The organism is Polaribacter batillariae, from assembly GCF_017498485.1.
Lineage (GTDB): Bacteria > Bacteroidota > Bacteroidia > Flavobacteriales > Flavobacteriaceae > Polaribacter > Polaribacter batillariae.
In genome coordinates this window covers 1,729,744-1,787,414 of sequence record NZ_CP071795.1, presented here as the reverse complement: position 1 = coordinate 1,787,414, position 57,671 = coordinate 1,729,744, and the positions used below count along the sequence as shown (strand labels likewise).

The window sequence follows — 57,671 nt, the reverse complement described above, 5'->3', positions numbered from 1 at the left end:
AGAAAAATATAGGTTGTCAATAAAATCAGGATAACCTAAACTTTGGGGAGCAAGTTCCAGCAAGGCCAAATCATCTTCCCTTAATATGTCTTTTATTGTTAATAACACCCCATAGGACAAGGGTTCATTATCTTCTGCTATTGACCGTGAAGGCTTAAGTACTTCATAATTAAATGTTAAATAGGCAGGATATAAATCACCAACCATATATTCTAGAAGACAATGCGCAACTGTTAATAAATAATATTTGCCATTTTGATTGACCGTATTTATAAGTGTTGCCGTGCACAAACCCCCCTCATCCAAAAGAACAGTAACCGAACGCTTATTGTCTTGATGAAAACTTCCTTGTGGTTTATTAATATTGATGTTAGCTAGGTTAGACCTACCTGAAGTAAGAACCTTTATTGCCTGTGCTTCTACTATATGTGGAGTAAATAATGCACACATACAAAAAATTGGAGTAAACAGCAGATAGTTTCTTGTATGCCAAAACTTGCTTGTATAAAATTTCATTGGTATTTTCATTTTTTTCATTGGTATTTTCATTTTTATAACATTAGTAAGTACTTTAATTAACTATTCTTATAAAGCAATGGTAACAAGATACTTAACTTCTTATGGATTACTACTTAAGTGCCTAAGTTAATTCTTCTTGTAATCTTGCAATAAAGAAAGATTGCTATATTTGTCGATTTGTCGAACTTATTTTGAATACTTACATTTTTTTCAGTAAAAAAGCAATAATCACTAGACCTGTTATATTTAAAATGATTATAATTCCAGAATTTCATTAAAAGATATAGCTAGGGAGACAGGGTTGTTTACCCCTACTGTTGCCGAGCGTATGTAAAAAATGAATAAAGCTGGTATTATTGATAATTATGCAGCCAAGCTTAAATATGGAAAAGATTGGCTATCCATTAGGTATATATTCAGATGGGGTATTGGACAAGTTCAAAAGTTCAAAAAAAATAAATGAAAACGATTCCTGAAATTTGTGAGCGTCGCAAATTAACAAGGCGTGATTGTATGCTTATGAAGGAATAATCAAAGTCCATAATCCCTTGCTTGTCTCTAACTTCCTTAAACCTCAACTTACAGCTATTCTCGTTAGGGTAATCTTTATAAAAATCTAGTTTTGCGTCGAAAAAGAAAAACGAGGTTCTTACAAAAGCATCCATCTTTATTTTTAAGATGAGAGTCGTTTTTGGGATGTTTACCAAAAATGGGCGCGCTATAACAGTGAAAGGCGTTAAGCCAATTTGCCCTTTTCAACAGGTGTTTAAATCGACCTATCTCTTTGGTGCATTTTCTCCAATTACCGGAGATAAGTTTTTACTGGAATACCCAAACTGTAATGCCGATATTTTTGAGTTGTTTTTGAATGAATTATCCAAAGAAAATCCAACCGAACTTAAAGTCATAGTAGTGGACAATGCGGCTTTTCATAAGGCTAAAAAAATTAAAATTCCTGATAATATCATCTTAAACCTCCATACTTCCCAGAAGTAAACCCTGCAGAACAAATATGGGCTTGGTATAAAAGAGCCTTTACAAACAGAATCTATAAATCAATACCACAAATTGTAGATTTTATCTCCAATAAGTCCGAAAATCTTACTAAAGAATTAGTCAAATCAATTACAAGACAAGAGTATATTTTCTCTAACTAGTGGACTTTTTAGATATTCATTTTGGTGTAAATTGAATTTACCATAATAAACCTTTTTTTTACTTAATGCTTCAAAATAAAACTGGTAAACATCAGTAAGGAATAGTTACATTTTAATCGTTTTGTGTAGGTGAAAATTATTTTTTTGAGTTAGTCATTTAGTTTCTGTACATTAGAACCTTAAAAAACAAGGATATGGGTCAAATTGCAGGACAAGATATACTAAACTTTATAAAAGAACTACCAAATGATGATGCTTGTAAAGCTTATCTAGCAAAAATAAAATAGCAGGATGGTTTTACGTTTAGTAAATCTAGACATAAAAAAGGTTGTGAAAAAACAGGATACAATTATCATTTTTACGCTTGTCATCAAGTAGAAAGCGCAACTGCAAATACACTCTGTTTCATAAGGTTAAGTTTGGTTTACAAAAAGCCTTTTGTGTCGCTTTTGAAATGAGTACAAGTAGTAAAAGCATTTCAAGTATTCAAATGGGGAAGCGTTTTAGTATTCGACAAGGAACAGCGTCGAAAAGTAAGTAAGTTCATAAAAAGTAGTCAGCAATACCCATTAGAAATATTAATTTATGTTGACGAATTTACAGTTGGAGGAAAAGAAGAAGGCAAACCAGGTAGGAGTTATAATTCTAAAAAGAAAAAAGCAATAATGGCAGTAGAATTGACGGATAATAATAAAGTAAAAAGAGTTTACATAAAGTCTATTGATGACTATTCTGCAAAATCTTTAACGCCAATATTCGAAGAGCACTAAGCACTTCTGCTAAAATAATAACAGATAAATGGAGAGGATATGAACCTTTAAAAGAAACCTACAATATTGAAGCAGAGATACAGTAATAATGGTGCTAATTTTAAACAATTACATATAGTTATAAGCCAAGTTAAATCGTGGCTTAGAGCAATACCAACTCATGTAAGCAAATGGCATCTTCAAGCTTATTTAGATGAGTTTTGCTTTAGAATAAATCACTCTCAATTCAAGGACAGTATTTTCCATAAAAAAATAACTCGAATGGTAGAAGCAAAACCAATATATCAAAATCAAATAAAACAGAAACTAAACGTATTACTCAAACAATTTGTATAGAAGTCCAGGGATAATTGTGTCCAATTCCAAAGATTAATGAAAAATGAGGATAGAAGAGATGAAATATCAGTAAAAAAAGTAAAATAATTGACCGAAAATCTAATAAAAATCAATTAAGTTAATAACTCAAAAATAATTTTTAATTATGAAAATAAAATCGAAAGAAACCTTTTTATTATTGTTTTTTCTTTTTGGTTTAATTATTATTAGTTCCTGTCGTAAAGATTTTGATACTATTTTAAATACTGGGAAACTAGAATTTTCTAAAGATACTGTATTTTTAGACACAGTTTTTACTAATATTGGTTCAAGTACTTATTCTTTTAAGGTTTACAATAGAAGTAATAATGCAATTACCATCCCAAAAATAAGATTAGAAAAAGGAATTGATTCTAATTATCGTTTAAATGTTGATGGTATAACTGGTAAAGATTTCGAAAACATCAATATTTTAGCAAAGGATAGTATTTTTGTTTTTGTAGAAACAACAATTGATTATTCTCAAGTAAGTACGCCTCTTTATGAAGATAGGTTATTATTTGATAGTGGTGATAATATGCAGTCAGTAACGTTGATAACCTTAGTTCAAGATGCTCATTTTTTATACCCATCTAAGAGTAATGGAGTTATTGAAACAATAATTATTGACGGAGTAGATACTGAAGTTCAAGGAAGATTTCTTAATGATAGCGAACTCATATTTACAGATGAAAAACCTTATGTAGTTTATGGTTATATGGTAGTTGGTGATGAAAGTAATGCCGCAAAAACTCTTATTGTTAATCCAGGGGTTAAAGTATATTTTCATCAAAATTCAGGATTAATTATCAATAACAATTCAAAAATGGAGGTTAATGGAAGTTTAAACGTAGATGGACAAGAAGAAACTGAAATTACATTTCAAGGAGATAGGTTAGAATCAGATTTTGATAATATTCCTGGTCAATGGGGGCAAATTTTATTTAGAACTAAAAGTTTTGGAAACAAGATTAATTATCTAAATATAAAAAATGCAAGTATTGGATTAAATATTTTTGGAGATGGAAGTAATACCAACAATATTATAATTAAAAACACAAAAATATATAATAGTTCTTTTTTAGGAATTTGGGGAAATAATGCTAACATAGAAGCAGAAAATTTAGTAATAAGTAATGCAGGTGTTTCTTGCTTTGCAGGTGTTTCAGGCGGTAGTTATATTATTAAACATTCTACTTTTGCAAATTATTGGAATAGTAGTTTACGAAATACTCCTAGTTTTATACTAAGTAATTATAATGTGTTTCGAAGAGAAGATGAAGAAATAGTCGTATTGAACTTAAACGAAGCTATAGTTTCAAATAGCATCATTTTTGGAAATAATAATATCGAATTAAGTTTAGAAAAATCTGATGATCAAGCAAATTTTAATTATTTATTCCAAAACTCCATTATTAAATTTGATGATACGGGAGGTAATTTTACGAATAACCACCTATTTGATTTCACTAATATTAGTATTTATAAAGATATTATTTTAAATGGCAATGTAGATTTTAAAGATTTTTTATCAAATAACTTAGAAATTGATGCTAATTCAAACGCTATAAATAAAGCAAAAATTAATATTACCCAAGAAGTTCCTTTTGATATTAAAGGTTTACAAAGAGCACTTCCTGCTGATATAGGTGCTTACCAGTTTAAAAACTAAAAAAGTATGTTTCATTCAATTTTTTTTTTAGATTTTATAAAGGAAGAAGCTTGAAAAAAACCTAAGCCATTATTACTAATATTAGTTGGGGGAGATGTAGGAGTTGGGTTAAATAGTCGCCCATCTTGTTTAAATTGTTCTAATAGAAACTTGAAATACTCATATGTTTTTTGTTATTCTACTCGTTTTTACATTTCAAGAATATATTTTCTCTAACTATTGGACTTTTTAAATATTCATTTTGGTATAAAACGGAGGGATGCATTCAAAAATACGAATCGCTCTTTAAAAAAGGCAATTTATTACAGGATTTTCAAATGGTAAATGGTATAATTTAGTGTTAAAAAAAAGAGAAACATTGCTGCTTCTCTTTTTCTACGAACTTTTATTATTAAGATTTCTCGACTGCGCTCGAAATGACAATGGTTACATTATCCTTCACAAGAAGCACATTCTTTCTTTTGCTTGAATTTTTGTGCAGCATTCATACTGTGTTGGTAATACATCGATTTTACACCTAATTTCCATGCGTTTATATATACTGCATTTACATCTTTAATGGGCATATCTGGATGCACCATAATGTTAATGGATTGTCCTTGGTCGATATGATTTTGCCTGTTTGCAGCTTGATAAACGATTACGTTTTGGTCGATTTCTGAATAGGTTCTAAAAACATCTTTTTCTGCTTCTGTTAAGAAATCTAAATGCAATACAGAACCGTCATTATCTCTAATGCTCGTCCAAACTTCTTTGGTATTTTTTCCCTTTTCTTCTAAAACTTTTTCTAAGATTGGGTTTTTAATGGTTGTTTTAATTTTTGCGATGTCTTTTACGTAAATGTTCGACCAAATTGGCTCAATTCCTTGAGAAACTTGTCCTAAAATAAATGCGGATGATGTTGTTGGTGCAATGGCATTTAGGGTGGTGTTACGTCTTCCATATCCTTTTAAAACTGCTGGCTCTCCATATTCTTTCGCCATTTCTTCAGATGCTTTGTAAGACTTTTCTTTAATTACTCTAAAAATTTCGCTGTTTAAGTCGTAGGCTTCTGGGCTATCGAATGCTAACATTTTAGATTGTAATAAAGAATGCCAACCTAAGGCTCCTAAACCTAAAGCTCTGTTGTCTTTTGCGAAGTTATAGGCTTTTTCCATAAAACGAAACGTAAATTGGTCGTCTCTGTTTTTAGAATCTCTATAAACTTCTAACTTTGTAATAAATTCTTGCATTACTGCATCTAAGAAATAGGTTAGGGTTTCTACAGCATCTGTATTTTTCCATTTGTCGTAATGCAATAAGTTTACAGATGATAAGCAGCAAACGAAAGACCACTCTTCGTTAGAGGGTAACATAATTTCTGTACACAAGTTACTTGCATAAATTTCAAGATTTTTATCTTTATAAACATCTACGGTTCCATTATTTGCATTGTCTCTAAAGAGTATGTATGGATATCCTATTTCGCCTCTTCTTTGTAAAATTTTTGCCCAAATGCTTCTTTTTTCTACGTCGCCAGCAATCATTTCTTCCATCCATTGGTTACCAACTGTAACTCCGTGTGTTAATTCTTGAATTGGGTTTCCTTCTGTACCAATTTCTAAAAATTCTTTAATATCTGGATGATCTACAGGTAAATATGGAGAAAAACGACCTCTTCTCACAGAACCTTGGCTTACAACATCTACCATTTTTTCGAACAATTGCATAATATGAACCGAACCAGATGACGATCCATTATTTTTTACTTCTGCACCTCTTTCACGCAACTTACCAAAATAACCAGAGGTTCCTCCTCCTAATTTAGACATCATACCAACCTCTGATTGCGAGAATAAAATATCTCCCATATCGTCTGCAACATGGCTGCCAAAACAGCTAATTGGCAACCCTCTTTTTTTACCAAAATTCGACCAAATTGGCGAGGCTAAAGAAAAGAATCCAGCAGCCATATATTTGTAAAACTTGTCGGAAAAACCGGGTTTTTTTAAAATACGCTCTGCATTGTCTGCGATTTCGCGAATTCTTTGCTCTGGAGTGGTATCTCCTGTTAAATATCCAGACTCTAAAAATTTACGGCTATTTTCTGTTAGCCATGTAATTTCAGGTTCTTTCATATTTTCAAGCATTTCTTTTCTAGAAGCGTTTCTTACTTGAATTAATCTTTCGTGCTCTGTAAGTTCTGTAGTTTTTGTCGTTGTTTGGTTCATGGTTTAAAATAAGTCGTCGCTAGTTATACTTTTTGTTCTTTTACTATAGTTAATAGATCTCTTTACGAAGAAATCGCCGTGTTTGGTGCCAATAATTTCATCATCAAACCAATCTGTTTGCTCTAATAATGCTTCATCTGTATCAAATACTTTATCGATGCCAATGCTTTCTAAAGATTTATTAAATCTATTTTTAATAAATTCTTTGATGACTGTTTTTGGTAAGAAATCTAATTCTCCTTTTTCGAAAATCCAATCGATTATTTTGCTTTCAGATGCATAGGCTTCTTTACAAGTTTCTTGTACTAATAAGCTGTGGCTTTCGTCGAACCAATCTGGATTTTCTTCTTTTATAATTTTAATAACATCGATACCAAAATCTCCATGAATTTGCTCTTCTTTAGAAGTGGCTTCTACTACATTAGAAATTCCTTTTAACACGTTTTTATGCTTGTTAAAAGCCATAATTATTAAAAATTGTGAAAATAAAGAAACGTGTTCTATAAATAATGAAAACAAGATAATTGATTCTGAAAACTCTTTATTGTCTTCGCTATTTACGTTTTTAAGTGCCAATTCTAAATAATTAACACGTCTCATAATTACTGGGTTTTTCTTTAAGTTTTTAAACTCGTTGTTTAACCCTAAAATTTCTAATAAATGCGAATAAGCATCGTGATGTCTTACCTCACTTTCTGCAAATGTAGCGCCTACAGAACCAATTTCTGGTTTTGGCATTCTTTTATAAATGTCTCCCCAAAATGTTTTTACAGCAACTTCTATTTGAGAGATTGCCAACATTGTGTTTTTTATTGCGTTTTTTTCTACCTCTGTTAAATAGGCTTTAAAATCTTGTATATCGCTCGTGTAATTAAATTCTGTATGAATCCAATAAGAGTGTCTAATCGCATCTACATATTCATTTAATTCAGGATAATCGTAAGGTTTTAAGTTTAATCTTTTTTCGAAAATATTTCTTTTTCTATTTCTTGCCTGTTCATCTCTATATAAAATATAAGCTTTGGCAACATCGCGAAAACGACTGTCCATTAACTTATATTCTACGATATCTTGAACCTGCTCTACAGTTGGTATATAGTTAGGTTCATTTAATTTTCTTTCTAATAAAGTACCGTTAACGATATTTGTAATTGCAATAGCGTCTTGTAAAGTACCATTGTTTACAGAAATCATTGCTTTTTCAATGGCTCTTGTAATTTTGTCTAACTCAAAATTGCTAGTTTCGGAGTCTCTTTTTATAATTTGGGTAATTTTCACGGTAAATAGATGTTATTTGAGAGTTAATTAATTGTTAAGAACAACTCCTACAAAGATTGCATTTTTTGCTCCAAAATGAAAGTCATACTTATTCACAAATCCCTTGAAGTTTTTAACAATTATCTTTCGTTTACAAATTTTGTAAAAAAATAACGTTTTTACAATAATTTGATAATCAGTATTTTAAAACCTAAAAAAAACATAACTTACTGCTACTGCTGGCATTCCTAAAAAGAACTTTTTCAAAGAAAAATATCATCAGAAATAAAAAATAAAATTTATACTAAAAGAAAAACACAATTCTTTTTTAATTAAAAAGCTTGTTTATTTAGAATTTTTATGCGAGAGAAGCTTCCTCTAAATATTTTCGAACACTAATTTTTGAAGTATCTTTGTAAAAAGTTTTTTGATGAAAAATAGATTTCCAAAAGTCGTAAAAATTGCTATTATTTCTGTGTATTTAATTTTTATAGCGGGTTCTGTAGTTCGAATGACGGGGTCTGGAATGGGATGCCCAGATTGGCCAAAATGCTTTGGATACTATATTCCACCAACTTCGGTAGCGCAAATTACCTGGAAACCAAATACGGTGTTCAAAAAAGGATATATTATTATAAAAGACGAGGCTTTATTTGTGGCAGAACACGATTTAAAAACCTCTTCTGAATTCAATTTAAAAAATTGGGCAAAATATACCAAACACGATTACAATACATTTAACAAATACCATACTTGGACAGAATATATCAACAGACTTGTTTCTGTTTTAGCAGGTTTTGTTTTTCTGTTTTTAATTTACGGTGCTTATAAAAATAGAAAGAAAGACAAACGAATTCCTATACTCGCTTACACAGCTTTCTTTTTAATGTTGTTTGAAGCTTGGCTAGGAAAAACAGTCGTAGATTCTAATTTAATGCCTGCAACTATTACTCTTCATATGGTGGTTGGTTTAATAATTATCGCCTTATTATTATGGCTAAAATTTATAATTTCTGAAAATAAAATGGTTTATAAATACAATTCGTTATTTAATAAATTACTAATTGTTTCTGTAATTTTTTCGTTGATACAAATTGCCATGGGAACGCAAGTAAGACAATTTATAGACGAGCAAGTGAAATTATACGGCTTCGAAAACAAGAATTATAGTTTAATGAATCCGAGTTTTAAATTCTATTTTCATAGATCGTTTACCATTGCCATTGTGTTGGTAAACTTGGGGTTATTGTATTTAAATCAGTTAAAAAATTTAGGCTACAAACTTGTAAATTGGATTGTTTTCTTAATCTTTTTAGAAACCATTACAGGCATTTTAATGTATTATGCCGAGATTCCTTTTGGAACGCAAGCAATTCATTTATTAGCGGGTGCAATTTTATTTGGGTTGCAGTTTTATTTGTGGTTGCAAGCTTCAGTTGCCAGTCGCAGTTTTCAGTAACAGTTTTCAGTAGCAGTTTTCAGTAGCAGTAACAGTAGCAGTTTTCAGTAGCAGTAACAGTAGCAGTTTTCAGTAGCAGTAGCGAATTTTAAAAAACTTTGAAACTTCGCTAGTTTGCGAGAGAAAAAATTTCACACCAATAACCACAACAGTAAGCACTGAAAACTGCAACTGCTACTGCAAACTAAAAACTTCTCTCCCGAAAATTTCGGGGATAACGTCTATGAAAAATCGAAATCACTCGAAGTGACAGACTCTGAAACTTTGAAGCTAAATAATAAAAAATTTTGCAATTTTGTGAGAAAAGAACTGACTGCAAACTGAAGACTGGAAAACTGGCTACTAAAAACTACGGATGCGCATTTACCCAAACTTCGCCATCAGAAAAATATTCTTTTTTCCAGATGGGTACTGTTTCTTTTAACGTGTCTATTGCGAATTCACAAGCTTTAAATGCAGCTTTTCTGTGTTTAGAAGAAACGGTTATAATTACAGGAATTTCTGCAATTTGCAACATGCCTTCTGCATGATGAATCGCAATTTTATGAATGGGAAATTTTTCTAAAGCCAAATCTGCGATTTTTTGCATTTCTTTAATCGCCATAGGTTTGTAGGTAGAAAAATCTAATTGTTTTACTTCTTTTTCTTGTGTGTTGTTTCTTACTGTTCCAATAAATGCAGAAATTCCGCCACAAGAATCGTCTTCTACAAAATTGTAACATTCTTGTAAATTTAACTTTTTTGGGGTTATTTTAATGGAAGTTCTCTTCATTTTATAAAATGTTAAAACTAATAATAATTTTTATGTAGATACTGAAACAAGTTAAGTACTTAAGCAAAAATAGGAAAACAAATTTGTATTTTTGCATCAAAATTTAAAACCAAAAGTTCTCGATATAATTTCGATGAAAAATCGAAATCACTCGAACTGACAATAACCAAAAATAAATGAAGACTGTATTTAGAATTGTTAGCTTTTTAGAAGGAATTTCTTATTTATTACTGCTTTTTATTGCAGTTCCTATTAAATATTTTCAAGGTAACGATTCGTATGTAAAAATGTTAGGAATGCCTCATGGAATTTTGTTTATGCTGTATATTGTCTTGGCTTTTATGTTGCAAAAACCTATGAAATGGAACAATAAAACTTTAGGAATTATAATGTTGGCTTCTGTTTTACCTTTTGGTACTTTTTATATTGATAAGAAATATTTGAGGTAATTTTTTTCCCATAGATTCATAGAAAACATCGCCAATCTTTGCGATTTTTTTTTTGTACGTTTCTGTTTAATAACTTGTGAAGTTCGTGTCTTTTGTAATTTTTTATATCATGCACTCCACAAGAGTGTTTTTTTCTTTTGGGAAATTAAAAGAGGTTTTTATCCTCCGCTAACAGGCGGAATTACAGCAACAACATCATTATTTTTTAAAACTAAATTGTCTTCTGCATATGTTTCATTTACTGCAATTGCATACGAATTTATGTTTTTTAACTGTGGATATTTTTCTTTCAATAAAATCTTAAAATCGTTTACAGAGCTATTTTCTGAAACCGATAATTCTAAGTTATTTGTTGCGACCAAATCCGAAGTGATTCCGAAAAAAAGTGTTTGTATTTTCATTTTTCAAAATTAGTTAAAAGGAAGGTTTAAACGAAATAAAAAACCGTCTTTAGCAACGCCACCATAATTAGAGCGTACATAATCTACTCGTAAAAGGCGCCATTTGCCAAAACCTATATTATCTAAACCAACAGAATATTCTGTATATGGTTTTTTATCGGCCATAAAAAGACCTTTTACGCCACCAATTAAATGGAAGTTTAATTTATTTAATAACGGTATTTTTCCTAAAACAGCACCTTTAAAATTGTGTTGTGCGTGTGCTTCTGCATATTTATCGTTGGTGTAAAATTTGTAATACTCTAACAAACCAAAACTGGTTAATTGGTTGTCTAAAGGAAAAAGAAGCTGGTTTCCATTTGCCTGCAACTTATCCATAAAAGCGATATTTTTCTTCTTTAAAAAGAGACCACCTCGCATATTATATTCGAATTTCCCATAATTTCCTGCATTTAAATTTTGCCTAAGATTTGCCGAAAATAAATCTGAATTTAATTGAGTATTAGAAGCCCCAAACCTTTTGGTGTATGCTACATGTATTCTTGGAAACTTAGAACCACCAACATTTTCTTTACGGTTTGGATACGACAAATATTTTTGCCCAATAACAAATGTGGCACCCACATTTAAAGTGGCAATATTGTGTGTTTCGAAAGCAGCATTTGTAAAATCTGTTGGATCTAAAGGATTGTTAGAAGTATAACCTCCGTTTTTATCTTGTGGTGCAAACGAATAATTTGTGGTATTAAACAGCGGTTTTCTTTTTGCAAACTCTAAAGAAGAAGAAAAATAAATACCGTTTTTTATTTCTTCGGAATAACGAACTCTAGCAAATTGTTTCTCATAAATTTTTAAATAATTTAAGCAATCTAACAAAGAACTAAAAAGATTGTTCAGTTTTGTAATTGGCTCTCTTCCGTTAAATTGAGGGGTTGTAACACCTGCAGAAACAGTAAGTCTTGGTCTGGAAAAATTATTCCATTTTTTAGTAAAATAAAAAGTAGGTCTTACTCTTTCATCAGAAAAACCATAATTTACGTTGGCACCTGCAGTCCACCATTTTCCTTTTTTATTGATTTGCTCAAAATAACTAAAACCCACAGACGTATTTAAACCTTGTACTGTATTAAAACTTGTTCTTAACAAGGGACCATTGTAAGAAAAAGTCTTGTTTTTATAAGAATTTCTATACGAATAACCCATTAATAAATCTAGTAAACCGAATTTGTTTCCTTTTGCGTCTATGGAATCTAAATATTTCTTCGATTTTCGAACTGTTTTAATACTGTCTTTTATAGAGTAATCTTTTATTTCTTCTTTGGTTAAAGGCACTGGACGTAATTTTTTCCAATATTCAGCCTCTTTTTCAGTGGCGTTTTTCTCGAACGTTAAAACTTCGTTAGTAAACGTATTTTCGTTAAAATCTGGATTAAAATCATACTCAGAATATACATAAGAAAATTTTCCATTGGGTTTAAATCCGAAAAATTCAATATCGAAATCTATGGTTTGTGTTCTTAAAACCCAACCGTCTATTTTATTAGAATACTTATAATTCTGTTTTAATGTTAACGAGTTTACAATAGGAATGTTTATTTGTGTGCCTGTTGTGGTTACGTCTGCTCCATACACTGCCCAATCGTCTTCTACAATATATATAAAACCTTCAAAAACACGATCGCCTTTTCTTTTTGGAGTTAGTTTTATTTTGTTGATGAGTTTTCCGTTTGTATCATAAAAAGTACCTTCTAATTTATATTTATAATAACTAAATGCATTTGTAGAAATTGGTGATATTAAATTGTTGAAAATTTCGATGCTATTGGCATACAAATCGATGCTAGAATCTTCTGCTCTGTTAAAACTTACACCATTATCTTGTCCAGAAACTTTCGAGGCCACAATGTTTTCTTTAAATTTCTTAGGTTTTTTTTGAAAAGATATGTTAGAAAATGTTTCCGATAAGTAAATAATGCCACTTCTGGTAGAATCTAAACCTCCACCAAAATCACCTAAATTTTCTCCTAAAAAACTTTCTGGAGCATTGTTTATTTTTGTAAGACCTCGAGAATAAAATTTGGCAGTATAATTGGCATACTTATCTGTATTTTTTTCTTTGTTATCAATTACATTTCTAATAATTGCATTGGCAGGATTGTCTTTCGAAGAGATAGAAATTTCATCTAAAACCACGTTTTCTTCTTTTAGTTTTACATTTAACTCAAAAGGAAAAGAGGTTATATTTACTTCTTTTTTAACGGTTTCATAACCTAAAAACTGAAAAATAATGGTAAATCTTCCTTTTTGAGGTAGCTCTAAAATATAGGCTCCATTATTGTTAGAAGTTGTTCCGTTATTGGTTTTATCGACATAAATACTTACCGAAGAAAGAGGTTCGCCTTTGGTATTGGTAATGGTTCCTTTTATTTGTGCAAGATTTGTAGTTATTGTAAAAAGTAACAATAGAAAAATAATTTTTTTCATAATTAATTTTTGTTGATAGTCGCAAACATAAAGTTTCTGTTACAAATTAAAGTTTAAAAAATGTTAAACCAGTTACAATTGTCTTTTTATAAGCAATAAAATGTACATGCTTATACATTAAGTTTCGTAGATTCTCTAATTACTAAATCTGTATCTAGAATGATTTTTGTTATAATAAATGGCAATAATTATAAAAAAAAATAACAAATAAAAAAAATTGGCATTAATTTTGTTACGAAAAATAAATTCAACCCCAAAAAATATAATTATGATTCAAAAACAATTATTAGCAGTTATCGGTTTATTTTTAATAATTTCTTGTTCATCAAGTGACAATAGTATGGAACTTATAACAGATTTAGAAGGAGATTTAGAAATAAGATCACTTAAAGATTTAGAAGATCCAATTATTAAAGGATACAAAACAATTCATGGGAATTTAATTATTAACTATACAAATGAAGTGGAAGATTTAAGTGCCTTGGAAAATTTAGAAATTATCAATGGAGGTATCTTAATTAGATATAACGATAACTTAAAATCGTTGCGTGGTTTAGAAAAAATTACAAAATTAAATTTTCTAGAAATTGAACACAATCTTGAACTTAACTCGCTAAATGGTCTAGAGAATTTAACTAATATCTCAAATAGTTTAAGAATTGCCGAAAACCGTAAATTGGAAACTCTAAATTCTTTAAATAGTTTAACTGATATAGGTGTTCAATTTTTTCTCTCTAATAATAATTTATTAACCAATTTAAAGGGTCTAGAGAATTTAAAACAAATTCCTCAAATAATAATTCTAGATAATTTAAATTTAATGAGCTTAAATGGTTTAGAAGGTATTACCTCTTCTGCTAATATTGGAGTTTTATCTAACGACTCATTAACTAATTTTTGTTCTTTAGTTCCGTTTGTACAAGCAAATAGCCAAACAATTAAATTTTCTGCCGGATTTAATAGTTACAATCCTTCATTAGAAGATTTAATTAACAATAATTGCTCTAACTAAAAAACAAACTGAAGCTGTACAATAGTATTTAATTTGGGCAATCTTTTTTTGATTGTTAGTTTCTTAAGATTTTCATATTCTTAACAGGTTTTGTGTACAATACTTCTTTGTTTTGCATTAACCTTTTGTGAATATGATAGGTAACATCCATCCAGTTTTTTTCTTCTGTCCAAAGCGGATTTATCATTTGAGATTGCCAAACAGATAATTTACCATTTAATAGATTTAAGGTTTCTAAATCTGTTTTAGATAGGTCTGTTTTTTCTGAAATATCGTTCGATAAATTGTATAATACCTCTCCATAACCTTTTAATTTTATCAATTTAAAATCGTTGTAACGCATGGCAGATTCTTCTAATTTTCTCCAATACAATTCTTGATGAGGATTGCCTTTTTTCTCTCCTTTTAAATACGGTATAAGATTTACTCCATCCAGTTGAATCTTATTTTCTAATTGAATTTCCGCAGCAGAAATGGCCGTTTTAAAAATGTCTAAAGAAGATGTTAAACCGTTAAAAGTTTGGTTAGATTGTATTTCTTTTGGCCAACTTATAATAAAAGGAACTCTATGGCCACCTTCAAACTTATTTCCTTTCCATCCTTTTAAAATTCCATTATCGGCAGTATTATTATCAGCACCTCCATTGTCACTCAAAAAATAGATTATGGTATTTTTATAAATCTCTAATTCTTTTAATTTTTGAGTGAGTTTGCCAATGTTTTCATCTAACGACCAAGACATTGCGGCTAATTTTTTTCTAGGATGATTTTTATATTTTTCTAAGTGCTCTTTTTTAGCATGCATAGGCGTATGTACAGCATTGTATGCTAGGTACATAAAGAAAGGTTTATCTTTATTTTCTTGTACAAATTTTACGGAATAATCTCCAAGAACGTCTGTTAAATATCCTTTAAATTTAACTCGATTTTTATTGAATTGTAACATGCGTTTTCTGGAAGGATTTTCAATTGGAAAATAAGATCTAGCTCCTGCTAAAAATCCATAAAATTCATCAAAACCTCTGTTGTTTGGGTGATCGCTTTCAGTTGCGCCCAAGTGCCATTTACCTACAGCAGTGGTTTTATAGTTGTTTTGTTGAAAAGCATTTGCGATGGTCATTACATTATCTGCCAAACCAACATCACCACTTTGTCGATCACCTGTATGATTTGCTTCAAAACCAAAACGTTGTTGGTACTTACCTGTTATTATTCCTGCTCTTGATGGTGCACAAACGGTTGCACTTACGTGAGCATCTGTAAAAATAACACCGTCTTTGGCTAATGCATCTATATGAGGGGTTTCTAAATCTTTGCTACCCATAAAACCAAAATCAACATAACCAGCATCATCAATAAGAATAACAATTACATTTGGTTTTTTAGTTTTGTTTGATGTTTCGTTTCTTGTGTTTTCTACTACAACTGTAGGTTTTGTTTTTTTTGAATTACAAGAATATATAAGCATGAAAATAAAAGCGGTTATTAAAAACTTTGGTTTTAATTTGTTATGCATATTCTTGTTTTTATAAAATAGGTAGCAAACATTGTTTAGTTGCCCCCATTTTTGTTAGTTGATCTGTCGCGTATTTAGAAAAAAGATGGTTTGTTAGACAAAAATATCCTTTATTTATTAAATATCAAATTAATTAATACAATGAACAATCTGGTTGAAAATTGCGAAATTATCTTGAATAACTTACCATTTATTCGTAAAGAAATGAATATTTTTTTGCTAATAAGATCTATCTAAATATTAATCGAACTCAGGTTATAAGAATTTTAAAATGCTTTTTTTCTTACTCATAATTACGGTTCTGTGGCATCAAACGATGTGTTTTACCATCTCGAGTTTTAATCGTCAATTCTTTTTCTTGCTTTAAAAGGTGTATCTGAAAATCTTTTAGTTCGAAATTATTCTTAAAATCAACACTTTTTTTACCATTAATTTCTACGATTTCTGTGCCCAGCTCTAACCCATACTTTTCTTTGATGTGTAAACTGGTATAAATACCACTTACAATCATTTTATCTTCTGTCTTTAAAATATTTACCCCAAAGGTTTTCTCTACGGACTTTTCTAAAGAAGTTGTTCTTGGGGTAAGAATAATTGTATGGTTTGCACTATTTACAATACAATTGTAGTGACGAAAGAATTTGTTACCAATTCTTGCGCCGCGTTCTGCAGAGGTTAGGTGAAGTTTAAACGGATGATTTACTGTGGTATCTCCAATTTTATATTCGAAATCTTTTATCGTATAACTTACATCTGGTTTAGAAAAACCGCTTACAGACATGGTAGAAATACCTTGAAAAGTAGATTTCTTGGTGTCTTTAAACAATTCTAACGCAGCTATAGTAACGTTAATGTCGTCTCCATTATAACCAAAATCAATCTCTACTCCATCTTTTACACCATTAAGCTCGATGCTGGTAAACATGGTGTTGTACTCGTTCAATCCAAAGGGAATTGTAATGCCTTCTTCTGCAAATGGCGACTGTGATACGATTACAAAATTTTTGTCGAAATTAAATTTCCAATTCAACTTTTTTGTAACTGTGGCACCAAGTATGCCGTGAATGTTTGCCATAGGCCCAAAAAGAGTTTTAAGATCTACAACAAGAAAAGGACTTTTGTTTATGGTAAATGCACCCAGATCGATTTTGTCGCTTATTTTAAGATCCATATTTATCTTTTTATTAACGGCATCTGTAACCGTTATAGATTCTTGGTCTTTAAAATCATTCAGTTGTAATTTGTTAGATGTAGAGTTATCAAGGGCAGAAAACGAAAAACCGTTGTCCCACACCAAATTTAACTCTGTGTCATTCACTTTGGTTTTTAGAACAATTAAGTCATTTATAATTTTAATAGGTATGGTATCAATTGTTTTGTTAGGTACCAATTCGCCCAAGTTGGCCATTTTTTCTACCTGTTTGTTACTATTGATCTGTGCCAATGCCACAAAAGGAATTAAAACAACAATCGAAAGTATTTTTTTCATTTTTTTAAAAGATATAAATTATAAAGTCTAAAGACGTTTTTTTAAATTGAACGCAAATTTAGTTTTTTAAATTTACCTTAATAGATACTTAACAAAAATTAACGCTATTTTAATCATGTTATAGCTTATTTTTTGGATAAAATGAGGGTTTATTATAAATTTCTTCAATATATTTTTCATTATTTTTAAGAATATTGGCATAGTAATTGTTAAAAAGCAATAATAATCACCTAAAAACGAAATTTAATTATGAAAAAAATGAGCCTTTTTTACAGTTTATGTATTGTATTTTTTATAGTAACATCTTGTACAGAAGATGAAAATATAGAAGAACTACGTGTTCTTTCTTCTCTAGACAAAGCATTGGAAAATAGTAAGTATGTCGAAGAGTTGTACATAAGAGACCAAGAAATTTCCGAGCTTCCAGAATCCATAGGAACATTGGAAGCCTTAAAGATTTTTCATGCAGATAAAAATCTTTTAACAACCCTGCCAGAATCTATAGGAAATCTTTTAAATTTAGAGTTTTTTAATGTAGAAAATAACAGCATAAAGGAAATTCCAGAGACCATAGAGAATTTACAAAACTTAAAATATCTTTGGCTTAGTGGCAATCAAATAACTTCTTTGCCAGAGTCTGTTGTAAAACTTCAAAATTTAGAAATCCTAGAATTATACAATAACAAATTAACCGAATTGCCTAAATCTATAGGGAATCTTCAAAACCTAAAAATTTTTAAGTTAGGAAAAAACAAATTAACAGAACTACCAGAAAGTATTGGCAACTTAACCAATCTTACAGTACTGTATTTAGGTAAAAACGAACTAACAAACTTGCCAAGTTCCATCGAAAAATTAACAAACCTTAGAGAACTGTATTTATTTGATAATAAATTCTCTCAACAAACTATAAAAGAAATCGAGAACTTACTTCCAAATTGTAATATCTCTTATTAAGAAGTCATTTTTACTTTTTTTCTGAAAAAAATGGGGTTTTAGAAATTTGTGTTGCGAAACATAAAAACGAAACCCCATGTATTCAAGTAACGAGCGTATGTACAATAGAATTAGAAATAGTTTTTCTCATATTTACCAAAGAGAAAAGAGAATTTATGCTTAAATGCCTATATACAAGACAATTAATTATTGTGTGTATTCAGTTAAAGACATCTAAAAAATGTCCGTTCGAGTGGTTTTAAGGAACGAAAAAAATTATATCGAGAACTATTTAAAAGCTAAAATTTGTATTCTCGATACAAACGTTACTTATTACTGTAAAATTTATTCGAATTGACAGAATTTTATTAAAATGAACAACAGGTAAATACCATTTATTTAACTGGTAGGTAAATATTGCCTACTGCACCTTCATATAGGAATTTAAGATTTTAGAACACAAAAACATCCGAAGTTTTAACAGAGCTAAAAAACATTAATTCTACATTAAATTCTTTTGATTAAAACGCCTACTAAAACGTTTTCGTAACCTTGGGTTTTGCAAAATTTTTAAGAAAATAAAAATTTAGAACAATTCTAAACAACGTTTTAAAGAAATTTTAAGTATTTATTAATTTCACAAATAAATAAAATATGGTATGGTGTTAAAAAACGAAAAAGAAACCGTTTTTTTGGAGGTACAATTTAGCTACAAAACATTATTTTTCAGCGTTATTGATACTCTTTTTTTATTTTTTCTCTAAAACGAAAATTGCGTATTTGTAATCTGTTATATTTATTTCTAATATCATTTTATTTAACAATAAACATGTAAAATTATTGTTTACAATCTGTTAGTATTTTTAAAATAAAGGGGCTTTTAAGATATTCTCTTAAATATATGTTAAAAATAATTATATTTGTTTCACTATAATACCCATTATTTTCTTTATTAAAAAATACGTATCTAAGATGTTATTCTCAAATGTTACCCATAAGTCATTAAATAGAGAGCTTTTATTTTATTTAATAATAATATTTCTAGCATCAAATATTTCTCTTTTTGCACAAGCGAAACCTTCGTTTAATTTATCTCAAGGGCCCACTTTATTAGCAAACGGAGCACCAGATGAAAGTGTAGGAGCGAAATATATTTATCAAAATGTCGCAGTATCTGCAGATGGTTTAATTGTGGACGCCATTCTTACCATTGTTGCCAAAGTGAATGTTCAAGAATTTAATGCAGGTTCTTTTACGGTAGATACGGTTATAGGTTTAGATGATCGATTCGAACCAACAATTAATACAGGACTAGGAGTTGGTTATGTAGAGTGGCAAATAGAATTTGTACTCGATAATACTGTTGTTACAGCAACTGATGAAGGAATAAGAGCCAGATTAGAATCGTTTACTATGGAAGCAATAGATGTCGATGGGTTTGAGTTTTTCGATGCAGTTGTAACGGGCTCTTACACTTTAGAAGGCGGCTCACCACCAACAGATTTATCTGTTTTTCAAGTAGGAGATTTTACAAGATTTCAAAGTGATGCCGACTTTGCAGCAGGGATTGATACTAATGATACAGAATTTATTGTAAGAATAAATTTTACAAATATTAGCATTATTAAGTTTAGAAACGGTAGCTCTAACGACAGTAATAACAGGCAGAACTCTGTCAGTTTTTTAGGAGAAATAACGTTTAATTCAGAAAACACCGTTGTTGTAAATCAGCCACCTGTTGTTATAGATAATTTAGGAAATCAAATAAATTCTAATTCTTCTTTTTCAAAAGATGTTTTAGTGGGTTCAAGCGATCCTGATGGAAATTTAGATATTTCGAAAGTAAGACTAACAGATCCGAACGATCCTAGCAACCAAGGTAAAGTAAATAGTCCGTTAATAATACCTAGTGTAGGTACGTATTTAGTTTCCAGTAGTGGTATTGTTAGTTTTATCCCTTTAGACGAATTTACAGGTGATGCTTCAGTACTTTTTAGTGTCGAAGACGATTTAGGCGTAAGCTCCGATCAAAAAAATCTTGAAATAACAGTTGTTGACAGATGCAACGCAGCAGTGTCTGGAAATATAGATTCAGATGGAGACAATGTTTCAGATATTTGTGATTTAGATGATGATAATGATGGAATTTTAGATAGCGACGAATTAGTTTGTGAAGATACAACTCCAGTTAATAATGAAATTTTAGTAGCCTCTAGTGGAGGTAGAATATATACAACAAATACTTTAACAGGAGGTAGTACATTATTAACAACCTCACCTTTTACAGGAGGTCTTATTAACGCATTAGCAGCCAACCCAGATAACGATTTGTTATATTACGGAGTAGGTACAAATATTTATTTTTACAATTTACTTACAGACACGCATGCATTACTTGCAGATTTAAGTACGTTTCCAGAATTTTCGGGAGGTAGTTTAGAAAGTGGAGGTGCCTCTTATTTAGATGGAGTGTATTATATAGGTTCAGAACAAACTGGTGATTTGTCAGATGTTTTTGCAGTACAATTATCTACAGATGGTAAAAGTGTTTTAAATGTTGAAGATTTAAATGTTTACGACGCTGCTTTGGCAGATGGGTTTGATTTTCAAAATGACCCTCCTGGAGGCGCTGGTGCTAACGGTTTTGGTGACATAACAGCATTGTACGAAGGGGCAGATATTATAATTTATGGCTCAACCGCTCATAACAACCCAACACGACCAAGCGCCTTTTGGTCTTTTAATACAACTACTAAAGACTGGCAATTAATTACAACAACACATAGTTGGCCAGGAGGGCAAACTGCAGCAGATTCTAATGGTAATTTATATGTCAATCAAGGTCAAAGCATTGTCCAAATCGATAAAACGAATGGTAATATTATTGGGGGTTTAGTTACTGTCGGAGTTTTTATAACCGATTTTACAGGTCCTGCTATAGAAACCCAATGCAATCCTCGCCAAGATACAGATGGCGATGGCATTCCAGATTATTTAGATTCAGACTCAGATGGCGATGGATGTAGTGATGCAGATGAAGCTTATTACGGTTCTATTAATAATGCAGATGCAGATAACAATGGTTTTTATGGTTCTGGTGCACCCACAGTAGATGCACAAGGTAGAGTTGTTGGAGCCTCTTACAATGTAACAAATACTTTTCATTTAAATGGAAATATTAATACCTGCGACGATGCAGATATGGATGGCATTCCAGATTTTGTAGATGTAGATGATGATAACGATGGTATTTTAGATACCGAAGAAGATAGTTGTTCCACTGCAACTGCGGGTTCTATAGATTGGGATCAAGACTTTAGCACCATTTTCACAGGCGAGCGAAGCAATTTTCAAAACGATTTACCAGCCACTTCAGCAACATTAGATGGTACCACTTTAACGGTTTCTTATACAGATCCTGTAGGAGGTTTAGAAAATATAGAAGTTACAGATGGCTTTGGCTTTGGTCAACGAGTTTTACAAATAAGAAATGCAAACAATACTCCAGGAGGAGTTATTACCACATTCGAATTTTCAAATCCTGTAAACGACTTAACATTTTCTATACAAGACATCGATTCTGATGCGAACATAGGAGATGGTTTTGATGATCTGGTAGAAATAAAAGCCTATAGATTAAATGGTTCTATTGTACAAATTACAGCTTCTAATTATGGAGGTACTTTAGGCAATCACATTAAATTTAATGGAAATAATAAATTCCAAGGAGTTGGTAGAGAAGGCAATGCTATTAATGGAGACACAGGAGGGGTTTTAAATTTAACTTTTCCAGAGCTTATTGCAAAAGTAGAAATTACATTTTCTAATTTAGTTTCTCTACCCAATAACAACCAACGTATTGGCATTACAGATTTATCTTATGACGAAGTGTGTGATGTTGATGTAGATAATGATGGGATTCCAAACAGATTAGATACAGACTCAGACAACGATGGCTGTCCAGACGCAATAGAAGGTGCAGGAAACTTTCAAACATCGAACTTGGCAAACCCAGGAACAGACGATAGTTTAGGCGATTCTGTAGAGACAAATGCATCAAGCCCAAATTACGGAGTTCCAATTATAAGCGGAGCTTCAACACAACAAGCCACCACAGCTGCAGTTTTAGACGACACAAATAAAGATGCATGTTTAGTCGATTTAAACTTAATAAAAACCATAGACAAACCGATTAAAAAAGTTGGAGACAACATTGTATTTACAATTACACTAAAAAACGAAGGCGATGCAGATGCAACTAATGTAATGGTAAAAGACATTTTACCAGCTGGTTTAACTTACGACGCATCAACCTCTGTAGTACCAACGAATACCACCTATACACAAGCGACTGGTATATGGGATTTAAGTCTTTTAACAATTAAAAAAGGAGAAACAAAAATTTTACAGATAGGCGCTACTGTAACCACAGCTGGAACGATAATTACCAATAAAACAGAAGTGTTTTCAGCTACAGAAGACGATAAAGACTCTACAAAAAATAATAATAATTAAATACAATTAATTTATAATAATTATAAACAATAAATTAAAACCCTGATAAACAATATTTTAAAAAATATATATTACGCTTGAATTTAAATTTCATTAACAAAACCTTAAAAAAATGTTAATAAATTTAAATTTCATTGCTTATTTTTAACATATGTTAATTTAGTTAGAGTAAGATCCAATAAAATTAGAAAACTTAGACCCATTTTAATGTAGAATTTTTAAATATGAACAAAAATTACCTTAATTCACTTATCGTTAAACAATTTACGAGAAAAACCTACCTTTTGGTTCTTTTTTCTCTATTTAGTGTATGCCAAGGTATTTATGCACATAGTAGCTCGTTTAACTTAGTACCTTCAAGAACGGCTTTAGCTCGCTTAGAAGCATTGGGCAAGTTTACAGTTACAGCGATTAAAAGCGGTACAACAAGCAACAAATATCATTCTACAAATCAAACAAACCCTTTTGGTCAAGTAAATTTAGATGTAAATCAAGAAGGTAAAGCTAAAGTTTTAGATTTAGAGAACTCTAATTTAGCTTCAATTTTAAAAAGGCAAATAACTGCAATAACATTTAAGACAACTTCTACATCTACAGTAATTAGTAGTATAGATTTTGCAACAAGAGTTATAAATACTTATACCATAACAAGTACATTGCCTTTAAGCAATGTAAATTCCTTGTTACTAAGATTAGCTAGTAATAAAGGAACAACAACTAAAAAAATAATAAAAGAATCATAAAGATGAAAAAAATGCACACAATTTTCAACTTAAAAGATAAAACCCCGAAACTGGCAAGAAAATTTTTCCTTGTTTTGGCAATTGGACTTTTATCAAGTTTTTCTTACGCCCAAGGTGTAAACATTATTGTAAATGCCACAACACCTAATGGTAGCGACAATGTTGGAGATACTATAGAATATACAGCATCTGTTATAAATACAGGAGGTACAGCATTAAATGCAGTAACATTTACATCTTCTTTAGGAACCACCATGACTTTAGATAGTGGAGATACAAACAGCAACGCTATTTTAGATGTAAACGAATGTTGGATTTATAAAGGCATACATACAATTACAGCAGCAGAAATTACAGCAACAAAAATAGACAATACATTTTCTGTAAATGCAACAGAGTTAACAAGTGTGCAAACTTTTATGCATACAGAAAATGTACACGAAGACGATATCTCTTTTGCAAGTGTAATAGCAATAAATGATATAGATGCTGTAAATGACGATTTTTCTGCAACAGTTATCAACGGTATTACTGGAGGTGCATCTGGTGATATTACAACTAACGATTTATTAAATGGCGTAGCTGTTACAGACGCAGATATAAATATTACAATCGAAAATAATGCTGGCTTAACAGGAGTTACTGTAGATGCAAGCGGAAATATTAGTGTGCCAGCAAACTCAGCAACAGGAACTTATACCATAACTTATAAAATTTGCGAAAAAGTAAACACAACAAATTGCGATACTGCAACAGTAATTATTAAGGTTGATGGCGATACAGATGGCGATGGCGTTTTAGACTCTGTTGACAAATGTCCAGGTTTTGATGATAATGCAGATAATGATAACGATGGAGTAGCAGATGGTTGTGATTTAGACGACGATAACGATGGAATTTTAGATACAGCAGAAAACGCTACGAGCGGAAATCCTTTTTTAGACACAAATAACAACGGAATTTTAGACTATAAAGATCCAGCACTACCAGGCTTTATCGATGCAAATTCAGATAATATCGATGATCGATACGACATCGATCAAGATGGAAAAATAGATCAATTCGATACAGATTCAGATGGAGATGGTTGTAACGATGTTATAGAAGCAGGTCATAAAGAAAGTGCAACAAACCCAGGTGAAGTTAGCGGAACAGGTTACAATGCTACAGATGGTAGAGTAACAGGTTTTACAACGGCTTATACAGGAACAAACGCGAACGTTTCTTCGGCAGGTACAGCACCAACAATTACAGCACAACCACCAAACAGAAATATTATTGTTGGAGGCACTACTACCTTTTCTGTAACTACAGATGGTACTGTTTTTAAATGGGAATTAAGTACAGATGGTGGTACCATTTATAACACTATTTTAAATGGAGGTGTTTATAGTGGAGCAACTACAAATACACTAACAATTACAGGAGTTACAGCTGCGCAAAATAACTATAAATTTAGGGTAATTGTTTCTAAGACAGATTATGTTTGTCCGGTGACTTCAAATGCAGGAACACTAACAACATTTACAAACGATCCTCCAGTAGCAAGTAGTAATACCATTACGGTAAATGAAGAAAGTACAGACACACCTTTAGGTTTAACGGCTCCAACAGATCCAGATGGAAACACATTAACAATTACAGTTACAGGTTTACCAACATTAGGTGTAGTAAAAAAAGCAAATGGAGATGTTGTTACAAACGGAGCCACCTTAACACCAGCAGAAGTTGCAGGTTTAAAATACGATGCACCAACAAGTTACGATGGTGTTGCAGACCCAGGAGATTTTACATACACAGTTTCAGATGGCATTGCACCAGCAGTAACAGGAACTGCAGATATTACAGTTACAGCAGTAAACGATTTACCAGTAGCAGTGGGCGAATCTGGAACAGCTTTAGAAGACAATCCAATTACATTAACAACAATTGGTGCTAATGATACAGACGAAGATGGCAACGTAGTTCCATCAACAATTATTTTAATAGATCCAACAAATGCTGCAAACACAGGTAAAACAGGAACACCTCTAGTAATTACAGGAAAAGGAACCTATACAGTAGATGCAGCAGGAACTGTTGTTTTTACGCCAGAAGCAAATTTTAACGGAACAGCAGATATTAAATATACCATTAAAGACAATAGTGGTTTTGCTTCAAACGAAGCAACTCTAGGCTTTACAATTACACCAGTAAACGACGCACCAGTTGCAGTGGCAGATGTAAACGCTACAACAGAAAACACAACACTAACAGTTACAGCAGCAAACGGAGTGTTAAATAACGATACAGATGTAGATACAGCCACAATTTTAAATGTAACCACATTTACAGTTGCTGGAAGTGCAACAACCTATACAGCAGATAATTCAGCAACCAATACAGCAACCAATACAGCAACAATTTCTGGAGTTGGTTCATTAAAATTAAATGCAGATGGTAGCTATGTATTTACACCAGATACAGGTTATTTTGGTCCAGTTCCAGTAGTTACGTATAATATTACTGATAATAATCCAGGAACTCCAGGTACAGCTTCATCAACATTAACAATCACTGTAAATCCAGATTCCGATAACGATGGTGTTGCAGATATTGTAGATTTAGATTCAGACAACGATGGTATCTTAGATGTTGCAGAAGGTTTTGGAACAGATCCAACTGCAGATGCAGATAACGATGGTACACCAAACTATTTAGATCCAGATTCAGGAACATTAGATGGAAACGGAATAGCAGCAGGATTTGATTTTGATGGTGATGGCATTCCAAACCACTTAGACTTAGACTCAGATAACGATGGAATTCCAGATGTTATTGAAGCAGGATATGCAGATGCCAATAACGATGGTATTGCAGACGCAGCAGCAGTTAGCGTTGGTGCAAACGGTTTTGCAGACGGTTTAGAAACTGCAGCAGAAAGTGGTATCGCAGCAAACAACCCAATTAACACAGATGCAAGTTCAGATAGTATTGCAGGTCTTTTTAACTTTTTAGACAGAGACTCAGACAACGATGGTATATCAGATACCGAAGAAGCATTCTCTAACAATGCAACATATAACGATACAAATAACGATGGTATTATAGATGGTTTTATAGACGCAGACAACAATGGTTGGCATGACACAATTGATGCAGAAGTAACTTTTCCAACATTCTTAAATTCAGATACAGATTCACTACCAAACTATTTAGATTTAGATTCAGACGGAGATGGTCTTCCAGATACTTTCGAAGGAAACTTTCAAGTGACAGATGGAGACAATAATGGTATTGTAGGAACAGGAATTCCTGTAGATACAGACAACGACGGTTTAGCAGACACAAACGATCCAGATGCTGCAGGAAATATTTTAGGAGGCTTTGGCTTCAACCAAGATAGAGATGGAGATGGTGTAAAAAATTATTTAGATATCGATATCGATAATGATGGTATTATAGACAATATCGAAGGACAATCAACAACACTTTATGTAGCACCTTTAGGAGTTGATACCGATAACGATGGTATAGATGATGCATATGACGTAGATAATGGTGGTGCAGGTATTGGATATACCAATACAGATGGAGGTTCTGCACCAGATTATGCAGATACAGATTCAGAAAATGATGGAATTTTAGATATTTCAGAAAATAATATAGACGACTCAATTGATGCTATTTTAGATGTAGATAATAATGGAATAATAGACCCAGCAAATTTTGTAGATGCAGATGGAGATGGTTTAGCAGATATTTTTGACTTAGTTTCTGGAACAGGAACTGCAAATAATGGAACCAATGGTAACCAAACACCTTCTTCACAACCAGATATAGATCCAACAGGAGGTGATAGAGATTTTCGTGAAGCCTCTACACAAGATAATGATGGAGATGGTATTAACGATACAGTAGATTTAGATGATGATAATGACGGAATTTTAGATACAGATGAAGACTTAAACTTGGATATGGATAACGATCCAAGAACAAACCCATCAGATTCAGATGGAGATGGTATTCCAAATTATTTCGATTTAGATTCAGATGGAGATGGAATTACAGATTACACAGAAGCAGGAGGTACCAATGACCCAGATGGAAATGGACAACCAGAAACAGGAGTTTTAGACAGCACAAAAGTAAACTCTTTAGGAATTCCTTTAGACGTATCTCCAGATACCACTACTGCAGGTACAAGTACAACTTCTAATTTAACAAATGCAGATACAGATTTAGATGGTATTAAAAACTTCTTAGATTTAGATTCAGATAATGATGGTATTGCAGATGTTATAGAAGCAGGAGGTATAGATCCAGATGGTGATGGAGAATATGGTGCAGGTACTGCAAACGATTCAGATTCAGATGGTTTAGCAGATGCCTTAGACCCTTATGATGATAGAGATGGAAATGTAAATACAGCATTAGGAGGTACACCAATAGTTCCTGTAAATTCAGATTCAGATAGCAATCCAAACTATTTAGATTTAGACTCAGATAACGATACCATTCCAGATAACATAGAAGCACAATCAACAACTGGTTATATTGCGCCATCAGGTTCAGATACAGACAAAGATGGTTTAGATAATGCATACGATACTACAAATGGTGGTACAGCATTAAACCCTGTAAATACAGATGGTACAGACAATCCAGATTACTTAGACTTAGATTCCGACAACGATTTAATAAAAGACATCGTAGAATTTGGCAATGCAACAGCAGATACAGATGGAGATGGTACAACCAATAATACTGTAGGTATAAACGGTTTAGACAATAGTTTTGACTCAGCAGATGATTACGTAGATGTAAATGGTAGTTTAGACAATACGCAAGCAGATAATTCTCCAGATGAAGACAACGACGTTGCTTCGGGTGGAGATGTAGATTTTAGAGATATAGCAGATGCAGACAAAGATGGTATTGCAGATGCAATTGATTTAGATGATGATAATGACGGAATTTTAGATACTGCAGAAACTCCTGGAAATGTAAATCCAGATGCAGATTCAGACAATGATGGAACTCCAGACTACAAAGACCCAGACGTTGGTACTTTAAATGCAAACGGAATTGTAACCACTTTCGATACAGATGGAGATGGAATTCCAAATCACCAAGATACAGATTCAGATAACGATTCTTGTCCAGATGTTACAGAAGCTGGGCATATAGTAAGTACAACAAAACCAGGAGAAGTTGCAGGTACAGGGTATGGAGCAGATGGTAAAGTAACAGGTTTTACAACAGCATACTCAGGCACAAATACAAATGTAACTACAGCAGGAACCCCTGTTGTAATTAGTACACAACCATCAAACCAAACAGGCTTTATTGCAGGTTCTGCTACATTTAATGTGGTTTCTACAGGTACAGTTTTCCAATGGCAAGAAAGCACAGATGGTGGCACCATTTTTACAGACATTACAAATGGGGGCAATTACGCAGGAGCAACCACAAACGAGTTAACAATATCAAACTTAACAACTGCACAAAACGGATATAAATATCAAGTAATTATTTCTAAAACAGATTATGCTTGTACTATCACTTCAACTCCATCAGCAACTTTAACCGTTAATAATAACCCACCAGTTGCAGTAGATGATTTAAATAATAGTACAAATGAAGATACTCCAATTACAGTAAGTACTATTGGAGCAAATGATACAGATGTAGAAGACACAACTCCAGATGCATCAACAATTACATTAATAGACCCAAATAATGCATCAAATACAGGAAAAACAGGAACTCCTTTAGTAATTGCAAACGTTGGTACATATACAGTAGATCCATTAGGAAATGTAACCTTTACACCCGTTTTAAATTTCAATGGAGATGCAGATATAAAATATACAATTAAAGATAGTAATAACAATATTTCAAACGAAGCAAATATAGATATTGCTGTTACAGATGTAAATGATGCACCAGTTGCAAATAACGATTCTTCCACAGGTTTAGAAGGAGCAGTTCAAACACTAACGACTATTGGAGCAAATGATACAGATGTAGATGGAACCATAGATCCAACAACAATTATTTTAATTGATCCAAGTAATCCTGCAAATACAGGAACATCAGGAACACCTTTAGTAATAGCAAATGTTGGTACTTATACAGTAAATGGTGCAGGAACAGTTGTTTTTACACCTTTAGAAAACTTTAATGGTGCTGCAGATATTTTATATACCGTAAAAGACAATGACGGTTTGGTTTCTAACCAAGCTACATTAGATATTAGTGTAACTCCAGTAAACGATGCACCAGTTGCACAGCCAGATTCTGGATCAACAACAGAAGATGTTACACTAAATGTATTAGCGGTAGATGGGTTATTAAATAATGATGTCGATGTAGATGCAAACCCACTAAGCATTACTCAATTTGTAGTAAATGGAACAACAGTTCCTGTAAACCCTACTTCAGGAGGAAGCACTACAATTGCAGGAACAGGAACATTAACCATAAACACAGATGGTAGTTATGCTTTTGTACCAGCTGCAAATTTTAATGGTGCAGTACCTCAAGTGACTTATACAGTAAGCGATGGCACAAATTCGGTAAATTCAACTTTAAACATTACAGTAACCCCAGTAAACGATGCTCCAGTATTGGTAGCAGACACGAATTCAACAAACGAAGATGTTACCTTAACAGTAACAGGCGCCAATGGAGTGTTACAAAATGATACAGATGTAGATGCAGGAACAACGTTAACCGTTTCTAGCTTTACCATTGCAGGAGTTGCAGGCAGCACCAATGCAGGCGACCCAGCAGTTACGATACCAAATGTAGGAACTTTCCAAATGAATGCAGATGGAGGTTATGTTTTCGCACCCGCAAAAGACTATGTAGGGCCAGTTCCAGTAATTACCTATACAGCCACAGACGGAACTACCTCAGAAACAAGTACCTTAACAATCACAATCAATCCACAAAACGATGCTCCAGTAGCAGAAGATGATGTGGCTTCTGTAGATGAAGACCAACCTTTAAATGTCGATAAAGCAAATGGATTGATTGATACAAACGATTCAGATGTAGATGGCGACACTTTAAGTATCACTCAATTTGTAGTTGGCGGAACAACAGTACCAGTAAGCCCAACAACACCAGGAGTAAGAGCCATACCTAATGTAGGAACGATTACAGTAAATGCAGATGGTAGTTATAGCTTTGTACCCGTAGCAGACTTTAACGGCACCGTTCCAGAGATTACCTACACAGTAAGCGATGGCACAAATACCGACAATGCGAAATTAAACATTACAGTAACCCCAGTAAACGATGCTCCAGTATTGGTAGCAGACACGAATTCAACAAACGAAGATGTTACCTTAACAGTAACAGGCGCCAATGGAGTGTTACAAAATGATACAGATGTAGATGCAGGAACAACGTTAACCGTTTCTAGCTTTACCATTGCAGGAGTTGCAGGCAGCACCAATGCAGGCGACCCAGCAGTTACGATACCAAATGTAGGAACTTTCCAAATGAATGCAGATGGAGGTTATGTTTTCGCACCAGCAAAAGACTATGTAGGGCCAGTTCCAGTAATTACCTATACAGCCACAGACGGAACTACCTCAGAAACAAGTACCTTAACAATCACAATCAATCCACAAAACGATGCTCCAGTAGCAGAAGATGATGTGGCTTCTGTAGATGAAGACCAGCCTTTAAATGTCGATAAAGCAAATGGATTGATTGATACAAACGATTCAGATGTAGATGGCGACACCTTAAGTATCACTCAATTTGTAGTTGGCGGAACAACAGTACCAGTAAGCCCAACAACACCAGGAGTAAGAGCCATACCTAATGTAGGAACGATTACAGTAAATGCAGATGGTAGTTATAGTTTTGTACCCGTAGCAGACTTTAACGGCACCGTTCCAGAGATTACCTACACAGTAAGCGATGGCACAAATTCGGTAAATTCAACTTTAAACATTACAGTAACCCCAGTAAACGATGCTCCAGTATTGGTAGCAGACACGAATTCAACAAACGAAGATGTTACCTTAACAGTAACAGGTGCGAATGGAGTGTTACAAAATGATACAGATGTAGATGCAGGAACAACGTTAACTGTTTCTAGCTTTACCATTGCAGGAGTTGCAGGCAGCACCAATGCAGGCGACCCAGCAGTTACGATTCCAAATGTAGGAACTTTCCAAATGAATGCAGATGGAGGTTATGTTTTCGCACCCGCAAAAGACTATGTAGGGCCAGTTCCAGTAATTACCTATACAGCCACAGACGGAACTACCTCAGAAACAAGTACCTTAACGATCACAATCAATCCACAAAACGATGCTCCAGTAGCAGAAGATGATGTGGCTTCTGTAGATGAAGACCAACCTTTAAATGTCGATAAAGCAAATGGATTGATTGATACAAACGATTCAGATGTAGATGGCGACACCTTAAGTATCACTCAATTTGTAGTTGGCGGAACAACAGTACCAGTAAGCCCAACAACACCAGGAGTAAGAGCCATACCTAATGTAGGAACGATTACAGTAAATGCAGATGGTAGTTATAGTTTTGTACCCGTAGCAGACTTTAACGGCACCGTTCCAGAGATTACCTACACAGTAAGCGATGGCACAAATACCGACAATGCGAAATTAAACATTACAGTAACCCCAGTAAACGATGCTCCAGTATTGGTAGCAGACACGAATTCAACAAACGAAGATGTTACCTTAACAGTAACAGGCGCCAATGGAGTGTTACAAAATGATACAGATGTAGATGCAGGAACAACGTTAACCGTTTCTAGCTTTACCATTGCAGGAGTTGCAGGCAGCACCAATGCAGGCGACCCAGCAGTTACGATACCAAATGTAGGAACTTTCCAAATGAATGCAGATGGAGGTTATGTTTTCGCACCCGCAAAAGACTATGTAGGGCCAGTTCCAGTAATTACCTATACAGCCACAGACGGAACTAGCTCAGAAACAAGTACCTTAACGATCACAATCAATCCACAAAACGATGCTCCAGTAGCAGAAGATGATGTGGCTTCTGTAGATGAAGACCAACCTTTAAATGTCGATAAAGCAAATGGATTGATTGATACAAACGATTCAGATGTAGATGGCGACACTTTAAGTATCACTCAATTTGTAGTTGGCGGAACAACAGTACCAGTAAGCCCAACAACACCAGGAGTAAGAGCCATACCTAATGTAGGAACGATTACAGTAAATGCAGATGGTAGTTATAGTTTTGTACCCGTAGCAGACTTTAACGGCACCGTTCCAGAGATTACCTACACAGTAAGCGATGGCACAAATACCGACAATGCGAAATTAAACATTACAGTAACCCCAGTAAACGATGCTCCAGTTGCCACAAACGATATAGCTGGTACAGATCCAGGGGTTGCTATAGACATTCCTGTTTTAACAAACGACAATGATTTGGATGGCGACACCATTACAGTAAGTAGTATTACTGTGCAACCAACCAATGGAACAGCAACTATAAATGCAGATGGAACAGTAAAATATACTCCAAATGCAGGATTTAATAATGGTACAGATAGCTTTACTTATGAAATTTCTGATGGAAATGGAGGAACAGACACAGCAGTTGTAAATGTTACAGTGCCTATTTCGCCTTTTCCACCAGTTGCAAACCCAGATACAAATTCGGTAAATGAAGACACAACTTTAACAGTTACAGCAGCAAATGGAATTCTTAAAAACGATACAGATGGTAACTTAGATCCTTTAAAAGTAGTAAACTATACAATTGCAGGAATTCCAGGTACAAAAACAATTGGTACAGTTACAAGCATTCCAAATGTTGGTTCAATAAAAATTAACGAAGATGGTAGTTACGAATTTATTCCAGTAGCAAACTTTAATGGGGCAATTCCAGAAATCACCTACACAGTTACAGACAGTTCTGGTTTAACAACAAACGATACAAGTACATTAAATATTACTGTAAATCCAACAAACGATGCTCCAGTAGCAGTAGCAGATACCAATACAACACCAGAAGATACTAAATTAATAGTTACAGCAGCAAATGGTGTTCTTAAGAACGATTCAGATTTAGATGGAGCAATAAGCGTTAAAGAGTTCGAAATCAATGGGACAACTTACCCAGCAGGTACAGCAGTTACTTTAACAGAAGGAGTATTTACATTATTATCAGATGGTAGTTACACTTTTACACCCACTACAAATTTTAATGGAAATGTACCAGAAGTAACTTATACAATGACGGATGGAACAATAGATGTAGATGCGACTTTAAATCTTTCAGTCACTCCAGTTAACGATCCACCAGTAGCAGTAGATAATTTAGGAAATGTTGCAAATGAAGACAATCCTGTAACAATTGCAGCAATTGGAACCAACGATACAGACGATGGAACAGTAGATCCATCAACAGTAAGATTAATAGATCCTAATGATGCATCAAATTTTGGAGATTCTAATACACCATTAGTAATTTCTGGAGTAGGAACGTACACCGTAAATGCAAATGGAGATGTAGTATTTACTCCAGTTGCAAACTTTAATGGTTCTGCAAATATTAAATATACTATTAAAGATAACGATGGAGTAACTTCAGCAAACCAAGCAACTATTGGTATTACAATTACACCAACAAACGATGTTCCAGTAGCAGTAGCAGATACAAATACAGTAAATGAAGGAGCTACTTTAACTGTTACAGCTGCAAACGGTGTTCTTAAAAACGACTCAGATATAGATGGAAATCCAATAACAGTAACTCAAATTACTATTGGCGGAACTTCTTATCCAGCAGGAACTACTGTAACAATTACAGAAGGAACTTTAGTTGTAAAATCAGATGGTAGTTACACATTTACTCCAGCAGGAGATTTCAATGGAGATTTTCCACAAGTTACATACACAGTTTCAGATGGAACAACAACGACAACAGCTACTTTAGATATTAAAGTAAATCCTGTTAACGATAGACCAGTTGCTAGCCCAGATACAAATACAACAAACGAAGATGTTTTATTAACAGTTACAGCAGCAAATGGAATTCTTAAAAACGATTCAGACGTAGATAACGACCCGTTAATGGTTACAGGTTATACTGTAAATGGTGCAACCAGAACTATTGGAACAGATGTAGTTTTAACAGAAGGAACCTTAAAAATAAATGCAGATGGTAGTTATACTTTTCAACCAGCTTTAAATTTCAATGGAGATGTACCCCAAGTTACTTACACCGTTTCAGATGGTAATTTATCTACAACAAGTACCTTAGATATTAAGGTAAATCCAATTAACGATGCGCCAACAGCAGTTCCAGATACAAATACTGTTGCAGAAGATGTTACCTTAACAGTAACAACTGCAAACGGGGTTCTTAAAAATGATTCCGATATAGATATGGATGCCTTAACAGTTACTAAATTTACTGTTGGAGGAACCACCTATAATCCAGGAGATACAGCACCATTAACAGAAGGTTCAATCAAATTAAATTCAGATGGTAGTTATTCATTTACACCAGCAGCGAATTTTAATGGCACTGTTCCAACGATTACTTACACAGTTTCAGATGGTGTAAACACCTCAAATACAACCTTAAAAATTACGGTAACTCCAGTAAACGATGCACCAGATTTAGTTGCAGACACAAATACAACAACAGAAGATACACAACTAACAGTTGCCGCAGCAAACGGAGTTCTTAAAAATGATACAGATAAAGAGAACAATACAATCTCTGTAACAAAATTTACAGTTGGCGGTACAGATTTTACAGCAGGAACTACAGCAACTTTAACAGAAGGTACTTTAAGATTAAATGCAGATGGTAGTTATGTATTTACACCAGCACCAAACTTTAATGGAGCGTATCCACAAGTTACTTACACAGCAACAGATGGTACAGATACTGCAACATCTACATTAAATATTAATGTAACACCAGTAAACGATTCGCCAGTAGCATTAACAGATACAAATGCTACAAACGAAGACACACAATTAGATGTAACAGCAGCTAATGGATTATTAAAGAATGATACAGATCCTGAAAACGATCCATTAACAGTAACACAATTTACAGTGGGCGGAAATACATTTACAGCAGGAACCCCAGCAACAATTGCAGAAGGAGTTGTAAAAATTAATTCTGATGGTAGTTACACATTCATACCAGCCACCAATTATAATGGACCAGTTCCTGTAATTAATTATACCATAACAGATGGTACAAGTACAACTAACAGCACCTTAAGATTAACTGTAAATACCGTTAATGATGCCCCAACAGCAGTTGCAGATACAAACACAACTACAGAAGATGTAACATTAACAGTTGCACCAGCAAACGGAGTTCTTAAAAATGACTCGGATATAGATGGAGATGCGATTAATGTTTCAGGATTTACAGTTGACGGAACTTCTTATTTGGCAGGAGAAACAGCTACAACAGCAGCAGGAACTATCAAACTAGATTCAAATGGAGGTTATACTTACGTTCCAGCACCAAATTTTAATGGAAACATTCCACAAGTAACCTATACAATTACAGATGGTATTTTAACAGCATCTACAACATTAAATATTAACGTAACACCAGTTAACGACGTTCCAGTAGCAGTAGCAGATACAAATTCTACAGACGAAGATGTCGCATTAAATGTTGCTGCCGCAAGCGGATTATTAAACAACGATTCAGATCCAGAAGGAGATGCAATTTCAGTAACCAGGTTTACAATCAACGGAACAGTTTATACAGCAGGAACATCTGCAACAATTGCAGAAGGTGTTATAAAAGTAAATGCAGATGGTAGTTATTCATTTACCCCAGCATTAAACTATAATGGAGCAGTACCAGTTGTAAACTATACAATTTCAGATGGTTCTAATACTGCAAATAGCACATTAACACTTACGATAAACCCTATTAATGATGCCCCAACTGCAGTAGCAGATACAAATACAACCCTAGAAGATGTAACATTAACAGTTACAGGAGCAAATGGAGTTTTAAAGAACGATTCAGATATAGATGGTAATTCAATTACAGTATCGCAATTCGAAGTAGGAGGAACAACTGTTACTGCAGGAAACCCTATTACAATTACAGAAGGAACAATTACAATTAATACAGATGGTGGTTACGTATTTGCACCAGCAGCAAACTTTAATGGAACCGTACCAACAGTTACATATACAGTTTCCGACGGAACAATTGATGTTGCAACATCAACATTAATTATTACAGTAACACCAACTAACGATACACCAACATTAGTGGCAGATACAAATACAACACCAGAAGACACTGCATTATCAGTAAATGCAGCATCTGGAGTTTTAGCCAATGATATAGATATAGATGGAGATGCAGTTACCGTATCTAAATTTACAGTTGGAGGAACAACTTATAATGCAGGTCAAACAGCAACAATTCCTTCTGGAACGATTCAATTAAATGCAGATGGTAGTTACGATTATACTCCAGCATTAAACTTTAATGGAGCCGTACCAACGGTTACATACACAGCAACAGATGGCGTTAACACAGCAAATAGCACATTAAAAATTACGGTAAGTCCAGTTAACGATAACCCAGTAGCGATTGACGATACTTCATCTACAGACCCTAATGTTGCAGTAAATATACCAGTATTAACAAACGATTCAGACTTAGACGGAGATACATTATCTATTACTGCAATTACAGTTGGTCCTACAAAAGGTACTGCTGTTATTTTTGATAATGGAACTCCAGGAGATACTTCCGATGATGTTGTAACCTATACACCTCAAGCAGGATTCAACAATGGAACAGATACATTTACATACGAAATTTCCGATGGAAATGGAGGAACAGATACTGCAGTAGTAACAATTACAGTACCACAATCTGCATTTTCTCCAGTAGCAAATCCAGATACAAACATAACAGACGAAGAAGTAACTTTAACAGTTGCAGATGGAGCCGCAAAAAGTTTAATTAAAAATGATACAGATGCAAATTTAAATCCTCTAACTGTAACTCAATTTGTAGCAGGAGGAACAACGTATGCTGCAGGAGCAACTGCAAATCTTCCAGAGGGAGATTTAACAATTAATGCAGGTGGTGGATATGTTTTTGTACCAACGCCAAACTTTAATGGAGTTGTACCAGCAGTAAACTATACAATTACAGATGGTCAAGGAACACCAAATGCAAGCAGTACATTAACAATTACAGTAAATCCAATTAACGATGCACCAGTAGCAAATCCAGATGTAAAAACAACTTTAGAAGACACAACACTAACGGTTAGTGCTGCAGACGGATTGTTAGATAACGATACAGATATAGATGGAGATATACTTTCAGTAAAAGAATTTACTATTAATGGAACAACGTATGCAGTTGGGGTTGCAGTTAATTTACCAGAAGGCTCATTAACAATAAATTCTGATGGTAGTTACAAATTTGTGCCTACACCAAATTCAACAGCAAACCTACCACAAGTAACTTACACAATTACAGATGGAACAATAGATACGGTTACAAGCACTTTAGACATTTCAGTAACCAGCGTAAACGATGCGCCAGTAGCAGTAGATGATTTAGGAAACACAACAAACGAAGATACAGATTTAGTCGTAGCAACTATTGGAGGAAATGATACAGACGATGATGCAATAAATCCAGCCACTGTAACTTTAATAGATCCTAGCAATCCTGCTAATACCGGAAACTCTACAACATCATTAGTAATTACTGGAGTTGGAACTTATACCGTAGATAATTTAGGAAACGTAACCTTTGACCCAGTAGATAATTACAATGGCCCAGCAAATGTAAATTACACAGTACAAGATAACGACCCAACAACACCATTAACCTCTAATGTTGCAACCATCGGAATTACAGTAACTTCTGTAAATGATATTCCAGTAGTACAAAACGAAACAAATTCAACACCAGAAGATACACAGTTGGTAGTTTCTGGAGCAAGTACAGATGGATTGCTAAATAACGATACAGATTTAGATGGAGATCCATTAACAATTTCAACTTTTACGATAGATGGAGATGCTACTGTATATAATGCAGGAACTACAGCAATGTTAACAGAAGGAACATTAAAAGTATTAGCAGATGGAGGATATATATTTACACCAGTAGCTAATTTTAATGGAACAGTGCCTCAAATAGCTTATAATGTTACAGATGGCAATATTGTAACACCAATTGCTGCAACCTTAGACATTACAGTAACACCAATAAACGATGCACCAGTAGCAGTAAATGATTTAGGAAACACAACAAATGAAGATACAGATTTAATCGTAGCAACTATTGGAGGAAATGATACAGACGATGGCGCAATAAATCCAGCCACTGTAACTTTAATAGACCCTAGCAATCCTGCTAATACCGGAAACTCTACAACATCATTAGTAATTACTGGAGTTGGAACTTATACCGTAGATAATTTAGGAAACGTAACATTTGACCCAGTAGATAATTACAATGGACCAGCAAATGTAAATTATACAATACAAGATAACGACCCAACAACACCATTAACCTCTAATGTTGCAACCATCGGAATTACAGTAACTTCTGTAAATGATATTCCAGTAGTACAAAACGAAACAAATTCAACACCAGAAGATACACAGTTGGTAGTTTCTGGAGTAAGTACAGATGGATTGCTAAATAACGATACAGATTTAGATGGAGATCCATTAACAATTTCAACATTTGTAGCAGAAGGAACTACTTATAATGTAGGAGACACAGCAGTTTTAAATGATGGCACCTTAAAAATCAACTCAGATGGTAGCTATATATTTACTCCAAACACAAACTTTAATGGAGTAATTCCAACAGTAATTTATAATGTTACAGATGGAACAGATACAGTTGCAGGAGAATTAGACATTTCAGTAACCAGCGTAAACGATGCGCCAGTAGCAGTAGATGATTTAGGAAACACAACAAACGAAGATACAGATTTAGTCGTAGCAACTATTGGAGGAAATGATACAGACGATGGCGCAATAAATCCAGCCACTGTAACTTTAATAGACCCTAGCAATTCTGCTAATACCGGAAACTCTACAACATCATTAGTAATTACTGGAGTTGGAACTTATTCCGTAGATAATTTAGGAAACGTAACCTTTGACCCAGCAGATAATTACAATGGCCCAGCAAATGTAAATTACACAGTACAAGATAACGACCCAACAACACCATTAACCTCTAATGTTGCAACCATCGGAATTACAGTAACAGATGTAAATGATGCACCTATTGTTGCAGATGAAACAACTACAAACTTAATTTTTGAAGACACACCTTACAATGAACCTGCAGCATCTGGATTGTTAATTAATGATTCAGATACAGATGGAGATGCTTTATCTATCTCGACATATGTGGTCGATGGCAATACATACAATGCTGGCGAATCTGCGAATTTAACAGAAGGAACCTTAAAAATTAATACAGATGGTAGTTATACATTTACACCAGCATTAAATTACTTTGGTCCAGTACCTCCAATAACCTATAATGTTTCTGATGGTACAGCAACCACTCCAGCATCTTTAACTATTGCTGTAGTGCCAGTAAACGATCCACCAGTAGCAGTAGCAGATAAAAATACTACAAATGAAGATACAGTATTAACCGTATCTGAAGCAAATGGTATTTTAGCCAACGATTCAGATATTGAAAATGATGCTTTAACAGTTACAGCATTAATGGTAAATGGAAGTCTAGCAACAGTGGGAACTCCAATCAATTTAACAGAAGGAGTATTAACAATACAATCGAATGGTAGTTATGTATTTGCACCAGCAGCAAACTTTAACGGAGCTGTACCAACAGTAACTTATACAGTAAGCGATGGAACAGATACAACAACAAGCACCTTAAACATTACTGTTACCCCAGTAAACGATGTGCCAGTTGCAGCTGCAGATACAAACACTACACCAGAAGATGTAGCAATTACTGTAAATGCAGCAAACGGATTGTTAAACAACGATTCAGATCCAGAAAATAATTCGTTAACTGTTACAAGTTTTACAGTTGGTGGAACAACCTATGTCGCTGGAAATACGGTTAGTTTAGCAGAAGGTTCTTTAGTAATAAATTCTAATGGTAGCTACACGTTTACACCAGCTACAAATTATAATGGAACTGTACCAACAGTATCCTATACTTTAAGTGATGGAACAAATACAGCAAATAGTACATTAGATATTACAGTAACCCCAATAAACGATGCACCAGTAGCAACAGACGATATTTCATCTACAGACCCAGGAGTTTCAGTAATTATTCCTGTGTTACCAAATGATATGGATTTAGATGGAGATACACTAACAATTGCCAACATTGTAACACCACCAGCAAATGGAACAGTTACAATAAACCCAGATGGCACAATTACTTATACTCCAAACCCAGGCTTTAACACAGGTACAGATGTATTTGTATATCAAGTTTGCGATGGTAATGGATTATGTGATACAGCAACAGTTTCTGTGAAAGTTCCAAAATCGTTATTACCTCCAGTAGCAAATCCAGATGTAAGATTTACATCAGAAGACGTAACGTTAACGGTAGCAGCTTCCAACGGATTGTTAAATAACGATACAGATGCAAATCCGGGAGAAACCTTAACAGTAACTAAATTCCAAATAAACGGAACAAGTTACAATGCAGGAGATACTGCAACAATTGCAGAAGGTACAATTACAATAAATGCAGATGGTAGTTATACATATGTACCTACAGCAAATTATAACGGTTCAGTGCCAGTTGTTAACTATACAATTTCAGACGGTACAGGAACAGCACCCGCATCAAGCACATTAACAATAACAGTTTCAGGAGTAAACGATGCACCAGTTGCGCTTCCAGATACAAATACAACACCAGAAGACACACAACTAAGTGTTTCTGCGACAAATGGTTTAATTAATAACGATACAGATGCAGATGGAACTCCATTAACATTAACTCAATTTGTTGTAAATGGAATTACAAACACTGCAGGAACAACAATTACCTTAACAGAAGGTGCTTTAACTGTAAATGGAGATGGTAGTTATACATTTAACCCAGCAATGGATTATGTTGGACCTGTACCACAAGTAACCTATACAGTTACAGACGGTGTAGAAAATGTAACAAGTACCTTAGACATTACTGTAACAGGAGTTAATGACGCTCCAGTTGCAGTAAATGACTCAGCTACAACTTTAGAAGACACACCTGTAACAATTCCTACAATTACAGGAAATGATACTGACGATAATACTGTAGATCCTTCAACAGTAGTTTTAATTGATCCAAATAATCCTGCAAATACAGGAAACTCTTCTACACCACTAGTTATATCAGGTGTGGGGACTTATACAGTAGATAATTTAGGAAATGTAACATTTACACCAGAACCAAACTTTAATGGATCTGCAGATGTAAATTATACTGTAGAAGATAACGACGGATTAGTATCGGAGACACCTGCGAAAATTAGCATTACAGTTACACCAGTAAACGATGCACCAAATGTAGTGGCAGATGTAAACTCAACAACAGAAGATACTCCATTAACAGTATCATCTGCAAACGGAGTTTTAACAAACGATTCAGATGTAGAAGGTACTCTATTAACTGTGTTAGAATTTACAATTAACGGAACAGATTACCCAGCAGGTACAACAGCAACAATTGCAGAAGGAACTTTAGTAATAAATGCAGATGGTAGTTATACCTACACACCAGCCTTAGACTATGTAGGTTCTGTACCTCAAGTTACTTACACAGTTTCAGATGGAATTAACAATTCGAGCACCACTTTAGATATTACAGTTACCGGTCAAAATGATGCACCAGTTGCAGTAGATGATAGCGAAACAACTGTTCAAAATACACCAGTTACAGTTGCAACAATTGGAGGAAATGATACAGATACAGATGGAACAGTAAATCCATCAACAATTGTATTAATAGATCCAAACAATCCTGCAAATACAGGAGATTCAACAACACTATTAGTAGTTTCAGGACAAGGAACATACACAGTAGATACTGCTGGTAATGTAACATTTACTCCAGAAGCAACATTTACAGGAGTTGCAGAAATCAACTACACAATAAAAGACGATGCAGGCTTAAATTCTAATATAGCTAAAGTTACTATTACTGTTCAATCAGATAACGATGGAGATGGCATCATAGATATTGTAGATTTAGATGATGATAATGATGGTGTTCCAGATACCGTAGAAAATGGAGGAGACGATTCTTTAAAAGATACAGATAACGATGGCATTCCAGATTACAAAGACACAGACAACATCACTAAAGATGATAATAACGATGGCATAGACGATAAATACGATTCAGATGGAGATGGTATTATAGATCAATTCGATCTTGATGGAGATAATGATGGCATTCCAGATATAGTAGAAGGTGGTGGTACAGATACAGATGGAGATGGTAAAGTTGATAATTTTACAGACACCAACAACGATGGTTTAGATGATAACATTGCAACGACACCATTAACCACGCCAGATACAGATGGAGATGGGGTACCAAACTATCAAGATATCGATTCAGATAACGACGGAATTATAGATAATATCGAAGGCCAAGATCCAGCAAATTACATAGCTCCTTCAGGAGTAGATACAGACAAAGATGGTATAGACGATGCTTACGATGCAGATTGTACACCTTGTGGTTCTGTAACAGGAACACCAATAAGTACTCCAGCAAATTCAGATTCAGATACAATACCTAACTATTTAGATATTGATGCTGATAACGACGGAATTGTAGATAATATCGAGTGGCAAACAACCTCAGGATACATCGCACCAGGAGTAGATACAGATGGAAACGGATTAGCAGATGTTTACGAAACAATGCCAGGCTCTGGTATTCCAATTCGCAACCCTGTAAATACAGATGGTACAGATACACCAGATTATACAGATACAGATTCTGATGGAGATGGAGTATTAGACACTGTTGAAGCTTATGATACAGATGGCGATAATGTAGCAGAACCAGGTAAAGTATTTACAGGAGTAGATACAGATAACGATGGTTTAGATGATGCATTTGATTTAAATTCAGGAGGCTCAACAGATCCAAACGGTCCATCAAATAACAACCAAGATGTAACAGCATTCCCTAACGATCAAGACCCAGGAACTGCAGAAGTAGATTTTAGAGATAAAGTAACATTTGGAGTATTAGTAGATACAGATGGAGATGGTATTACAGATGATATTGATATTGATGACGATAACGATGGTATTATAGACGTAGTAGAATCGTTAGGTTTCGAACCATCAGCAAATGCAAACGATCCAAATTGTATTTTACCGAATGTAAGTTTTAGAAACCCAATTTATATCGCAGGAACAGGAGTATCAGGCTCAGGTTCAGTAGGAGCAAAATACCGTTTCGAAAATGTAATAGATGTAACAGGCTTTGGAGGTACAGGAGGTATTTTAGATGCAATTGTCGAAATTACAGACATCCAAGGAGGAGCATCTTTAATCTCTATTGATAACTCTACAACCGGTAATCCAGATGCATGGCAGCCAGAATACACAGTGCCAACACCAACAGGTAATAAAGCAGAAATGGCATTTAAAGTTATTTTAGTAAACGACAACACCAACACGTTATATAATATTAGCAGATTTAGTGGAGTTATTTACGATATAGATGGCGCAAATGCAAGAGAATCTGTAATTTTATCAAGACCAGGTTTGTATGCAGTAGATAACGAAACATTACTAAATGTTACAGACAACCCTGCCACAGGTTTAGTTACCTTCCAAGGACCAGATGACACCTATTCAGGAGTAGATTTATCTCCAAGATTGGCAACATTCTTTGGGTATTACAACTCAGCTTCATTTAATATTCGTTTCTCTGCAGAATTATTATCTGCAACTTCGAATACCAATTTAGGATCAGTATTATTTTCGGGATGTGCCATCAATGGTTTATTTGATGCTTCTAACACAACATCTGCAACAGCATCACAAACCAATGGCGTATCATTGCCTTCAGGTCCTGGAACATTCCCAGTATTTACAGTAAATGATGGAATTGATAGCGATGGAGATGGCAAATCAGACGATAAAGATATCGATTCAGATAACGATGGTATTCCAGATAACGTAGAAGCACAAGTAACAGGTTCAGGGTATATCGCGCCAAACGTTGGTATTGTAGATTCAGATAACGACGGTTTATTAGACGCTTATGATGATAATGCTGTAATTAGCGGATTATCAACCGTAGATACAGATGGAGACAAAATACCAGATTATTTAGATACAGATTCAGATAATGACGGAATTGATGATACTAAAGAAGCAGGTTTTGTAAAATCAACAGCAAATAACGACGCAGATAGAGATGGTTTATTAGATGCATACGATGATGTGCCAACAATCGGAACTTTATTCGATGTAAACGACGATCAAAATGGAGGCGCATCAGATTTACCTAATTTAGACAATCCAAGCAACCCAGAAGTTGACTTCAGAGAAATTAAAGATAATGATGGTGATGGCGTTCCAGATTCTGTAGATTTAGACGACGATAACGATGGTATTCCAGACACAGTAGAACAAAATGGAAACCCTAACAGAGATACAGATGGCGATGGCATTCCAGATCATTTAGATGTAGATTCAGATGGCGATGGCGTAAATGACCTAACAGAATCAGGTTTCGGTCAAACAGATTTAAATAATGATGGTATAATCGATGGTTCAGATACTGGTTCAGGTCCAAATGGTTTATTCGATTTAATTGAAACAACACCAGAAAGTGGAGCAACAAAAGACTCTCCAAAGGATACAGACAAAGATGGCACACCAGACTTCCAAGACATAGACGATGATGGCGATGGCGTTCCAACTGCAGAAGAAGACGTTGTAAATGTTAATGGAGATCCTCAAGATGATGATACAGACAACGATGGTATTCCAAACTATTTAGATACAGATGATGATAATGATGGCGTTCCAACAAAAGATGAAGACAACAACAATAATGGAGATTTTACAGATGATGATGATAACAACGATGGTACACCAGACTATTTAGATCCTTTAGATACAGATAATGATGGAATTCCAGATAGCGAAGACCCAGATGACGATAATGATGGAACTTTAGATGGAGACGATCCAAACCCATTAGTACCAATAGTAATTGGAGATGTATTAACCGTTGTAGAAGGAGTTCCAGGAGTTGTAAACGTTTTAACGAATGACGATTACGAGCCAGGAGCAAACACCACAATTACAGATGCAGGAACAGGAACTGCTACAGGAGTTGTAACATTCGATCCATCAACAGGAGAAATGACGTACACCCCAGCAGCAGGCGAAGAAGGCACAACAATAACTGTAGATTATACAGTTTGTAATACAGCAGTAACCCCTGCAGTATGTAAAACAGCCACTGTAACGATCACAGTTCAGCCAGACAACGATGGTGATGGAGATCCAGACGTAACAGATCCAGACGATGATAACGATGGCAATCCAGACATTACAGATACTGATAATCCATTAGTACCAACAGTAATTGGAGATGTATTAACCGTTGTAGAAGGAGTTCCAGGAGTTGTAAACGTTTTAGCGAATGACGATTACGAGCCAGGAGCAAACACCACAATTACAGATGCAGGAACAGGAACTGCTACAGGAGTTGTAACATTCAATCCATCAACAGGAGAAATGACGTACACCCCAGCAGCAGGCGAAGAAGGCACAACAGTAACTGTAGATTATACAGTTTGTAATACAGCAGTAACCCCTGCAGTATGTAAAACAGCGACAGTTACAATTACAGTTGCAGGAGATAGCGATGGCGATGGTATTCCAGACGCAGTAGATTTAGATGACGATAACGATGGTATTCCAGACCTTGTAGAACAAAATGGAGATCCAAATAGAGATACAGATGGCGATGGCATTCCAGATCATTTAGATGTAGATTCAGATGGCGATGGTGTAAACGATGTTATCGAGTCTGGAAGTGGAGCATTAGACCAAGATAACGATGGTGTTATCGATGGTGCAGACACAGGTTCAGGTCCAAACGGATTATTTGATGGAGTAGAAGACACACCAGAAAGTGGTTCTATAAATTACACTCCAATGGATACAGATAATGATGGCACACCAGATTTCCAAGACATAGACGATGATGGCGATGGAGTTCCAACAGAATTCGAAGATGTTGTAAATGTAAATGGAGACCCTAGAGACGATGATACAGATAACGACGGTATTCCAAACTATTTAGATACAGATGATGATAATGATGGCGTTCCAACAAAAGATGAAGACAACAACAATAATGGAGACTTTACAGATGATGATGATAACAACGATGGTACACCAGACTATTTAGATCCTTTAGATACAGATAATGATGGAATTCCAGATAGCGAAGACCCAGATGACGATAATGATGGAACTTTAGATGGAGACGATCCAAACCCATTAGTACCAACAGTAATTGGAGATGTATTAACCGTTGTAGAAGGAGTTCCAGGAGTTGTAAACGTTTTAACGAATGACGATTACGAGCCAGGAGCAAACACCACAATTACAGATGCAGGAACAGGAACTGCTACAGGAGTTGTAACATTCGATCCATCAACAGGAGAAATGACGTACACCCCAGCAGCAGGCGAAGAAGGCACAACAGTAACTGTAGATTATACAGTTTGTAATACAGCAGTAACCCCTGCAGTATGTAAAACAGCCACTGTAACGATCACAGTTCAGCCAGATAACGATGGTGATGGAGATCCAGACGTAACAGATCCAGATGACGATAATGATGGAACTTTAGATGGAGACGATCCAAACCCATTAGTACCAACAGTAAATGGAGATGTATTAACTGTAACAGTAGAAACACCAGGAGTTGTAAACGTTTTAACGAATGACGATTACGAGCCAGGACCAAACATTACAATTACAGATGCAGGAACAGGAACCGCAAGAGGTTTTGTAAGCTTCAATCCGTTAACAGGAGAAATGACCTACATTCCAATATCAGGTGAAGAAGGCACAACAGTAACTGTAGATTATACAGTTTGTAATACAGCAGTAACCCCTGCAGTATGTAAAACAGCGACAGTTACAATTACAGTTGCAGGAGATAGCGATGGCGATGGTATTCCAGACGCAGTAGATTTAGATGACGATAACGATGGTATTCCAGACCTTGTAGAACAAAATGGAGATCCAAATAGAGATACAGATGGCGATGGCATTCCAGATCATTTAGATGTAGATTCAGATGGCGATGGTGTAAACGATGTTATCGAGTCTGGAAGTGGAGCATTAGACCAAGATAACGATGGTGTTATCGATGGTGCAGACACAGGTTCAGGTCCAAACGGATTATTTGATGGAGTAGAAGACACACCAGAAAGTGGTTCTATAAATTACACTCCAATGGATACAGATAATGATGGGACACCAGATTTCCAAGATACAGATGATGATGGAGATGGAGTTCCAACAGAATTCGAAGATGTTGTAAATGTAAATGGAGACCCTAGAGACGATGATACAGATAACGACGGTATTCCAAACTATCTAGATACAGACGATGATGGAGATGGAGTTTTAACAGAAAACGAAGACGTAGATGTTGTTAATGGAAACCCTGAAGATGATGATACAGATAACGATGGCATTCCAAATTATCTAGATATAGACGACGATGGCGATGGAATAAATACCAAAGACGAAGACAATAATAACAATGGAAGTTTCACAGATGATGATGAAGATAATGATGGCATTCCAGATTATTTAGATAATGATGATACAGATGGCGATGGAGTTCCAGATACTATAGATTTAGACGACGATAACGACGGTATTCCAGATGTAGTTGAAAACGGAGGAGACAATACGTTAGATACAGATAACGATGGCATTCCAGATCATTTAGATTTAGATTCAGATGGCGATGGTATTACAGACCTTCAAGAATCAGGTTCAGGAGCACCAGATGCAGATAGCGATGGAGTTATTGATGGTTCAGACACAGAATCTGGAGCGAACGGATTGTTCGATAATTTAGAAACATCTAAAGACAGTGGAACTATTAACTACAATATTAGAGATACAGATGGCGATGGTAAGAGAGATTTCCAAGATATAGATGATGATGGAGATGGAGTACTTACAAAAGACGAGTTTATGTTAGACTGCGATACAGATAATATTCCAGACCACTTAGACATTACGAATTGCGACTTAATTCCAAATGCATTCTCTCCAAATGGCGATGGTGTTAACGATACTTTTGTAATTCCAGCATTATCTAAATACCCTAACTTTAAGTTAGAGATTTATAACAGATGGGGGAATCAAGTATATGATTACGAAAACAAAGGTAAAACAAGTCCAGATTGGTGGAATGGTTATTCAACAGGAAGATTAACGTTAAACGATAGCAAACCAGTACCAGTAGGAACCTATTACTACATCATATATTTTAACGATGGATCAAGAAAACCAATAACAGGATGGGTATATTTAAACAGATAATAAAGATAAAGGCAAAAAAGATGAAAAAATTTATAGCAATACTTGCAGTTATATTCTTTACTGTTTCTGCAAAAGCGCAACAAGACCCACAATACACACAATATATGTATAATATGAATATCATAAACCCAGCTTATGCTGGGTCATATGATGTTTTAAGTATTAATTTATTAGGTAGATCTCAATGGGTAGGTATAGATGGAGCCCCAAGAACACTTACAATGGGTGTTAACTCTCCAGTAGGTAAAAATGTTGGGTTAGGTCTATCTGTTATTGTAGATGAAATTGGACCAGTACAAGAACAAAACGTTTATGGAGACTTTTCATATACATTAAAAGTGGGTCAAAATGCAAATCTAGCATTAGGTTTAAAAGCAGGTTTTACGTTTTTTAATATTTGTTTACCTTGTTTAAGAAAGGTAAATGGTGAGGACCAAGCTTTTGTAAATCAAAATGCAAATAAAATAATGCCAAACATTGGTGCAGGTGCATTTTATTATACAGATAAGTTTTATGCAGGTCTGTCTGTTCCAAATTTGTTAAAAACTTTTCATTTTGATAAAAAAGGAGGACAAATATCAAGAGCATCAGAAACAAAGCACTTTTTCTTTACTTCTGGTTATGTATTCGATTTATCAAATGATGTAAAGTTAAAGCCATCAACAATGATAAAAGCAGCAGAAGGATCTCCATTATCAATAGATTTTTCTGGAAACGTTTTATTATACGATAAATTAGAATTTGGTCTTTCTTATAGATTAGACGAATCTGTTTCCGCATTAATAAACGTAAGAGCCTCAAACACACTAAGAATAGGCTATGCTTACGATTATACCTTAACAAACCTAGGAAATTTCAATTCAGGGTCACATGAGATATTTGTACTATTTAATTTCGATTTTGAAAGAAACAAAATTAAATCGCCAAGATTCTTTTAGTTAACAAAACAATTATGAAAAAAACAATACAAATTACAATCGTACTTTTATTCAGTTCTTTAACCATATTTGGGCAAACTAAAGAAACGAAAAAAGCAGACGTCCATTTCGAAAATTTATCTTACGCATTAGCTGCAGAAGAATATAAGAAGCTTGCAGAAGATAATGCTACAGAACACGTTCTAAAAAGATTAGGAGACAGTTATTATTTTAACGTAAAAATGCAAGAAGCATCAAATGCTTATAGCAAGTTGTTTGCGAACTTTCCAACACAAAAACCAGAACATATTTTTAGATATGCACAAGCGTTAAGAGCCACAAGAAATTTTAACGAATCTGATGCTTGGATGAAAAAATTTCACGAAGCAAAAAAGAAAGATTCAAGAGGAGTTCATTTTACAAATCACGAAGTCACTTTAAACGAACTTAAAAATGGTAAGCCAAACTATACCGTTAGTAATTTAAGAAGTATAAATACGGTAAATTCCGACTTTGGAGTTACAGATTACGGAAACACCATTTTATTTTCTTCGCCAAGAAAAGGAAACGTATTTGTAAAAAGAAGCCACACAAGAAACAACAAAAACTTCTTAGATATTTACAAAGTTCTTAAAGAAAAAATAACAACTACAGAAGGCGATAATTCTCAGGTAAGACCCATGTTTACAGACGAAGTAAACTCTAAATATCACGAATCTTCTGTAACTTTTTCTCCAGACAGGCAAACCATGTACTTTACAAGAAATAACTACAATAATGGAGTTTATAAAAATGATAAAAAAGGATACAACAATCTAAAAATTTATAAAGCTGTTTGGGTATATAATAAATGGACAAACGTACAAGAGCTTCCTTTTAATAGTGACGAATATTCAACAGGACATCCATCAGTTAGTAAAGATGGTAAGAAGTTATACTTTGTGTCAGACATGCCAGGAAGTATTGGAGAAACAGATATTTATGAAGTCGCTATAAATGCTGATGGCTCTTTTGGTACACCACAAAATTTAGGTTCAGAAGTAAATACAGAGGGTAGAGAAATGTTTCCATTTATTTCAGACGAAGACGTATTGTATTTTTCTTCAGATGGCCATTTTGGTATAGGAGCCTTAGACGTATTTGCAACCAGAAAAGAAAAAGGAGAATACAAAACACCCGTAAATTTAAAAGCCCCTGTAAATTCGCCATTAGACGATTTTGCATTTTCGATAAATCCAATAACCAAAACAGGTTATTTATCTTCTAACCGAGAAGGAGGGGTTGGCGATGATGACATTTACGCAGTTGTAGAATTAGAAAAACCAGAAGCAATTGTTGTAAAACCACCATGTATGCAAGTAGTATCTGGAGTTGTACAAGACAAGAAATTTAAAAACCCATTGCCAGGAGCAAAATTAGTTTTAAAAAATGCAAAAGGGATGGTTGTTAAAGAAGCATATGCAAATGCAAAAGCAATGTTTACATTTACATTACCATGCAATCAACAATATACATTAAATGCGACCAAAGAATATTACGAGCCAGATACAGCCTCTTTTGTAACCACAAAAAATAAAGAATTGCAACTCGATTTAATTTTTGCCTTAGACATTATATCAGATTTTTCATATAACGAAAGAGGAGAACTAATCATTAAAATAAAGCCTATTTATTTCGATTATAATAAAGCGAACATCAGGCCAGATGCCGCAGTAGAATTAAATCATATTGTTAGTATTATGAAAAAATATCCAAAACTAGTAATTAGATCTAGTTCACACACAGATGCTAGAGGTAAAGCAAGTTATAACGAAGCTTTATCCGACAGAAGAGCAAAATCTTCTGTAGCTTATATTATCGAAAAAGGCATTAGCCCTAGTAGAATTTCTGGAAAAGGCTTTGGAGAAACAAGATTGGTAAATAATTGTGTAGATAACGACAAGCATACAAATCGCGTAAAATGTTCTAAAGAACAACATCAAGCAAATAGAAGAACCGAGTTTGTAATTGTTAAAATGTAAAAAACCACTTAACTTTTAAAAAGAGCCTTTATAGGTTCTTTTTTTATTTATAGATTTGCGCAACCTTAAACTTAAGACTTTGCAAACAGAACAATATGATGTAGTTGTAATTGGAGGAGGTCCTGCAGGAGGACAAACATCTAGAAGCTTAGCAAAAAAAGGACTAAATGTTCTTTTAGTAGAAAAGTACAACTCTTTTGCCTTAAACAATTTTTCTAGTGCAGGGATGACGTTAGAACCCTTAAACGAATTTCAACTTCCAGAGACAATCGTTGGTGCCTATTGGAAAGATATCGTAATACAATGCACCCAAAAAGCTTACACTTGGAAAGGAAACACAAAAAAAGGAGTTGTATTAGATTTTAAAAAATTACGCGAATTTTTAGCTGAAGAAACCATAAAGTTTGGAGGCAAAGTGCTAATGGGGCACAAATACATTGGTAAAACAGTAGTAGAAAATGGTGTAATTGTTAGACTGGTAAAAAACAACAATACTAAAGAAATCGAAATAAAAACGAAAATAGTAGTTGATGCAACAGGTCCTTTAAGAAAAGTAATGTACGATACTAATGAAACACAACCAGAAATGGTTTTAGGAAGTGGTACAGAATATGAAATTGAAGTAGAACAAGAAATTTACGATCAATTTAAAGATAAGTTACTCTTCTTTTTGGGACATAAATGGGCTATCAAAGGCTATTCTTGGATTTTCCCTATGCAAAATAGAGTTTTAAAAGTAGGCGCAGGAAAAACACATATAAAATCTAAAGACCAAGAACAAACCAACAAAACCACAAGAAAGATTACAGAAAAAATCATATCAGAATATATTCAAGCCAAAGAATACAAAATTATAGATAAACACGGTGGCATTTTGCGCTACAGTATTGGTTTAAAAGACCAATTTTACAAAAACAAAGTTGTTGCTGTTGGCGATGCAGTTTCTGCGATAAACCCAAGAGGAGGAGAAGGCATACGTTATGCAATGCAAACGGCAGAATTGGCTTCTAAATATATAGAAGAATACATAAAAACCGGCAAAGAAAACTTTCATCTCTATCAAAAAAAATGGAGAAGAAAAAAGTTGCTAAAATGGAAGTTAAGCGAATATTCAGCAAGAAGAATGTATAGCAGATATACAGATCAACAAGTTGAAAATAGAGTACAATTTTTACGAAAAAACTTTACTATAGACGAAATGATCGACAGCTTATTCAACTTTAAATACAATAAAACATTCGCTAGAATTTTTCAGTACGGAGTTTTAAAACTACAATTCTTATTTAAAAAAGAAAAATTTTAGTTGCTACCAAATAAGTAAATGCATTTTAAAGATAGCTACATGCGTATTTTTTAAAGAAATTGATTAATTTCGCAATCTTATTAGAAAAGAGATAAAATGAAAGCGAAATTTCCTGAATATAAAGGACTTGACTTACCAAAAGTAGCCGAAGAAATTCTAAACTATTGGAAAGAAAATAACATATTTAAAAAAAGTGTAACTACAAGAGAAGGTGCAAAACCTTTTGTCTTTTTTGAAGGACCGCCTTCAGCAAACGGATTGCCAGGAGTGCATCATGTTTTGGCAAGAGCGATAAAAGATATTTTTCCGCGTTACAAAACCATGAAAGGTTACCAAGTGAAGCGAAAAGCAGGCTGGGATACGCATGGTTTGCCTATTGAATTAGGCGTAGAAAAAGAATTAGGAATTACCAAAGAAGATATTGGTGTAAAAATTTCTGTTGAAGATTACAACGCAGCTTGTAGAAAAGCAGTAATGCGTTATACAGATATTTGGAACGACTTAACCCAAAAAATGGGATATTGGGTAGATATGGATAATCCATACATTACCTACGAACCAAAATATATGGAATCTGTTTGGTGGTTGCTAAAACAAATTTATAATAAAGATTTAATCTACAAAGGCTATACCATTCAGCCCTATTCACCAAAAGCAGGTACAGGTTTAAGTTCGCACGAATTAAACCAACCAGGAACCTATCAAGACGTTACAGATACCACAGTTGTTGCACAATTTAAGGCGATAGAAAGTACGCTTCCAGACTTTTTACAAAATGAAGGAACTGTTCATTTCATAGCTTGGACAACAACACCTTGGACGTTGCCAAGTAACACAGCATTAACGGTTGGACCAAAAATTGACTACGTTTTAGTTGAAACTTTTAACCAATACACATTTGAGCCAACAAAAGTTATTTTGGCTAAAAAATTAATCTCTAAACAATTTGATAAAAGGTTTGTTCAAGTAGAAGATAAAACAGCGTTAGAAAGCTTTAAAAAAGCTGATAAAAAAATCCCTTTTTACATTGTTAAAGAGTTTTTAGGTAAAGATTTAGTAGGCATTAAATACGAGCAATTATTAGATTATGTCTTACCAAACGACCATCCAGAAAATGCATTTAGAATAATTGCTGGCGATTTTGTAACTACAGAAGATGGTACAGGAATCGTACACACAGCACCCACTTTTGGAGCAGACGATGCCTTGGTTGCCAAACAAGCTTCGCCAGAAATTCCGCCAATGTTGGTCAAAGATGAAAATGGTAATTTAGTTCCGTTAGTAGATTTACAAGGTAGATTCAGAAAAGAAGTAAAAGACGATATCTATGGTTTTGCAGGAGAATATGTAAAAGCAGAATATTTAACGGAAAAAGATTTAGAAGACGAATTAAAAATTCAACAAGAAAAATTAACCAACGTTCTAAAAAATCAAAAAGAATATTTATCTGTAGATGAACGTTTAGGACTAAAATTAAAGAACGAAAACAAGGCTTTTAAAGTCGAAAAATACAAGCACAGTTACCCTAATTGTTGGCGTACAGACAAGCCCATTTTATACTATCCATTAGATTCTTGGTTTATAAAAGTTACAGAGGTAAAAGATAGAATGCACGAGTTAAACAAAACCATTAACTGGAAACCAGAATCTACAGGAACAGGACGTTTTGGAAACTGGTTGGCAAATGCAAACGACTGGAATTTATCACGATCGAGATATTGGGGAATTCCTTTACCAATCTGGAGAACAGAAGATGGTAAAGAAGAAATTTGTATTGGTTCTGTAAAAGAATTAAAAAGTGAAATGGCGAAAGCTGTGGAAGCTGGAATTTTAGCAAAAGATATTTTCGAAGATTTTGAAGTGGATAACAATTCCGAAGAAAACTATGCAAAAATAGATTTGCACAAGAATATTGTAGATCAAATTGTGTTAGTTTCAGCTTCAGGAAAACCCATGAAACGCGAAAGCGATTTAATAGATGTTTGGTTCGATTCGGGTTCTATGCCATATGCACAATGGCATTATCCATTTGAAAATAAAAATAAGATTGATGGAAACGAATCTTTCCCTGCAGATTTTATTGCAGAAGGAGTAGATCAAACAAGAGGTTGGTTTTACACCTTGCATGCCATTGCAACCATGGTTTTCGATTCTGTAGCCTATAAAAACGTAGTTTCTAACGGTTTGGTTTTAGACAAAAACGGTCATAAAATGTCGAAACGTTTAGGAAACGCTACAGACCCATTTACAACATTAGCAACATATGGGGCAGATGCCACTCGTTGGTACATGATTTCGAATGCAAATCCTTGGGACAATCTAAAATTCGATTTAGAAGGAATTGAAGAAGTAAAACGTAAGTTTTTCGGAACACTTTACAATACCTATTCATTCTTTTCATTATATACAAATATCGATGGCTTTTCTTACAGCGAAGAAGATATCGCATTAAACGAAAGGCCAGAACTCGATAGATGGATTTTATCAGAATTACATACTTTAATCCATAAAGTCGATAAATTTTACGCAGCATACGAACCCACCAGAGCCACCAGAGCCATAAGCGACTTTACGCAAGACTATTTAAGTAATTGGTATGTTCGTTTAAGTAGAAGACGTTTTTGGAAAGGAGATTATCAAACAGATAAAATTTCTGCTTACCAAACACTGTACACTTGTATGGTTACCATTGCAAAATTAAGTGCGCCAATTGCTCCGTTTTTTATGGATAAATTGTATCAAGATTTAAATTCTGTAACCGGTAAAGAATCTTCAGAAAGTATTCATTTATCTAATTTTCCAAAATTTAATGAAAGTTTTGTAAACAAATCTTTAGAGCGTAAAATGGAAAATGCACAAACCATTTCTTCTTTAGTTTTATCATTAAGAGCAAAAGAAAAAATTAAGGTGCGTCAACCCTTACAAAAAATTATGATTCCTGTTGATAGTAATCAGCAAAAGGAAGAAATTTTAGCAGTTGCCAATTTAATTAAGCACGAAGTAAATATTAAAGAAGTAGATCTTTTAGAAGACGCATCAGACATTTTAATCAAACAAATTAAGCCTAATTTTAAAGCTTTAGGGCCTAAATTTGGTAAAGAAATGCGATTTGTTGCAGCAGAGATTCAAAAGTTTACACAAGAAGATATTAACAAAATAGAAAAAGATAAGCACATTTCTATAGAAATTAATGGAAAAAATATTACTTTGGGACTCGAAGATGTAGATATTTCGTCAAAAGATATCGAAGGTTGGTTAGTTGCAAACGAAGGCGCGTTAACAGTAGCTTTAGATGTTACCATTACAGAAAAATTACGTAAAGAAGGAATTGCCAGAGAATTGGTTAACAGAATTCAAAATACACGTAAAGACACAGGTTTAGAAGTAACAGATAAAATTAAGCTTACGGTCTTAAACTACGAGAACTTACAACAGTCTATCTTAGAAAATAAACGCTACATTATGAGTGAAACATTAACCGAAGATTTGGTTTTTGTGGACGAGTTAAAAAATGGTACAGAAATTGAATTCGATACCATAAAAAGTAGAATATTAATTGAAAAAATCTAAGATTATGCCAGGTGTTAAAGTAAAATATTCGGATGAAGATTTACAAGAGTTTAAAGAAATTATCGAAAAAAAAATAGCAAGAGCCCAAGAAGATTTGGCCTTATTAGAAGCATCTTATAAAAATGATGCCAATAATGGTACAGACGATACTTCACCTTCTTTTAAATCTTTTGACGAAGGTTCTGAGGTAATGAGCAAAGAAGCCAATGTACAATTAGCGATTAGACAAGAAAAGTTTATTAGAGACCTAAAAAATGCCTTGTTACGTATAGAAAACAAAACGTATGGTGTTTGTAGAGTTACTAAAAAATTAATTCAAAAAGAGCGTTTAAAATTAGTACCCCATGCAACCTTAAGTATAGAGGCAAAACGCAAACAATAACGATAAAAAAGCTTCCTTTTAAAATTTTTAGAACGGAAGCTTTTTCTTTAATTCTTCCATTCTTATGGCTGTTCGAGTTTTACTAAAATTAAACAACCTGTTAATTAAAAGTAGAAAACACAGTATTATAAGAATTTTTTTATG

Annotated in this window: 23 protein-coding genes and 1 pseudogene (2 of these 24 only partly in view); 16 read left to right on the top strand and 8 right to left on the bottom strand. The window is 34.0% G+C overall.

The features are described 5' to 3' along the window. A protein-coding gene (locus tag JL193_RS07645; RefSeq protein ID WP_207973218.1) for a GEVED domain-containing protein crosses the window boundary here: on the bottom strand, positions 1-549 show its beginning. 2,208 nt of this gene lie to the left of the window's left edge; the window shows 549 of its 2,757 coding nt (coding positions 1-549); the start codon lies at positions 547-549; the stop codon falls past the left edge of the window. 666 nt (positions 550-1,215) lie between these two features. On the opposite strand from JL193_RS07645, the gene JL193_RS07640 reads away from it, so the two are divergent. The 3 genes and pseudogenes from JL193_RS07640 (at position 1,216) to JL193_RS07630 (ending at position 4,472) form a co-directional block, all read left to right on the top strand. Further along, on the top strand, positions 1,216-1,515 hold the full coding sequence (locus JL193_RS07640) for a transposase (RefSeq protein WP_207973217.1): 300 nt from the start codon (positions 1,216-1,218) through the stop codon (positions 1,513-1,515). Positions 1,516-1,870: 355 nt separating this feature from the next. Next, a pseudogene (locus tag JL193_RS07635) lies at positions 1,871-2,782 on the top strand (IS1595 family transposase). Positions 2,783-2,927: 145 nt separating this feature from the next. Next, positions 2,928-4,472 (top strand): hypothetical protein, encoded by a 1,545-nt coding sequence (locus JL193_RS07630; RefSeq protein ID WP_207973216.1) that lies wholly within the window; start codon positions 2,928-2,930, stop codon positions 4,470-4,472. A 431-nt stretch (positions 4,473-4,903) separates the two neighbouring features. On the opposite strand, the gene JL193_RS07625 is transcribed toward JL193_RS07630, so the two are convergent. Both JL193_RS07625 and JL193_RS07620 read right to left on the bottom strand, forming a co-directional pair. After that, positions 4,904-6,682 (bottom strand): ribonucleoside-diphosphate reductase subunit alpha, encoded by a 1,779-nt coding sequence (locus JL193_RS07625; protein WP_207973215.1) that lies wholly within the window; start codon positions 6,680-6,682, stop codon positions 4,904-4,906. A gap of 3 nt (positions 6,683-6,685) precedes the next feature. Then, a complete protein-coding gene (locus JL193_RS07620; protein ID WP_207973214.1) occupies positions 6,686-7,960 on the bottom strand; it encodes a ribonucleotide-diphosphate reductase subunit beta in 1,275 nt (424 codons plus the stop codon). Positions 7,961-8,369: 409 nt separating this feature from the next. On the opposite strand from JL193_RS07620, the gene JL193_RS07615 reads away from it, so the two are divergent. After that, positions 8,370-9,398, top strand: coding sequence for a COX15/CtaA family protein (locus JL193_RS07615; RefSeq protein WP_207973213.1), 1,029 nt, complete (start codon positions 8,370-8,372; stop codon positions 9,396-9,398). A gap of 349 nt (positions 9,399-9,747) precedes the next feature. On the opposite strand, the gene JL193_RS07610 is transcribed toward JL193_RS07615, so the two are convergent. Beyond that, the gene (locus JL193_RS07610; protein ID WP_207973212.1) at positions 9,748-10,170 is read right to left on the bottom strand and encodes a molybdenum cofactor biosynthesis protein MoaE; all 423 of its coding nucleotides are present in this window, start codon (positions 10,168-10,170) and stop codon (positions 9,748-9,750) included. A gap of 176 nt (positions 10,171-10,346) precedes the next feature. Here JL193_RS07610 and JL193_RS07605 point away from each other — a divergent pair, with 176 nt between their 5' ends. Continuing rightward, a complete protein-coding gene (locus JL193_RS07605) occupies positions 10,347-10,619 on the top strand; it encodes a DUF3817 domain-containing protein (protein ID WP_207973211.1) in 273 nt (90 codons plus the stop codon). A 158-nt stretch (positions 10,620-10,777) separates the two neighbouring features. Here the strand turns inward: JL193_RS07605 and JL193_RS07600 are convergent, their stop codons facing one another. After that, positions 10,778-11,020, bottom strand: a complete 243-nt coding sequence (locus tag JL193_RS07600; RefSeq protein WP_207973210.1) for a MoaD/ThiS family protein — start codon at positions 11,018-11,020, stop codon at positions 10,778-10,780. A 9-nt stretch (positions 11,021-11,029) separates the two neighbouring features. Next, on the bottom strand, positions 11,030-13,504 hold the full coding sequence (locus JL193_RS07595; RefSeq protein WP_207973209.1) for a DUF5686 family protein: 2,475 nt from the start codon (positions 13,502-13,504) through the stop codon (positions 11,030-11,032). A 268-nt stretch (positions 13,505-13,772) separates the two neighbouring features. On the opposite strand from JL193_RS07595, the gene JL193_RS07590 reads away from it, so the two are divergent. Beyond that, positions 13,773-14,516 (top strand): receptor L domain-containing protein, encoded by a 744-nt coding sequence (locus JL193_RS07590; RefSeq protein WP_207973208.1) that lies wholly within the window; start codon positions 13,773-13,775, stop codon positions 14,514-14,516. A gap of 55 nt (positions 14,517-14,571) precedes the next feature. Here the strand turns inward: JL193_RS07590 and JL193_RS07585 are convergent, their stop codons facing one another. Both JL193_RS07585 and JL193_RS07580 read right to left on the bottom strand, forming a co-directional pair. After that, positions 14,572-16,032, bottom strand: coding sequence for a sulfatase-like hydrolase/transferase (locus JL193_RS07585; protein ID WP_207973207.1), 1,461 nt, complete (start codon positions 16,030-16,032; stop codon positions 14,572-14,574). A 283-nt stretch (positions 16,033-16,315) separates the two neighbouring features. Next, positions 16,316-17,521: a retropepsin-like aspartic protease gene (locus tag JL193_RS07580; protein WP_207973206.1), complete on the bottom strand. Its 1,206-nt coding sequence runs from the start codon at positions 17,519-17,521 to the stop codon at positions 16,316-16,318. A 249-nt stretch (positions 17,522-17,770) separates the two neighbouring features. Between JL193_RS07580 and JL193_RS07575 the strand changes: the two genes are divergently transcribed. The 10 genes from JL193_RS07575 to JL193_RS07530 all read left to right on the top strand — a co-directional run. After that, positions 17,771-18,478 carry a leucine-rich repeat domain-containing protein gene (locus tag JL193_RS07575; protein WP_207973205.1) on the top strand — a complete coding sequence of 236 codons (708 nt, stop codon included), beginning with the start codon at positions 17,771-17,773 and terminating at the stop codon, positions 18,476-18,478. 951 nt (positions 18,479-19,429) lie between these two features. Beyond that, complete coding sequence (locus JL193_RS07570) at positions 19,430-22,972, top strand: DUF11 domain-containing protein (RefSeq protein ID WP_207973204.1); 3,543 nt, start codon at positions 19,430-19,432, stop codon at positions 22,970-22,972. A 284-nt stretch (positions 22,973-23,256) separates the two neighbouring features. Then, complete coding sequence (locus JL193_RS07565; RefSeq protein ID WP_207973203.1) at positions 23,257-23,715, top strand: hypothetical protein; 459 nt, start codon at positions 23,257-23,259, stop codon at positions 23,713-23,715. An 11-nt stretch (positions 23,716-23,726) separates the two neighbouring features. Then, entirely contained in the window at positions 23,727-49,334 is a 25,608-nt protein-coding gene (locus JL193_RS07560) for a cadherin-like domain-containing protein (RefSeq protein WP_207973202.1), read from the top strand. Positions 49,335-49,354: 20 nt separating this feature from the next. After that, positions 49,355-50,272: a PorP/SprF family type IX secretion system membrane protein gene (locus JL193_RS07555; protein ID WP_207973201.1), complete on the top strand. Its 918-nt coding sequence runs from the start codon at positions 49,355-49,357 to the stop codon at positions 50,270-50,272. Between the two features lie 14 nt (positions 50,273-50,286). Next, positions 50,287-52,272, top strand: coding sequence for an OmpA family protein (locus tag JL193_RS07550; protein ID WP_243456867.1), 1,986 nt, complete (start codon positions 50,287-50,289; stop codon positions 52,270-52,272). A gap of 79 nt (positions 52,273-52,351) precedes the next feature. Continuing rightward, the gene (locus JL193_RS07545) at positions 52,352-53,575 is read left to right on the top strand and encodes an FAD-dependent monooxygenase (RefSeq protein WP_207973200.1); all 1,224 of its coding nucleotides are present in this window, start codon (positions 52,352-52,354) and stop codon (positions 53,573-53,575) included. 96 nt (positions 53,576-53,671) lie between these two features. Beyond that, on the top strand, positions 53,672-57,145 hold the full coding sequence (gene ileS / locus JL193_RS07540) for an isoleucine--tRNA ligase (protein WP_207973199.1): 3,474 nt from the start codon (positions 53,672-53,674) through the stop codon (positions 57,143-57,145). Positions 57,146-57,149: 4 nt separating this feature from the next. After that, a complete protein-coding gene (locus tag JL193_RS07535; RefSeq protein ID WP_207973417.1) occupies positions 57,150-57,527 on the top strand; it encodes a TraR/DksA family transcriptional regulator in 378 nt (125 codons plus the stop codon). A 64-nt stretch (positions 57,528-57,591) separates the two neighbouring features. Continuing rightward, positions 57,592-57,671 carry the 5' end (the start) of a hypothetical protein gene (locus tag JL193_RS07530; protein ID WP_207973198.1) on the top strand. 616 nt of this gene lie beyond the right edge of the window, so 80 of the gene's 696 nt are visible here — the first part of the coding sequence; it begins with the start codon at positions 57,592-57,594; the stop codon falls past the right edge of the window.

Coding starts and splice junctions, on each gene's coding strand:
- JL193_RS07640 (WP_207973217.1), top strand. CDS start 1,216: ATGTTTACCAAAAATGGGCGCGCTATAACAGTGAAAGGCGTTAAGCCA.
- JL193_RS07630 (WP_207973216.1), top strand. CDS start 2,928: ATGAAAATAAAATCGAAAGAAACCTTTTTATTATTGTTTTTTCTTTTT.
- JL193_RS07625 (WP_207973215.1), bottom strand. CDS start 6,682: ATGAACCAAACAACGACAAAAACTACAGAACTTACAGAGCACGAAAGA.
- JL193_RS07615 (WP_207973213.1), top strand. CDS start 8,370: ATGAAAAATAGATTTCCAAAAGTCGTAAAAATTGCTATTATTTCTGTG.
- JL193_RS07610 (WP_207973212.1), bottom strand. CDS start 10,170: ATGAAGAGAACTTCCATTAAAATAACCCCAAAAAAGTTAAATTTACAA.
- JL193_RS07605 (WP_207973211.1), top strand. CDS start 10,347: ATGAAGACTGTATTTAGAATTGTTAGCTTTTTAGAAGGAATTTCTTAT.
- JL193_RS07600 (WP_207973210.1), bottom strand. CDS start 11,020: ATGAAAATACAAACACTTTTTTTCGGAATCACTTCGGATTTGGTCGCA.
- JL193_RS07595 (WP_207973209.1), bottom strand. CDS start 13,504: ATGAAAAAAATTATTTTTCTATTGTTACTTTTTACAATAACTACAAAT.
- JL193_RS07590 (WP_207973208.1), top strand. CDS start 13,773: ATGATTCAAAAACAATTATTAGCAGTTATCGGTTTATTTTTAATAATT.
- JL193_RS07585 (WP_207973207.1), bottom strand. CDS start 16,032: ATGCATAACAAATTAAAACCAAAGTTTTTAATAACCGCTTTTATTTTC.
- JL193_RS07580 (WP_207973206.1), bottom strand. CDS start 17,521: ATGAAAAAAATACTTTCGATTGTTGTTTTAATTCCTTTTGTGGCATTG.
- JL193_RS07575 (WP_207973205.1), top strand. CDS start 17,771: ATGAAAAAAATGAGCCTTTTTTACAGTTTATGTATTGTATTTTTTATA.
- JL193_RS07570 (WP_207973204.1), top strand. CDS start 19,430: ATGTTATTCTCAAATGTTACCCATAAGTCATTAAATAGAGAGCTTTTA.
- JL193_RS07560 (WP_207973202.1), top strand. CDS start 23,727: ATGCACACAATTTTCAACTTAAAAGATAAAACCCCGAAACTGGCAAGA.
- JL193_RS07555 (WP_207973201.1), top strand. CDS start 49,355: ATGAAAAAATTTATAGCAATACTTGCAGTTATATTCTTTACTGTTTCT.
- JL193_RS07550 (WP_243456867.1), top strand. CDS start 50,287: ATGAAAAAAACAATACAAATTACAATCGTACTTTTATTCAGTTCTTTA.
- ileS (WP_207973199.1), top strand. CDS start 53,672: ATGAAAGCGAAATTTCCTGAATATAAAGGACTTGACTTACCAAAAGTA.
- JL193_RS07535 (WP_207973417.1), top strand. CDS start 57,150: ATGCCAGGTGTTAAAGTAAAATATTCGGATGAAGATTTACAAGAGTTT.